General features: G+C 40.0%; 32 protein-coding genes. 27 read left to right on the plus strand and 5 right to left on the minus strand.

What is annotated here, in order from left to right:
• Window positions 1–8: 8 nt before the first annotated feature.
• Window positions 9–167 (plus strand): hypothetical protein, encoded by a 159-nt coding sequence (locus ACSHXM_RS08500; protein WP_435688357.1) that lies wholly within the window; start codon window positions 9–11, stop codon window positions 165–167.
• Between the two features lie 57 nt (window positions 168–224).
• Here the strand turns inward: ACSHXM_RS08500 and hslU are convergent, their stop codons facing one another.
• The 4 genes from hslU to priA form a co-directional block, all read right to left on the minus strand.
• Entirely contained in the window at window positions 225–1,556 is a 1,332-nt protein-coding gene (gene hslU, locus ACSHXM_RS08505) for an HslU--HslV peptidase ATPase subunit (protein WP_435688326.1), read from the minus strand.
• A 78-nt stretch (window positions 1,557–1,634) separates the two neighbouring features.
• Window positions 1,635–2,159 (minus strand): ATP-dependent protease subunit HslV, encoded by a 525-nt coding sequence (gene hslV / locus ACSHXM_RS08510; protein ID WP_435688327.1) that lies wholly within the window; start codon window positions 2,157–2,159, stop codon window positions 1,635–1,637.
• 174 nt (window positions 2,160–2,333) lie between these two features.
• A complete protein-coding gene (locus ACSHXM_RS08515) occupies window positions 2,334–2,858 on the minus strand; it encodes an SPOR domain-containing protein (protein WP_435688328.1) in 525 nt (174 codons plus the stop codon).
• Window positions 2,859–2,973: 115 nt separating this feature from the next.
• Window positions 2,974–5,154 carry a primosomal protein N' gene (gene priA, locus ACSHXM_RS08520; RefSeq protein WP_435688329.1) on the minus strand — a complete coding sequence of 727 codons (2,181 nt, stop codon included), beginning with the start codon at window positions 5,152–5,154 and terminating at the stop codon, window positions 2,974–2,976.
• 197 nt (window positions 5,155–5,351) lie between these two features.
• Between priA and rpmE the strand changes: the two genes are divergently transcribed.
• From rpmE to ACSHXM_RS08640, 24 genes are all read left to right on the plus strand, one after another.
• On the plus strand, window positions 5,352–5,564 hold the full coding sequence (gene rpmE / locus ACSHXM_RS08525; RefSeq protein ID WP_435688330.1) for a 50S ribosomal protein L31: 213 nt from the start codon (window positions 5,352–5,354) through the stop codon (window positions 5,562–5,564).
• A gap of 688 nt (window positions 5,565–6,252) precedes the next feature.
• A complete protein-coding gene (tagH, locus tag ACSHXM_RS08530; RefSeq protein ID WP_435688331.1) occupies window positions 6,253–7,602 on the plus strand; it encodes a type VI secretion system-associated FHA domain protein TagH in 1,350 nt (449 codons plus the stop codon).
• A 105-nt stretch (window positions 7,603–7,707) separates the two neighbouring features.
• Window positions 7,708–8,211 carry a type VI secretion system lipoprotein TssJ gene (tssJ, locus tag ACSHXM_RS08535; protein ID WP_435688332.1) on the plus strand — a complete coding sequence of 168 codons (504 nt, stop codon included), beginning with the start codon at window positions 7,708–7,710 and terminating at the stop codon, window positions 8,209–8,211.
• Window positions 8,212–8,253: 42 nt separating this feature from the next.
• The gene (gene tssK, locus ACSHXM_RS08540; protein WP_435688333.1) at window positions 8,254–9,576 is read left to right on the plus strand and encodes a type VI secretion system baseplate subunit TssK; all 1,323 of its coding nucleotides are present in this window, start codon (window positions 8,254–8,256) and stop codon (window positions 9,574–9,576) included.
• Window positions 9,577–9,578: 2 nt separating this feature from the next.
• Window positions 9,579–10,952, plus strand: coding sequence for a type IVB secretion system protein IcmH/DotU (gene icmH / locus ACSHXM_RS08545; RefSeq protein WP_435688334.1), 1,374 nt, complete (start codon window positions 9,579–9,581; stop codon window positions 10,950–10,952).
• Window positions 10,953–10,980: 28 nt separating this feature from the next.
• Window positions 10,981–14,565: a type VI secretion system membrane subunit TssM gene (gene tssM, locus ACSHXM_RS08550; protein ID WP_435688335.1), complete on the plus strand. Its 3,585-nt coding sequence runs from the start codon at window positions 10,981–10,983 to the stop codon at window positions 14,563–14,565.
• A 17-nt stretch (window positions 14,566–14,582) separates the two neighbouring features.
• Window positions 14,583–15,254 carry a type VI secretion system-associated protein TagF gene (gene tagF / locus ACSHXM_RS08555; RefSeq protein ID WP_435688336.1) on the plus strand — a complete coding sequence of 224 codons (672 nt, stop codon included), beginning with the start codon at window positions 14,583–14,585 and terminating at the stop codon, window positions 15,252–15,254.
• Entirely contained in the window at window positions 15,247–16,863 is a 1,617-nt protein-coding gene (tssA, locus tag ACSHXM_RS08560; RefSeq protein WP_435688337.1) for a type VI secretion system protein TssA, read from the plus strand. The genes tagF and tssA overlap by 8 nt, the downstream gene beginning before the upstream one ends.
• A gap of 48 nt (window positions 16,864–16,911) precedes the next feature.
• The gene (gene tssB / locus ACSHXM_RS08565) at window positions 16,912–17,412 is read left to right on the plus strand and encodes a type VI secretion system contractile sheath small subunit (RefSeq protein ID WP_435688338.1); all 501 of its coding nucleotides are present in this window, start codon (window positions 16,912–16,914) and stop codon (window positions 17,410–17,412) included.
• Between the two features lie 50 nt (window positions 17,413–17,462).
• Window positions 17,463–18,944, plus strand: a complete 1,482-nt coding sequence (gene tssC, locus ACSHXM_RS08570; RefSeq protein ID WP_435688339.1) for a type VI secretion system contractile sheath large subunit — start codon at window positions 17,463–17,465, stop codon at window positions 18,942–18,944.
• Between the two features lie 42 nt (window positions 18,945–18,986).
• Window positions 18,987–19,403: a type VI secretion system baseplate subunit TssE gene (gene tssE, locus ACSHXM_RS08575; protein WP_435688340.1), complete on the plus strand. Its 417-nt coding sequence runs from the start codon at window positions 18,987–18,989 to the stop codon at window positions 19,401–19,403.
• Window positions 19,404–19,405: 2 nt separating this feature from the next.
• Window positions 19,406–21,145: a type VI secretion system baseplate subunit TssF gene (gene tssF, locus ACSHXM_RS08580; protein WP_435688341.1), complete on the plus strand. Its 1,740-nt coding sequence runs from the start codon at window positions 19,406–19,408 to the stop codon at window positions 21,143–21,145.
• Window positions 21,109–22,146, plus strand: coding sequence for a type VI secretion system baseplate subunit TssG (gene tssG / locus ACSHXM_RS08585; protein ID WP_435688342.1), 1,038 nt, complete (start codon window positions 21,109–21,111; stop codon window positions 22,144–22,146). Before tssF ends, tssG begins: the two co-directional genes overlap by 37 nt.
• A gap of 43 nt (window positions 22,147–22,189) precedes the next feature.
• Complete coding sequence (gene tssH, locus ACSHXM_RS08590) at window positions 22,190–24,820, plus strand: type VI secretion system ATPase TssH (protein WP_435688343.1); 2,631 nt, start codon at window positions 22,190–22,192, stop codon at window positions 24,818–24,820.
• Window positions 24,821–24,896: 76 nt separating this feature from the next.
• Window positions 24,897–26,600: a sigma-54-dependent Fis family transcriptional regulator gene (locus ACSHXM_RS08595; protein ID WP_435688344.1), complete on the plus strand. Its 1,704-nt coding sequence runs from the start codon at window positions 24,897–24,899 to the stop codon at window positions 26,598–26,600.
• Between the two features lie 200 nt (window positions 26,601–26,800).
• Window positions 26,801–27,307: an Hcp family type VI secretion system effector gene (locus tag ACSHXM_RS08600; protein ID WP_435688345.1), complete on the plus strand. Its 507-nt coding sequence runs from the start codon at window positions 26,801–26,803 to the stop codon at window positions 27,305–27,307.
• A gap of 81 nt (window positions 27,308–27,388) precedes the next feature.
• Entirely contained in the window at window positions 27,389–30,565 is a 3,177-nt protein-coding gene (locus ACSHXM_RS08605; RefSeq protein WP_435688346.1) for a type VI secretion system Vgr family protein, read from the plus strand.
• 75 nt (window positions 30,566–30,640) lie between these two features.
• Entirely contained in the window at window positions 30,641–33,160 is a 2,520-nt protein-coding gene (locus ACSHXM_RS08610; RefSeq protein WP_435688347.1) for a DUF2169 domain-containing protein, read from the plus strand.
• A 1-nt stretch (window position 33,161) separates the two neighbouring features.
• A complete protein-coding gene (locus ACSHXM_RS08615) occupies window positions 33,162–35,333 on the plus strand; it encodes a pentapeptide repeat-containing protein (RefSeq protein ID WP_435688348.1) in 2,172 nt (723 codons plus the stop codon).
• A 25-nt stretch (window positions 35,334–35,358) separates the two neighbouring features.
• Window positions 35,359–36,048, plus strand: a complete 690-nt coding sequence (locus ACSHXM_RS08620) for a DUF3540 domain-containing protein (RefSeq protein ID WP_435688349.1) — start codon at window positions 35,359–35,361, stop codon at window positions 36,046–36,048.
• A gap of 8 nt (window positions 36,049–36,056) precedes the next feature.
• Window positions 36,057–36,470, plus strand: a complete 414-nt coding sequence (locus ACSHXM_RS08625) for a PAAR-like domain-containing protein (RefSeq protein WP_435688350.1) — start codon at window positions 36,057–36,059, stop codon at window positions 36,468–36,470.
• 69 nt (window positions 36,471–36,539) lie between these two features.
• On the plus strand, window positions 36,540–38,246 hold the full coding sequence (locus tag ACSHXM_RS08630) for a leucine-rich repeat domain-containing protein (RefSeq protein WP_435688351.1): 1,707 nt from the start codon (window positions 36,540–36,542) through the stop codon (window positions 38,244–38,246).
• 106 nt (window positions 38,247–38,352) lie between these two features.
• The gene (locus tag ACSHXM_RS08635; RefSeq protein ID WP_435688352.1) at window positions 38,353–39,177 is read left to right on the plus strand and encodes a transglutaminase family protein; all 825 of its coding nucleotides are present in this window, start codon (window positions 38,353–38,355) and stop codon (window positions 39,175–39,177) included.
• A 149-nt stretch (window positions 39,178–39,326) separates the two neighbouring features.
• Window positions 39,327–40,121: a hypothetical protein gene (locus ACSHXM_RS08640; RefSeq protein ID WP_435688353.1), complete on the plus strand. Its 795-nt coding sequence runs from the start codon at window positions 39,327–39,329 to the stop codon at window positions 40,119–40,121.
• Window positions 40,122–40,133: 12 nt separating this feature from the next.
• On the opposite strand, the gene ACSHXM_RS08645 is transcribed toward ACSHXM_RS08640, so the two are convergent.
• Window positions 40,134–40,925: a PP2C family protein-serine/threonine phosphatase gene (locus tag ACSHXM_RS08645; protein WP_435688354.1), complete on the minus strand. Its 792-nt coding sequence runs from the start codon at window positions 40,923–40,925 to the stop codon at window positions 40,134–40,136.
• A 218-nt stretch (window positions 40,926–41,143) separates the two neighbouring features.
• Between ACSHXM_RS08645 and ACSHXM_RS08650 the strand changes: the two genes are divergently transcribed.
• Together ACSHXM_RS08650 and ACSHXM_RS08655 are read left to right on the plus strand one after the other, a co-directional pair.
• Window positions 41,144–43,333, plus strand: a complete 2,190-nt coding sequence (locus ACSHXM_RS08650) for a protein kinase domain-containing protein (protein ID WP_435688355.1) — start codon at window positions 41,144–41,146, stop codon at window positions 43,331–43,333.
• 11 nt (window positions 43,334–43,344) lie between these two features.
• A partial coding sequence (locus tag ACSHXM_RS08655; RefSeq protein ID WP_435688356.1) for a hypothetical protein occupies window positions 43,345–43,574 on the plus strand: 230 nt, incomplete at its 3' end.

Below are 43,574 nucleotides of genomic sequence, written 5' to 3' on the forward strand. Positions count from 1 at the left end.
AAGCAATACTGCCTAATTCAAAATTGGCTGCTGTGTTGCAAATTCCTGATAACCAAGCATGTATTAAAGTCTCAAGAAAAATTAGTTCTAATAAAGGGATCGTGAGTTACGCTAGGCTATACCATGCTGGAAATAGATTTCAATTCGGAGATTTAATCGAGGGTTAATATTTGAAACAGCCGCTTATTTTTATTCTAAATAAGCGGCGTATGTTGAGGACTTTATTATAAAATAAAGCGACTCAAATCTTCATCTTCTACAAGCATGTCTAGATGGGAATTAACATACTCGGCGTTCACTTCTAACGTTTCTCCTGCCTTTTCAGAAGCGTCATATGAAATTTCTTCCATTAACTTTTCCATCACAGTGTGTAAACGTCTAGCGCCAATATTTTCTGTGCGTTCATTGACTTGCCAAGCAGCGTTTGCAATACGCTCAATACCATCTTGCGTAAAGCTCACTGACACCCCTTCGGTTTTGAGTAGCGCAACGTATTGTTCAGTTAAAGATGCATTTGGCTCAGTTAATATTCTGACAAAATCATGAGCGGTTAATGCTTCAAGTTCCACACGAATAGGTAAACGACCTTGTAATTCTGGGATCAAGTCAGAAGGTTTACTCATCTGGAAGGCGCCTGAAGCGACAAACAAAATATGATCAGTTTTTACCATGCCGTGTTTGGTTGATACTGTTGAACCCTCAACTAGTGGTAATAAGTCTCTTTGAACGCCTTCTCGAGAAACATCGCCACCACTTGTGTTGCCTTCGCGCTTACAGATTTTGTCGATTTCATCAATGAAGACAATGCCATTTTGTTCTAATGATTCTATAGCTGTGGCCTTTAAATCTTCTTGATTGACAAGTTTTGCTGCTTCTTCATCAACCAACAATTTAACAGCATCTTTTACTTTTAGCTTTTTCTTCTTCTTTTCTTTACCTGATAAGTTTTGAAACATACCTTGTAGCTGATTTGTCATTTCTTCCATACCAGGAGGAGCCATGATTTCCACACCTACTTGAGGTGCAGCTACATCTAATTCAATTTCTTTATCGTCTAGTTTACCTTCTCGTAATTTCTTACGAAAAATTTGTCTAGTCCCGCTGTCTTGAGCTTCTTCTTTCTCTCCAAAAGCGTTTTCTGGTGGAGGTAATAAAGCATCCAATATTCTTTCTTCTGCCGCTTCTTCCGCTCTAAATTTAACCTTGCTTGTGGCTTGTTCTTTAGTCATCTTTACGGCAATGTCGGCTAAGTCGCGAATAATCGTTTCGACTTCTTTTCCCACATAACCTACCTCAGTAAATTTAGTGGCTTCGACTTTGATGAAAGGTGCGTTGGCAAGCTTAGCTAAGCGGCGAGCGATTTCGGTTTTACCTACGCCTGTTGGACCTATCATCAATATATTTTTAGGTGTTACTTCTTGACGCAATTCAGGTTCCAGTTGCATTCTACGCCAGCGATTTCTAAGTGCTATAGAGACAGCTCTTTTGGCATCTTGTTGACCAATGATATGGCTATCTAATTCGTGGACGATTTCTCTGGGGGTCATTTCTGACATATTTAAACCTTTTGTTTGGATTGCCAACTTTCGTAAATGCATAGTTGAGTTGGCTTAATAATTTTTTGTAAACGAATGTTAGTAATCAATTGTCTCGATAGTTTGACTGTGATTAGTAAATACACAAATATCACCAGCAATTGTCAGACTTTTTTCGGCAATTTCTTGAGCGGTTAACTCAGTATTATCTAATAAAGCCATAGCGGCAGATTGAGCAAAGTTACCACCAGAACCAATGGCAATTAAATCGTTTTCTGGCTGAACAACGTCACCGTTTCCAGTGATGATAAAAGACGCGGTTTCATCTGCAACGGCTAATAATGCTTCTAACTTCCTTAACATGCGGTCAGTACGCCAGTCTTTGGCCATTTCTACCGCAGCTCGGGTGAGGTTACCTTGATGAATTTCTAATTTTGATTCAAACCGTTCGAAAAGAGTAAATGCATCTGCTGTGCCACCGGCAAATCCAGCCAATACCTTGTTATTGTATAATCGGCGAACTTTCTTGGCGTTACCTTTCATTACGGTATTGCCTAACGAAACTTGTCCGTCTCCGGCGATTACAACTTGATTATTACGACGTACAGATACGATAGTAGTCACTAAAATTCCTTAAATTAAGACTGGGCAGCTTAGCTGCCAACTAGAGCGCAATTAGTTGTAAAAAACAAAGCGAAGTGCGCGTTATGACCTAGATCTGGGGAGCAAAGTGCCGTTTTCAAGGTGTAGCCTAATTTCATCGAAAATTTAGTGAGGAGCTCTGTTCGCTCCTCCGTATTACAAATTCCAGTTCCAAATTTTACAGCCGTTAATTTTAGCTCTTTGTAAGGTATGGCGATCTTTTTCAGCTAAACGTTTGTTCTGGTATGGGCCCAAAATCACTCGGTACCAGCGGCCACTTTTGGTTCTTACCTGCGCTTCTAAACCTTGAAATGCTATTCGAGCTTTTAGCTCTTGAGCTTGTGATTCTTTTCTAAACGAGCCACATTGCATTAATCTTAAGATGACGGGTTGATCTTGCTGCTTGCTTTCAATTTCGACGGTGAACTCAGGCAAACTTTTGATAAACTCCCATTCCTCTTCAGGAATATCTGGTAATTCATCTGCGGCTTTTGCAGAGGTTTGTGTTTGCGCAATAATCGCCTGTTCTGGAGCATTTTCTTTAAGGCTCCATAGAAAATAGCTAAATCCAGCGACTAAACCGCAAGTAATGATTAAGCGTATCCATGGGATCGAACGACTAGGCGGGGGAGGCGCCTGTTTTTTACTTCGCCCTCGGGCTACATAATCTTTTTGGGCCATTGTAAAAAGACTTCCAGTTACTACAAAATTTTAAGACGACAATCTTACCTTGGCTAAGTCTCGAGTAAATAACTATTTGTATGGTTTTGAGTTGTCTTTACAAAAATTACCGAAATTAAGAAAAATCTTGAGGATCGATATCAAGAGACCAACGTACTTTATTGGCTAAAAACAAAGTTTCTATCTTGTTTACTTCTTGGCCAAGGGCATATTGCAATGCACTGCGTTGATTGGCTTGTAGTAATAATTGCATTCGATATTGGCCCTGACGTTTTTCCATTAATGCTGGAATAGGGCCCAAGCACCAAACGTCTTGGTATTGGCTGAACAAATCAGCGATGTTTTGTAAAAATGCATGTGCATCTTTGGCATAGAGTGCTTGAGCCTTAAACAAGGCTTGAAAGGTGTAAGGTGGCAACTGCGCAGTTTTGCGCTCTAATAGTGCGTATTTAGCAAAGTGAGCGTAGCCATTGTTGATTAGATCTTGTAACAAAGGGTGACCAGGATCATGTGTTTGTAACCACATTTCACCGGGCTTTTCGGCTCTCCCCGCTCTTCCTGAGAGTTGAGTAATGAGTTGTGCCAGGTTTTCAGCAGCGCGAAAATCGGCACTAAACAAGGCTCCGTCTATATCTAAAATCAGCACTAATGTGACATTAGGGAAATGATGGCCTTTAGATAATATTTGGGTACCAATTAATATTTGATGTTCATTATTATTGATACTGTTAAGCATCTTATCTAACTTACTTTTGCCTCTGGCACTATCACTATCAATTCGAATATTGCTGTAATTAGGAAAATATTTGGTTAAACCAAGTTCTAGTTGCTCAGTTCCCACACCCATGGCATTTAATTCATTTGAATGGCACTGGTTGCATTGCTGTGGAATAGATCTAGCGCAACCGCAATGATGGCATTGCAACTTATTTAATTGGCTGTGTAAGGTAAAAGGTTTATTACAACGTGTACATTGTTCTACATAGCCACATTGGTGGCACATTAGTGCTGGAGCATAACCCCGCCTGTTGATAAACAACATGACTTGGCTGCCTTGTTCTAAATGTTGTTGAATGCGATCTAACATGCCTTGAGCAATGCCAAACTGTAAAGGTTGTTGGCGGATATCAAAAACTTGTTGGCTTGCTACAGAGGCATTACCAGCGCGTTGTTGAAGTATCAAATGATGATATTTGCCCGATACTGCATTGTTTAGGGTTTCTAGTGCGGGTGTAGCAGTTCCCAGCACGAGAGGAATGTTTTCAGCATGAGCTCGTACAACGGCTAAATCTCTTGCATGGTATCTCAATCCATCTTGTTGTTTATAGGATGCATCATGCTCTTCATCTACAATCAATAAACCGGGATTTTTCATTGGGGTAAATATGGCCGAACGAGTTCCTATGATTATTCCTAGTTCCCCATTTTTACTTTTTTGCCAAACTTGTAACCTTTCATTATTGGTTAACCCAGAGTGCAAAATACCCACATCAATCCCAAACCTATATTTAAACCTGTGAACAGTTTGTGGGGTGAGGCCAATTTCAGGTACTAAAATTAGAACCTGTTTACCTTGTTTTAAAACGGGCTCAATGGCTTGTAAATACACCTCAGTTTTACCACTGCCGGTTATGCCATCCAATAAAAAACAAGCGTATTGTGCTTGTTTAGCTTCAATACTACTAATTGCTATTGCTTGTTCCACATTGGCTACGGGTTTGTCTTGTAAAACAATATTGTCCAGCCAACTGGTGTCATGAGCACTTACCACAGATACCTCTGTAATGTACTCTTTTTGGGATAACGCTTTAATTGCTGAGGCGCTAAAGTCACTTATTACCTTAGACTTAGTTAACTTTGTTTTACGTAAGTTTTCTAATATGACTTGTTGCTTAGGCGCGCGGGATAGGGTGCCCAAATCCAGCGATTCTCCCGAGTCAGTTAAAGTAAAGTAAACAGTTGGTTTGGCTTCGCTTGATTCGCCTTTTCTAAGAGCTACTGGCATAGCACTTTGAACAACGTCACCAATTGGGTGTTTATAATACTGTGCTAACCAGGTACAAAGTTTATGTTGTATGGCGTCAAATATTGGTTCATCGTCAATAATGTCTTGGATTTTTTTTAACTTGTTTTCATCCCAATCAGAGGTTTGATTGATTTCCCATACCACCCCAATCAGTTTACGAGGACCAAATGAAACGCTCACCCTAGCACCAATTTTAGGGATTTTATCATCCGCCAAATAATCGAATAGCCGGCGTTTAGGGATGGGAAGAGCAACACTAATTATTGACATCGGGTGAGGAAAAACCTGTTTATTAAGCTGAAATTGGAGTAAATGGCGATAAAAACAACAAAACTCTTGATCGCCCAAGCACCATACATTAATATGCGCGCCACTTTGCGGCAAGCCACAAAGCTTTTTAATTTAATTTTCGTATGGTGTTCAACTTCGGGTTGAATAGCGATGCGGCCTGACGAATAAGGTAACCCATGAAACAAGATATCCATCCTGATTATCAAGAAATGTCTGCAAGCTGTTCTTGCGGAAATGTAATCAAAGTACGTTCTACTTTGAAAAAAGACATCAACTTAGACGTATGTTCTTCTTGCCACCCTTTCTATACTGGTAAGCAACGTAACGTTGACACTGGTGGTCGTGTTGATAAATTTAACAAACGTTTTGCTGGTCTTTCTAAGAAGTAATTCGATTTGTAGTCTGAAAAGACATCAAAAAGGCGCTAATTCAGCGCCTTTTTTTGTGGGAAAAAATAACCTGGCCAAAGTTTGATTTATTGGTTTCATTATCAGTACTCGTCACGGCAAACTTGTATCTATAGTTTCATTTACTTGTTTTCCACTCAACGCTTTATCAATAAAAAAATATATAAGGCGAGATCAATCAAAGCTTGATGTTGGTTATTGAAAGGTATTTGTGAATACTCGCTTTAAATAGTGCGGTGTTGAATAATTTAAGAACAGAAAACGATATAGCCCAGTTATCGAAGTACTGACACTATCTAAAATAACCTTGAAAAATGAGGTGAAATGGAAAGTTTGTGTTACAAACCTTATTTGTGTTGGTTCTTTTATGCCTTAGGAAAATCTTTACAATTACTATAAAAATCGGGTATTTAACTTGTAATGTAAGTACGATTATATATGCTAACAATCATTGTTGAAATGCGATTATGAAAACCCTGCTGCCATTGATTAATCATTCTATATATGATGCAAACCGCATTTGATATTTTTAATTTCTGGAGAGACGAATAGTCTTCTTTAATGAAATAATGGGTTGTAAAACTGGGGCATAATTCTTTTCTTATTTTATCAGCTGGTATTTTTAATTGTCAGTTGATGTCTAATGTTTTAAATAGAATGGACAGTATTTGTGTTAACTCTGCAGATTAAAAGTTATCAAAAGGATGATAGCCATCAACCAGTAACTAAAATGTTAGATACTGGAAAACTCTCTATTGGTCGTGATCCTTCAAATGATTGGAGTTTGTCTGATCCTGACCGTATCTTGTCAAAAATGCATTGTATGTTTGAAGCTCAAGGAAGCAGTTACGTGCTGACAGATAGCAGCACTAATGGTGTTTTTGTCAATGCTTCTACTCAAGCTTTAGGTCGGGGTAACACTGTTGTTATTCAAAATGGTGATAGTATTCGATTTGGTGATTATGAAGTTGCTGTGGTAGTTGAAAATAATATTCAAGAGCAGGCGCCAATCCAAACCCCGATTCCAGAAATGGTAGCACCAGATGTTCCCCCTCCACCGCCTCCTATTTCTGTTGAGCCTGACAGTAGTGATTGGAAATCAATGCTTGAACCTAGCGCGCCGCCGGCCGCTATACCAGAGCCGCAAATAAATGAGCAAGCCGTGGATGTACCAGATTTTGCTCAATCTCACTATGATGCACCATCTGTCGGATTTAGCATTCCTGATGATTGGGGGAGTGATGATGTTAGTGATCCAATACCAGTACAAAATGAAGGCGTAACACCACAACAGGCTCAAGAGCCATTGGTGCCCGATATGATTGCACCAACACCAACACCAACACCAACACCAACACCAACACCGTCACCAGAATATCGAGCTGATCCACCACCAGTCGCTAACCCTTATCCACAGCAAGCTAGTTCAAGTAGTACTAATTTAATGCAGGCTTTCCTTAATGGGGCTGGTCTTGATCCTCAACTACAATTGTCGGTTGATGAAGAACAATTGATGACTGAACTCGGTGGTTTGTTTAAAAATATAACCTCAGGGTTAATTGGTGTATTGGCCGCTCGAGGTGATATTAAAAGTGAGTTTCGATTGGCTCAAACCATGATCAGACCTACTGAAAATAACCCACTAAAATTCTCGTTAAATGTAGAAGAAGCCATGTTGGCTCTTATTAATAAGCGAGGTCATGGCTATATGACTGCGGAAGCCGCATTTGGTGAAGCGTTTGATGATATTAGAGCACATCAGGTTGCTGTACTTAGCGGTATGCAAAGTGCGTTAAAAGGCATCTTACAGCGTTTCGATCCTAGCCAAATAGATCATGCGGGCAAACAAGCGGGTGGCATGAAAAAAATCCTTGGTGGACAAAAAAGTAAGTTTTGGGATGAGTTTGTTGTTTTGTATAACAATATTCAGTCTGAGGCAGAAGAAGATTTTCAGAGTCTATTTGGTAGAGAGTTTGCTAAAGCTTACGACCAACAAATCCAAAAACAAAAAGATAATTAGTAGAACAAGCATACACAGTGTTTAAAAGAGGCTATAACTAGCAAGTATTATAAAAAGCAGGCTGAAAGGCCTTTAATGAATTCGTTATTATAGGGTAATTAAAGAATGCATTTATTAACACAAAAAATATCCAAGTATTGGAAGTCGTTTAGCTTAGGTTTCTTTGCCATTTTGTTAGTGAGTTGCGGAGCAACAACTAGTGCGGTAAAAGACGTATTTACTGTTATAACCAATGCAGAATTTTCTGTGATAACTTCAGATAACGTTAACCCCGATTTGAACGGCCGACCTTCTCCAATCTTATTCAGAGTCTACGAATTAAAATCTAATTCGGCGTTTGTTAATGCTGACTTTTTTGCTTTGTACGATACAGGGGCTGGTGAATTGGCTGCTGATTATGTATCTCACAAGGATTGGTTATTACAACCAGGCGAAACCTTAAAGACTGATAATCAATTGTCTGAGCAAACTCGTTATCTGGGAGTTATGGCTGCTTACCGAGATATTAATAATTCGGTTTGGCGACGTGTTATTGAAATCACACCTGATGAAGATCTTAAGCTGAATATCACGTTAAGTAACAATGAATTGAAAATAACGACTAAGTAAAGTCTTGTTTGACCCCCCAATTGACAACCATGAGATTGCGTAATGGCGAGTAATGATAGAGTAGTTTGGAGCGAAGGAATGTTTCTTCGTCCACAACATTTTCAACAACAAGACCGTTTTTTTAATAGTCGGATTAATACTTCAAGCCAAGGCTTGCAAAGTTACCGTTGGGGATTTAGTAAACTTGAGATAGACCAAGATCTGCTTAAGGTTGGGAAGTTAGCCTTACGTAAATGTCAGGGAATATTACCTGATGGTTTAGCCTTTAACATTGAAGATAAAGACCTCATTTTGGATTTGCCAGAGGGTACAAGAGAGCAATTTTTATATCTTTGTTTGCCTGTGTCTAAGTCTAGTACTTGCGAGTTTAGTGAATCTGAAGAAGACCAGCATGTAAGATATAGAGTGTCGAGTTCAAATGTAAAAGACAACACGGACCAAGCTGGGGAGCTTGCGCAGTTGCAAATTGGTACTGCACGTTTTGTTCTCATGTTAGAAAATGAAGAATTGGATGCATATCAATCTTTAGCTGTTGCTAGAATCGTAGAGGTAGGAGCAGACCGCAACGTTTTGGTTGATCAGGATTTTATTCCTCCTTCTCTTGCTTGTAACGAACAACCACTCTTAAGAGGTATGTTAGTTGAAGTTGAAGGCATGTTGCATCAACGTGCGCAAAGCTTAGCTGGAAATGTTTCGGGAACCGGGAGAAGTAGTACTGAGATATCTGCATTTTTGTTATTGCAGGCCATTAATAGAATTGAGCCCCTAATCCATCATTTAGTCAGCTTACCAGACTTACATCCAGAAGTGCTTTACCAACATTTCATTCAAATCGCCGGTGAACTCTCTACATTTACAAGCAAAGAAAGACGCCCTCCAATATTTTCAGAATACAAACAAGATGCTTTGAAAGAAACATTTGCACCAGTGATCCATGCATTACGTTCTGCAATGAGCACAGTGTTAGAGCAAGCGGCAACACAAATCGACTTATCTTCTCCGAATCAATATGGTATTCGTACCGCTATGATTGGCAACAAAGAAATGCTTAAGAAAGCTATGTTTGTTCTTGCCGTTCGGTCTGATATGCCTGATGAAACGTTGCGCTCTAGTTTACCTGGCCATTTAAAAGTGGGCGCCGTCGAAAAAATTGCGCAATTAATTAATAAAGCTTTACCAGGAGTGGGTGTTAATGCCCTACCTGCCGCTCCAAGACAAATACCATTCCATGCAGATACCACTTATTTTCAATTTGATGTCAGCAGTGCTGCTTGGCAAGATATTTTGGCAACCGGCAATCTAGCGATGCATATCGCAGGGCAATACCCAGGACTTGATATGACCTTTTGGGCTGTGAGGCAATAACCATGAGTAATGATGATTTAGATAGAACGGTAATTATGCCCTCACCGGGCAGACGTCGAGATAAAGACGCAGGAGCAGCTAATCCAACTCCTGCTCCAATGAGTGCACCTCCTGTATACGCTCCTCAGTCAGCACCTAAACCGACAGAAAGTGAAGAGCTTTCTTTAAAAATGGTGGGTAGTTCTGGGCAAAATCATCTTATTAATTCAGCGGCAATGATTTTTTCACTCGCAAGACAATTACGGAATACCGCGCAACATAGTGATATTGATGGTTTGTTGGGTCATGTAACCGGGTTAATGAAACACTATGAAAAAAATTGCATAAACCAAGGTGTAGCGCCAGATGTAGCCTATGAGTCACGTTATATTTTATGTGCTTTTATCGATGAAATGGTACTTAATACACCTTGGGGACATGGCAGTGTCTGGAGTTTGCGGAGTTTGCTGAGTGCATTACATAATGATACTTCAGGGGGCGAAAAATTTTTCCAAATGTTGGCTCAAAAATCTGATTTTTCTTCGCAAAATTTGGACATGTTAGAGCTAATGCACATCTGTTTATGTTTAGGGTTCCAAGGTAAGTTTGCTGTTCAAGATAATGGAAGGGCTGCACTAGAAAAAATTACTCACGGACTGTATCGAACTATTCGTGAAATAAAACCAGAACCCGAGCCAGAACTATCGTTGCATTGGCAGGGCGTCTCTGATGGTCGCCCCGCAGTTGCTAAATTAATTCCATGGTGGGTAGTTGGTGCCGTGTTAAGTGGAATTTTGGTATTAAGTTACATGGGCTTTTTCTTCAGTTTAAATGACCAATCAGATAACGCATTTACTGAAATAGGCAAGTTAGGTAGAGAAGTGCCTCAAATGGTTAAATCTAGGCAGGATAAACCATTTAAACCTTTAGTCGATCCGGCCGTTTCGAGTGTCGATATTCCACAACTTAGTCGTAAGTTGAGTGACTTTTTAAGTGAGGAAATTTCTCGAAATAAAATTACTGTCGAGCCGCAAGATTTTGGTGTGAAAATTGTTATTCATAATAAAGGATTGTTTGGTTCGGGTAGCGCAACTGTTTCGTCGTCACATGTTGATATGTTGCGAAAATTAGCAAACGTGCTTTTAGGTTTACCGGGACCTTTTATCGTTTCTGGCCATTCGGACAGCCAGAAAATCAGAACGTTGCGTTTTCCTTCTAATTGGCATTTGTCAGATGAGAGAGCAAAAGCCATCGTGAAAGTATTAATCAATGCTGGTATGGATAAAGACAAATTGGTCGCACAAGGAAAGGCTGACTCTAATCCAGTAGCCTCTAATGAAACTGCCGAGGGCAGAGAAAAAAATCGACGTATCGAGTTATACGTCAAGTCTTACTAATTTAGCTGTTACGGGAACATAAAAAAACATGGCAATTTTGAAAAAAATATTTGGTTTTTTTACCAATCGCTGGTTTTTGTCAGTTTTGGGTATCGTCTGTTTGTGCCTGTTTATTTGGTACATAGGGCAGTTATTATCTTTTGGCAGCTGGATGCCATTAGGCGACCCTACGGTACGTATTATTTTTATTATTTTGGTTATTTTAACCTGGGCCGGAATCAATATTTATAAAGTCGTAAAACAGAAACGAACGAACCAAAATATCATCGATAACCTGACAGGAACGTCACCCAAAACTGACTATGCTCAATCTGCTTCTGAAGAAGAAGTTTCAGTACTACAAGACCGTTTTCAGCAAGCCTTACAGACCCTCAAAAAATTAAAGTTAGGCGGTAAAGGCAATCGTAAATACCTTTATCAACTGCCTTGGTATGTGATTATTGGACCACCTGGTGCAGGAAAAACCACTGCTTTACAAAACTCTGGATTAAATTTTCCATTACAAGAAGGGTTTGGCTCAGAACCAGTGAAAGGAGTGGGCGGCACACGTAACTGTGATTGGTGGTTTACCAATGAGGCGGTTATGTTAGATACCGCTGGCCGTTATACCACGCAAGACAGTGATGAACTGGTTGATCGCGAAGCGTGGACTGGATTTTTATCTTTATTAAAAAACTACCGAGGTCGTAGGCCTCTAGATGGTGTGATAGTAGCGTTTAGTATCACAGATTTAATTGGTCAAAGTGCAGAAACCAGAAAGTTACACGCATTAGCAGTACGCAAACGCTTAGGCGAGTTAAGTGAATCCCTCAAGGTTCAGGTTCCCGTTTATGTGGTATTTACTAAGATGGATCTATTGGAAGGGTTTAGCGCATTTTTTGACGACTTAGGTAAGAAAGAACGTGAACAGATTTGGGGAACAACCTTTTCTCTGGAAGTGTCAGATAAGGCAGACAAACTAGTAGAGACATTTGATGCCGAGTTTGACGCCTTAATTTCCCGCTTAGATGCAAAATTATTAGGACGTATTCAATCAGAACATGATGTCAATAGACGCGCGCTCTTACAAGGCTTCCCAGAACAAATTGCTTCCCTTAAAGGTGCTATGCACGATTTTGTAGGTGAAATATTTGCGCCTACACTTTATGAAGAAAAAAGTTTATTAAGAGGAGTGTATTTCTCTAGTGGTACCCAAGAAGGTACGCCAATTGATAGGCTAATAGGTACCGTCTCGCGTGCCTTTGGATTGAGCCAGCAAGCCATGCCTTCTTATAGCGGACCTGGACGTAGTTACTTTCTAACCAACTTATTGAAACATGTCATATTTAAAGAAGCAGGACTGGTTACGGAAACAGGGTTCTTTGCTAAACATCGCCCGGTAATTGAGCGTTTTGGTTATGCCGGTGCTGCGATAGTTACTGTGCTAATCATTCTGGGCTGGGTAACAAGTTATAATCGCAATCAAACGTACATTGCCGACGTTGAACAAAATATTTCCACTTATGAAAATGTCTCGCAAAACCTAGTTGATAGTGGCGGTGAAATCACTGAAATTTTACCTTACTTAAATATGCTCAGAAACATTCCTGGTGGTTACGTAGATCTTGAAAACAGTCCTCCATTATTAACTAGTTTAGGCCTTTATCAAGGTGACAAAATTGGTCCTGTGGCGATAGACGCCTATAAGCGGGCTCTGAATAATGTGTTGCTACCAAGAGTCATAAAAAGACTCGAAAAACAACTGGCTGATAATAACAGAAGTAATCGAGGTGAGTTTTTATATGCAGCACTAAAAGTTTACCTAATGGTAGGTCATCCAGGTCGATATGACCCTGAAGAAGTGTCTATATGGGTGACAACCGATTGGGCAAACCAATTACCAGGTACAGCGAATGATAAAGTGCGTAAAGAAGTTGTGGGTCATCTCCAAGCATTATTAGCTGACGAGATCCAACCTGTGCCACTTCAAGCCAATTTAGTAGAAAAAGTGCGTTTTACTTTGGCTAAACAAAGTTTAGCTCAACGAGTATACGGTGAAATAAAGAGAAGCGATTTAGCCCGCGGAATCAATGAGTGGCGTTTAGTTGATAAAATTGGTGTAGATGCGGCTCGATACTTCCGCTTTAAAAGTGGCGCACAGATAAGCAAAGGGGTATCTGGTTTATTTACCTTGGCAGGTTATAAAGATGTGTTCTTAGAACAAGGACCTGATTTAGCGAAAGAAGCTGCGAAAGAAACTTGGGTACTTAGAGAGTCGAATAGAGAGGATTTGTCTGAAGAGCAAACTGAAGCACTATTTAATGATGTCGCTAAATTGTACTTCGCAGAATATATTCGAGTTTGGAATGCCTATTTGAAAGACGTTGATATTGAAAAGTTTACTTCTTTTGCTGATGGCGCTCAAAAAGTTAAAGATTTATCTGCTGATATGTCACCCATTAGAAGTTTGCTTGTGCATGTTGGAAAGGAAACGTTACTGGCTTCCTCTTCAGCAGACTTAATTGGAGCCACAGACGAAACGAGTCGGGTTAGCGACATAAAAAGCAAAGTCTCAGCACTTTTAGATACGGCTTCAGACGTAGCCATCATCAGCGATAGTGAAGATCCCTCAGCTGTAGTTGACAGAAATTTTGCTCGCTTGCATGAAATTCTCAGAGAGCGTGATGAGGTCGCCGCGCCTATTAAAGCAACGCTTTCCAATTTAAATGAATTATTTATCGCACTGAGTACAGTGGAAGCAACTATAAATGCTGGTACGTTAGGGATGAATACCGCGGATGCTAATTCGTCAATGCAAGGTGTTATCAGGCGTATTCAGTTAGAAGCGAATAGGCAGCCAGAACCACTCAGGCAGTGGCTATATAGCTTAGTGCGTGAAAGTAATATGGTTTATGTTCGTGATTCTCGCATGCGCTTTAATCAAGTCTGGCAATCTTCAGTTGCTAGCTTTTGCAGGCAGGCTATCGACAGTCGTTACCCTATATCTCCAAATAGCCCAGACGACATCAGTTTAAGTGACTTTAGCCGCTACTTTGGGCCTAACGGTTTATTAGATGAGTTTTTCAAAAATTATCTAGTTGGATTTGTAGATACAACAGTTAAACCATGGAAATTGGTGAATAACGCAGGCGCTAGGTTAGAAATTCCAGCTGAAATCGTTGCTTATTTTGAAAGAGCTAGTGATATCCGTCGAACGTTCTTTAGCAGTGGTTCGGGACAACCTCTATTTACATTCCGAATTACACCAAGAGAATTGGACCGTGGAGCCAAACAAAGTTTAATTGAATTGGGTGACCAACGTTTGGTTTATCGTCATGGACCTACTCCTAATGTACAAATGGTATGGCCTCCCAACGGTGGTTTAGCCAGAGCTAGATTTTCAATTCAAGTCTTAAATTCTGACAATACTGGAAGCTTTAGTACTGACGGACCTTGGGCTTGGTTTAGGCTGATAGATAAAGGTGTTATTAACCGTAATTCTACACGTGATAGTTTTACAGTGACGTACAAAGAGAAAGGTTTAGTCGCCTCATACGATCTTCATGCAGGAAGTGTAATTAACCCATTTATGGATGACGAAATTCGTATGATGAGTTGCCCAGAATCCTTATAAAAATAGGAAATAACTAAATGGCAGTTGGCTTTTATGGAAAAGTTCCTACTAAAGGGGATTTTGTCCAAAGACATCTAGACAGGAAATTCACTCAACATTGGGATAGTTGGTTACAAGCGTGTATGGAAAATAGTAAAGCTAAGCTTGGTGATAGATGGTTGCAAACCTATTTGGTTAGCCCAATTTGGCGCTTTGCATTCACTAAAGGCATTTTTTCAGAAAACAACATTGTAGGTGTCGTTATTCCAAGTGTAGATAGCGTTGGGAGACATTTCCCGTTTACATTAGCCGCTGAAGTCCCAGAGCAGATTAATTTGTACCAATTTGCGATTGAACAAGATAAGTGGTTCGAAAAGCTTGAGGATTTAGCATTATCGGGCTTAGAACAAGATTTTAATCTAGATGTGTTTGAATCAGAATTAGCTGCTAATCCAGCCCCGGTCATTATAACTCCAAATAAAAATATGCCGGCGACGGAAAGGCGAATCGGTTGGCAACATGGTGGCATAAATACTTACGATTTAGTTATTTCTGGTTTGTCGACAATGACCAAGGATAAGATGAATGATGATTGTATTTGGTGGACAGCTGGTTCAGATAATATCGAACCGACCTTTTTAAATTATGCGGGATTACCTCCTCAAGATGATTTTTGCAATTTCTTAAGTGGAGAATGGCAACATGGATGATGAACTGATGTTAAACCTTGGCGTCACTCCTATTAGTGAAGATGCGCCAACGGGTATCAACGCAAAATATGAAGCCGAGTACGAACAGTTAGTGGCTGAGTTAGGCAAGGCTGAGGCTCTTTCCGGAGATACCGTAGTTGACTGGAGTGTTGTAAGCGATTTATCCACTACTATTTTACAGCATAAATCTAAAGATATAGCGGTGGCTTGTTATTTGGCTCATGGTTTGTACAAAAGCCATAGTCTAGAAGGTTTAGGTACGGGTCTTAATATTATTAAAACCATGTTAGAGACCCACTTTGACAACTTATTTCCGCCAGTCAAACGTGCTAAAGCACGTTCAAACGCAATGTCTTGGCTAGCTGACAAAACAGAGCCTTTGGTTACCGCTTTAGAGCCAACGGTTAAGGACTTAGATTCTTTTGAAAATTGTCTTTCGCACTTGTTAGATATTCAGCAGGTGTGTGATGAGAAAATGGCCGGCAACGAGCCGGCTATTGGCACCCTTGTTAGAGCAATACGAGAATGGCGTAATCGATTAAAAGCCGAAGTTGAACAGCAGGCTAAAAAACAAGAAAAAGCCGCAGCTCCAGCCCCTGAAGTTAAAAAACCAGAAGCTAAGGCAGCTGCTCCATCAAGCCCTAAGGCCGCAGCTATTCCTATCGCTCCAGCAGCACCCGTAGGAGAGTTAGGGAGTGAGCAAGATGTTAAAGCGGCAATTAAATCGGTACAAGATGTTGGACGACAAGTTGCTCATTATAAAAGACGCAAAAATATTGGCGATCCAGGTGCATATAGTCTGCTGAGGTCAGTTATTTGGATGCAAGTTGAACGATTGCCTCCACACGAAAATGGCCAAACACCCTTGCCAGAAATGGATCCTGATAGACAAAAAATGATTCAAACTTTGTTGGACAATAAGTCATATAGCGAAGTGTTAGAGCATATAGAATTGGCGTTTTGTGATATGTTATTTTGGCTTAAGGGGCATTACCTAGCAGCTCAAGCTTTGCAGGGCCTAGGGCATACCGATGCGCAAAAAGCAGTGCAACAATCATTGGCTGCATTTTTGCAAAGGATGCCGGGTATTCTAGAGCTTAAATTTAGTTCAGGTAGTTTGTTTGCAGATGAAATGACGCGTATCTGGATTGACGAAGAAGTGCTTGGTAGTGCTGGTGGAGGCGGTGGTGCTGGTGGTTCTGAGCAAAGTCCTTGGACTGCAGGCCTACAAGAAGCTTTATCACTTGCAGGCAAAGGCAACTTTAAGCAAGGTTTAGATATTTTGCAGCAAGGCAAGGCTGGGACAGTTGATCAACGCTCAGCTTTTATGTGGCAAATAGCCAATGCACAGTACTTTGAAAAAACTGGTTATGTTAAGTTAGCTGTTCCATTATTAGAATATCTTTGGAAGCAGTTATTTAGCATCAAGCTAACAGATTGGGAAAACTCACCAATGTTGCAGATTGCCAAAAGTTTATCTGCTTGTTATAGCAATATAGATTTTGTAAAAGAAATGACCGAAGAGCGTGTTGCACGCGCTGCGGAATGTAAATCCACAATATATCGACTTGATGTTGATAGTGCGTTGTTATTGGAAGCTCAGCAGTGAGCTATAGCTGAGAATTAATATTAATAATTAAAGTAGAAGGGAAATACCATGGCTAAAGAAGGTTCAGTTGCCCCTAAAGAAAGGGTAAATATTAAGTACTCACCTGCAACAGGTGATGCACAAGAGGAAGTCGAACTTCCACTTAAAATGTTAATGATGGGGGATTACACTATGCGTAATGATGATACCCCTATTGAAGAGCGAGCGCCTATCAATGTTGATAAAGATAATTTCAACAAAGTAATGGAAGGTCAAAAGTTGTCACTAGATGTATTAGTTGATAACAAGTTAACTGAAGAAGAAGGCGCTGAATTAGCGTTGAATTTGAAGTTCGATACTTTGAAAGATTTCGAACCAGAAAATGTAGTTAAACAAGTGCCTGAGCTTAATCAGATGTTAGAACTCCGTGAAGCGTTAACCGCACTTAAGGGTCCTCTTGGTAATGTACCTGCATTTCGTAAGAAGTTACAAGAAGCTCTCACAGACGACGAAGCACGAGAGAAATTGTTGGCTGAACTTAACCTAAATGCTGGGGGGGAAGATAGTTAATACATTGTTTTTTAATGTTGTAGTTAACTATTTTAATCGGGAGAAATATTATGTCTGATACTAAAGAAAGTGCAAAACAAGCAGAAGCGGTCGAACTTGAAGGTGATTTGTTAAGTCAAATTATGACTGAAACGCGGATTAAACCTTCAGATGAAGGTTATTCAGTTGCTAAAAAGGGTGTAGAAGCACTCATAGCTGAAATGCTTGCACCTAATAATCAAGGTGAAAAAGTAAATAAAGCTATCGTTGACCAAATGATATCGTCATTAGACGAAAAGTTAAGCGTACAAGTGGATGAAATCTTACACCATAAAGATGTTCAGAAACTGGAATCTGCATGGCGCGGATTAAAGTATGTAGTAGATAAAACCAATTTCCGTGAAAACATTAAATTGGAACTACTCAGCGTAAGTAAAGATGAGTTACTAGAAGATTTTGAAGACAGCCCTGAGGTTGTTAAATCTGGACTGTATCAACATTGTTATATCTCTGAATATGGTCAATTTGGTGGTAACCCAATTGGCGCTATGATCGCAAATTATGATTTTGGTCCAGGACCGCAAGATATCCAATTGCTTCAGTACACTGCAAGTGTTGCTGCTATGTCTCATGCTCCTTTCATTGCGGCTGCAGGCTCTCAATTCTTTGGTATTGATGATTACCAAGAACTACCTGGTCTTAAAGATTTAGACAGTCTTTTCGAAGGTCCACAGTATACTAAGTGGAAAGGTTTCAGAGAAAGTGAAGATGCGCGATATGTTGGTCTAACAGCTCCTCGTTTCTTATTACGTTTACCTTATGGTGAAGAGAGTAATCCAGTTAAAGCGTTTAATTATGAAGAGAATGTTAGAGATAAACATGATGCTTATCTTTGGGGGAATGCTTCATTTGCCTTTGCTACACGTTTAGCGGATAGTTTTGCCAAATATCGCTGGTGTCCAAATATTATCGGTCCACAAAGTGGCGGTGCAGTAGAAGACTTACCTTTGCATACATATGATTCAATGGGTGACATCGAAACTAAAATTCCAACGGAAGTATTAGTTTCAGATCGCCGTGAATATGAGATGTCTGAACAAGGCTTTATCTCATTAACTATGCGTAAAGGTTCTGACCAAGCAGCATTCTTTGCCGCAAACTCATGTCAAAAACCTAAGTTCTTTGGTAACAGCGAAGAAGGTAAAGCTGCTGAAACCAACTACAAACTTGGCGCGCAACTACCTTATTTGTTTGTAACCTGTCGTTTGGCTCATTACATCAAAGTGCTTCAACGTGAACAAATTGGTAGTTGGAAAGAGAAAAGCGATCTTAACCGAGAGCTAAATACTTGGATTAAGCAGTTTGTATCTGATCAAGATAATCCATCTGCTGAAGTACGTGGTCGTCGACCTTTACGTGCTGCAAGTATTGAGGTTAATGATGTAGATGGCGATCCAGGTTGGTACAAAGTATCAATGTCAGTACGTCCTCACTTCAAGTATATGGGCGCAAGTTTCGACCTTTCTTTGGTTGGTAAGCTTGATAAGTCTTAAGGGATTAAATCATGACGGGTAAGACTCTTTGTCAGGTATCTTATGATAAATGAAAAGAGCTTACTCGAAAGGATTGACGATCCAGATTTTGCTAATAACCGTTCCTTAGAAGTTGATGTTGGCAAGGCGTCCGAGTCAATCATTGTGCATTTACGCAATATGTTCAATGTTCGACAAGGAAGTGTCATGACACTCGATGACTATGGTATGCCGGATTTTAATGACTTGGTTGCTGAGTTTCCTAATGCAATCAAAGTTATTCGGTCGGTTATTAGGGATATCATTCGCAAATATGAACCTAGATTGAAAGAGGTATCCGTGCAGCACGTTGCTGACTCAGACCATCCTCTTGAATTGTATTTCCAGATTAAAGCTAAAATACAATCAGATGACCAAGATATCGCGTTAACTTTTGAAACTATTGTTGGTGATAGTGGCAAAGTTCGGATAAGGAATTAGCCTTGAGCTTTAACAAATATTTTCAGGACGAATTGACCTACTTACGTGAATTAGGTAAAGAATTCAGTGAGGCAAATCCGCAGTTAGCGCCATTTTTAAGTGAACGTGGCAGTGATCCTGATGTAGAGAGATTGCTCGAAGGGTTTGCATTTTTATCAGGTCGTCTAACTCAGCGTTTAAATGATCAAGTACCAGAACTTACACATGGCATGATCGAGATGATGTGGCCGCATTATCTGCGCCCTATGCCCAGTATGTCGCTAATTGAATTTAAACCTTTACCTAATGTTTTAGACGGTATCCGCACAATTAAACGAGGTGTGGAGTTAGATAGTAAACCCGTGGAAGGCACACCTTGTCGATTTAGAACTTGCTACGATGTTGATATGATGCCGATGACTGTGGGCAAAGTGCAGCTGAAGCAAGACCTAAAAAGTTCGAAGTTGGCTCTGACCTTTAATTTACAACAAGGCACAAGTTTATCTCAGTTAAAACCCGAGAAAATAAGGTTATTTATTAATGCAGATCCTGTCATATCACAGACTTTGTACTTGTGGATGCAGCGCTATTTAAGTAAAACCACTATTTCTACAACCGGTGATAATGTCCAGTTACCGCCTAATTCGATAAAACCGGTAGGATTTGGGAGTGACGAATCTCTATTTGATTATTCTGACAATGTGTTTGAAGGTTATCGATTACTTCAAGATTATTTTGTATTACCAGAAAAATTCCTATTTATTGATATCGCCAATATTAAAGATGTGAATAATGTAGGCAGCGAATTCACTGTTGAACTAACGTTTGAACGAGCAATGGACGAACATATTCGGGTTAACCCCAATATGTTTAAGTTACATGTCACACCCGCTACTAATTTGTTTGACCGTGATGCCGATCCTATCCGTATTGATCACCAAAGTATGGAATATCGTATTCGACCGTCGGGCCGTAATTCCAGCCATTTCGATATATTTTCTATTGATAAAGTTGAAAGTCGTTCTCAAGGCATGACAAATAATCGTATTTATAGTCCTGCAGCATCATTTGAACATGTCGATAATAACAAAAACATCATAGGCCACTATCAAAAGCGCCTTAAGTCGTCGACAGTTAATCGTGGATTTGAAACCTACATCGCATTTGGTGGGCAAAAACACGTGTCTCAAAAGCTATCTAAAGAAACGGTTTCTTTAGAATTAACCTGTACTAACCGCCAACTGCCAGAAAAATTAAAAGCCGGTGATATCTGTGTGCCTACGGCAACTTCTCCTGAATTTGTGACCTTTACAAATATTACTTCGCCAACTGCACCTGTTTATCCAGTGCTAGGTGAAGGTTTGCAATGGCAGTTAATTTCAAACATGTCATTGAGTTATAGCACGTTAACAAATCCAGATATGTTACGAAAAGTAATCGCAGCATATGATTTTAAAGCATTGACGGACAGAACCGCAGAAAGGCAGCTCAATTTAAAATTAGAGGGTATAAAGGATATCAAGGTAGAGAGTGGGGACAGGTTAATTAAAGGCCACCCAATTCGAGGATTGAATATTCAAATGCTTCTAAAAGAAAGTAACTTTACATCCGAGGGTGATATGTACTTGTTTGCCAGTGTAATAAACGAATTTTTTAGTTTATACGCCAGCATCAATTCTTATCATCAATTAACAGTTATAGGCGAAGAACGTGGAGAACACTATCAATGGCCGCTCAAAATGAGCCTGCAGCCTATCCTGTAATAGAGGATCTGCAGAAATACCCTCAGCGATTTAGTTTTTACCAAGCAATACGCTTAATGGAAGTTTATGTCCATGGCGAGCGCGTGGCTGAGGATAAAATTGGCATTGGTTTTAACGGACCTATTAATTTAGAAGCCGTGCGTGTTAGACCTCATGCAAGCCTTGGTTTTTCCGCGGCGGACATTAAAAAAATTACAATGCTCGAGTCTGAAGACAGTATTAAGTTTCAGATGGAAGTTACTTTTATGGGGCTGTATGGCACGGTTTCACCCCTGCCAGCTTTCTATACTGAAGACATTATCATGGATTCAGATGGCGAAAGTAATCGCAGAGATTTCCTTGATCTATTTCATCATAGAGCTATCTCACTGCACTATAGAACACTCGATAAATATCAACTCTTTAATCACCTAAAGCCAGAGTTAGATGACCATGTTTCCAATTGGTTATTCTCATTAATGGGATTGCGTGGTGTGATGAGTTTGGACCAGTTACCCCTTAAACGTCCGCACCGATTGTTAGCTAACCTAGGTTTGTTAACTATGCGCAGTCGTTCTGGTGCCATGATGAGCCACATGATTTCACATTATTTTGGTCAGATACCTGTGCGTGTTGAGGAGTTTATTGAGCGACAAGTCAATATTACTGAAGAACAGCATGTTTTTTTAGGAAAACAGCAATCTACTCTCGGTATGGATATGACGATAGGCAGCAAATTAAATGAACGGGCTGGAAAGTTTAGAGTGTGGCTTGGTCCACTTTCTTTTGAGCGGTTTAATGCATTTTTGCCCACAGAAGACGACTTTGAAGAACTTGTTACACTCATTAAGTTTTTACTACAGGACCCTCTGTCTTTCGACATAGGGTTGATATTACAAGAACAAGATATCCACCTTTTAGGACTAAAAAAAGCATCTACGAACAAACTGGGTTGGTCGAGTTGGCTTGGCAGACCGCCAGCAGGAAACAAGCACATTATTATCGGTAGGAATATTACCTAAGCAGTTACCGACATTCTCAAACACTTAAAATAAGAGACACGTTATGTTGAATATAGATTTGAAACCGTTAATCACAAAATTGAATGGATACACAAAAAGGTCATTGGAAGCCGCTGCAGGAATTTGTGTTTCTAGGGGGCATTATGAAGTTTCAATAGAGCATGTCTTGTTGGCCTTGGTCGAAGATGCCAGTAAAGATTTCCAAGCTATTTTATATCACTACGATATTAACATTTCCCGCATGCAAAAAGCATTGCAACAATCTGTAGATGACCTAAAAGGTGGAAATCCTGGTAAACCGGTATTTTCTTCATTGCTAATTGAATGGATACAAGAATCGTGGGTGTTGGCCTCATTAGAATTTGGACACGGTAATATCCGTTCGGGCACACTCATATCAGTATTATTAGCCAATAAACGTCGTTATGGATTTGGCGATTATATGGATGTGTTAGATGGGATATCGGCTGACGACTTACGTAATCAGTTTAGTGAAATCGTGGAAAGTTCAACTGAAACTTCTGCGGCTTCAGTCGGCGCTTCTACCGGAGATGCGACAGCAGAGTCTGCTGTTGATAGCGAAGATTCGGCGCTCGCTAAATTTGCGCATAATTTTACAGCTGCAGCGCGTAACGGAGAAATTGATCCTGTATTTTGTCGTGACAACGAAATTCGTCAAATGGTGGATATTCTTGGTCGTAGACGTAAAAACAATCCAATTGTTGTTGGTGAAGCTGGTGTGGGTAAAAGTGCAGTTGTCGAAGGTTTGGCGTTAAAAATTGCCGATGGTGATGTACCAGACTTCCTTAAAGAAGTTGAACTTGTCGCTCTAGATTTACAATTACTTCAAGCAGGTGCAAGTGTTAAAGGTGAATTTGAGAATCGCTTAAAACAAGTGATGGAAGAAGTGAAATCATCACCTAAACCAATCATATTGTTTATTGACGAAGTGCATACCTTAATCGGTGCTGGTGGAGCAGCTGGTACAGGAGATGCGGCTAATATTCTTAAACCAGCATTGGCGCGCGGAGAAATGCGCACCATTGCAGCAACCACCTATTCTGAGTACAAAAAATATATTGATAAAGATCCTGCCCTTGCTCGTCGTTTTCAAATGGTTAAACTCGACGAACCGTCAGCAGACCAAGCCATCACCATTCTTAGAGGCCTGAAAGGCATTTACGAAAAAGCCCATGATGTATATGTACGTGATGATGCTGTGGAAGCAGCGGCTCATATGTCGGCTCGTTATATTTCAGGACGCCAACTGCCAGACAAAGCCGTAGATGTTCTAGATACCGCTAGTGCCAGAGTTAAGTTGAGCTTATCTTCTAAACCAGCAGCAATCGAAGATATGGAACAGCGAATTGCCTTGCTTGAACGACAGCGTGATGCAGTGAATCGTGATGTGCAAAGTGGTGTGATTGAAGACTCAGGTGTCATCGCTGAACTTGATGCAGAAGTGGCTGAAATTAAGACTAATCTCGAAGCCACCACCACTAAATGGTTAGAAGAACAAAAGCTTGCTCTTGAAGTATTAACCTTGCGTACATCGCTAAAAGAAGCCAAAGAAGAAGAGGCTGATACAAGTTCAATTCTTAAAGAGATGGAAGAAAAAGTAGCTGAATTAGAAACACTGCAGCAAGACAAAAAGTTAGTTCACTACGAAACGAGTCCAGAAACCGTTGCGCAGGTTATCTCTGATTGGACAGGTGTGCCTTTAGGCAGCATGGTGAAAAATGAGTCGAAAAGTATTTTGGAATTTGCCGGTAAAATGATGAACCGAGTTAAAGGACAAGATCACGCCATTAATTCTCTAGATGAAGGAGTGCGCTCAGCTAAAGCGGGTATGCAAAACCCTGAAGCGCCACTAGGAGTCTTTCTGTTTGTCGGACCAAGTGGTGTAGGTAAAACTGAAATGGCACTTGCTATAGCCGACCAATTATTTGGTGGTGAACGTTTCATGACAACCATTAATATGTCTGAGTTTCAGGAGAAACATAGTGTGTCTCGTTTAATCGGTTCGCCTCCTGGTTATGTTGGTTTTGGTGAAGGGGGAATGTTAACCGAAGCCGTTAGACAAAGACCATACTCAGTGGTGTTGTTAGATGAAGTGGAAAAAGCTGATTTAGAAGTAATGAATTTGTTTTATCAAGTATTTGATAAAGGTGTACTGTCAGACAGTGAAGGGCGTGTGGTTGATTTCCGTAATACCATAGTCATCTTAACCAGTAACTTAGCCACTGACGTGATTACTCAAATGGGAGCTGGGGCTGAAAGACCGCCAGTTGACGTTTTATCGAACGCTATTCGACCTATATTAAGTAATCATTTTAAACCTGCACTATTGGCTAGAATGCAAGTGGTGCCATTCTTCCCATTGGTGGGTGATGTGCTAAAAGACATCGTTGAACTTAAACTAAACAAAGTAGTGAAACGTTTACGTAGTAGTCAAGACATGGAATTGACATACCATGCCGACGTTATTACGCAAATAGCAGATCGTTGCAAAGAAGTAGAAACAGGTGCTAGGAATATCGACCACATTGTAAATCGAACGCTTTTACCTCAAATTTCAACGCAAATTCTTGAAAGAATGAATGACGAAGTGCAACCTACAAAACTTGAAATTGGTATTAGTAAGGAAGGTGAGTTTACTTATATTTTTTCGTAAGTATAAGTAGTCACCCTTGACGTTACCCGCGGTGAGTCAATATAAAACTGTGATAAGGAATCCAAGTTGAGTACTCATGTTATCAGATCATAAAAACCCAGTGGCAATGGTGGAAGACCTATTAAGGGTCACCACCATGCTTGCTACTGAGCATGATACCAATCGATTATTTTCGTTGATTGTTGAGTCCGCGTGTAAGTTGACGGGGGCACAGGTAGGTCGCATTTTCATTTTGGATAAAACCAAGCGTTACTTGTATCAATCTGTAAGCCAAAATTCAGCTTTAGAACAAGAGTACCAAAGTTTAAAACCCGTAGAATTGTTTAGCCATAGGCGACGTAACATCGAAGATGTAATTGCTTATTGTGCCTTCAGCGGTAACATTGTGAATATTGATGATGCCTACCAATATAGCGGCTTCGAATTGGCTGGCTATTATGATTACGACAAAGCCAATAGTTTTCGCACTTGCTCTATGATGACAGTGCCATTTCGAAATCACCTAGATGAAACCATCGGGGTGCTACAGTTAACCAATCGGCAAGACGATAAAGGTAAATTAAAACCTTTTCCACAGGCGATGGAGAGTATTGTCGCTGCATTTGCCTCACAAGCCGCGGTGACACTCAATACCTTACAGTTGATTGAACGTAACGAACAGCTTATTCAATTGATGGATGAAACGAACCGAGAACTAGTCCAAGAGAATCAGCAGTTACGCCAAAGTATGGAAACTCACCCATTTAGTGACATTATTGGTGACTCCAAATCAATGAAGCTGGTGTTCGATTTGATGGCAAAAGTAATCAACTCTAGCGCAACCGTTTTAGTGACAGGTGAAACCGGCACAGGTAAAGAGTTAGTTGCCAAATCGATTCATTTTAACGGTGTCAGAAAAACTCAGCAATTTGTCGCGCAAAATTGTGCAACCCTGCCAGAAAATTTACTAGAAGGTGAATTATTTGGTTATAAAAAGGGGGCCTTTAGCGGGGCGATGAGCGACAAAAAAGGCCTGATTGAACATGCAAATGGCGGGACATTATTTCTTGACGAAATAGGGGACATGCCCATTGGTTTGCAAGCCAAGTTATTACGGGTACTCCAAGAACGAGAAGTGCGTCCACTAGGCGCATTAAACGCTATTAAAGTCGATATTCGTATTATTGCTGCGACACATCATGATTTGCCAGAGAAAATAAAACGTAACGAATTTCGTGAAGATTTATATTACCGCTTAAACGTATTTCCAATCGAGTTGCCGCCACTACGTGACCGAAAGGAGGATGTGCCAGCATTGATTGCGTACATGCTCGAACAATTTGCTAAGCAATATAATAAAGACGTGTCTTTGTTTTCCCCCGCTTCGATGGATAAAATCATGTGTTATGACTTTCCTGGCAATATTCGAGAAATGCGAAACGTCATCGAAAGAGCCGTTTTATTGTGTGAAGATCACAGTGCAATACTTCCAGAACACTTACCAATGGAAATACAGCAATCGAGTGAAAAAATTGAAAATAGTGCATTGGCACTTGGTGAAGCAGGATGCTTAAAGCTAGTGACTGGGCGTTACGAAGCCATGATCATTTCACGGCGTCTAAATGAGTTTGCTGGCAATCAAACCAAAACAGCAGAAAGTTTAGGTATATCTCGTAGGGCATTACTCAATAAATTAGACCGATATGACATTCGAAGTACAGCCCAAAGTTTGTCTACTAAAAATGCACGTATCGAAGACTCAAATTCAATACAAAAACGTAGTTACTCCACAGGTAATTAATTGCACACCTTGTTAATAAGTGCGCACTTTCCTGCGCACTTATTTGGGTAAAAATACACTCCGAAATAACGTGAAATAAATTTCTCCATATAATTCAATGGTTTGGTTTTTTTCTGAATGTTGGCACCGAACTTGATATACCTAGCGTGGAAGTACCTAAACCAAGTACCTAACTTTTTTAATTTTAACGGAGAATAATTATGCCAGTTCCAGCTTATATGACGATTGAAGGAAGCACCCAAGGAGATATTTCAGGTGGTGCATGCTCTCCCGATAGCATCGGTTCAATGTCAAAAGGATCACACGAAGACGAAATTTTAGTGCAATCGTTTGTTGGCGATATCATGGTGCCAAAAGATCCGCAAAGTGGACAACCTTCTGGTCAACGTGTACACGAAGGTTTCACTATTACTAAAATATTCGATAAAAGTTCACCTTTGATGTATCAAGCCTTGTCTACTGGTGAGCAATTAACATCGGTTGTGTTGAAATTCTTCCGTACCGCGCCTACCGGTGAGCAAGAGCACTATTTCACGATTGAAGCCAAAGAAGCGACAATCACCTCTATTAAAACGCACATGCCAAATTGTTTAGAGCCAGCAAATAGCTGTTTCACTCACATGGAAGATGTGTCATTTTCTTATAAAGAAATCACATGGACACATGAAGTGGCAGGTACGTCTGGCACAGATAGCTGGAATGTCTAAATTCAGCTGTAATATCGGGCATATATAACATTTGTTATATTGCCCTTTTTTTTGGTTTTAGCATAGAAAAGGAAGGCCGACATGTCCCTAAAGCAACGAGTAGAAGTAACATTTACCTCTGATGAGTTTAAAGCTCACTATAAGTCAGATTTGTTTGATGTTACTGGCTTTGAGGGTGTAGAAGCGATATCTGAACCTTTTCGATTTGACCTTGATTTGATTTCAGATGAATCTGAAATAGATCTCACTTTATTAGTAGGTAAAACCGCGACGCTGAAGTTTGGTCGTGATGAAAATGTCCGCCAAATCCATGGCGTGATCCTCAGCATGGAGCAAGGCGAAGAAGTACAATTTAACCACTACAGTTATCAGGCCGTATTGGTGCCTCGTCTACACCTTTTATCCTTATCTAGACAAAACCAAATTTATCAGGAAATGCCCGTTCCAGAAATCGTCACTCATGAAATTAATGAGAGTGAGTTTTCAGGAGGCATTGCCTCAGACGACATCGATTTACGTTTAACAGCTACGTATCCCATTCGTGAGTATGTCGTACAGTACAAAGAATCAGATTTAAACTTCATTTCTCGTTTAATGGAGCATGAAGGTATTTATTATTATTTTGATCACGATGGTGAGCGCGACAAGCTGGTCTTGTGTGATAACAAAAGTAACCTAGATACTGTGCTTGAAGAAAACACCGTGCCTTACGTGCCAGCATCAGGCTTGGCGGCCTTTGAAGATGAAGCCATTCATCGTTTTCGTCTCAAACAAAAACAAATTACTAGTCAGATTATTCTCAAAGATTTTAACTACCGACAACCCCATATACCACTACAAGGTGACGCTGAAACCAGTGACTTGGGATATGGTCGAGTATGTGATTACGGTGATCATTTTAAAGACCCAATGGAAGGCGATAAGCTGGCCAACATTCGTGCTCAAGTTGAATTGTGTCAATTAAAAACCTGTACAGGAACATCCGATGCCATCCTTTTTCAAGCGGGTAAGTTATTTGAGATGCAAGATCACTTTCGAGAGGATCTGAATGGAGAGTATTTAATTACTCGCATCCACCATCAAGGAGGGCAAGCGATACCAGGTATGTCTGGTGAAACTAATTCAAGTGAAGCGATAGCTTATCAAAACAATTTTGAAGTGCTCCCGTCGGATGTGGAATACCGCCCCGCGCTTAAAACGCCCAAACCTAAACTGTATGGCATATTAAATGGCACGATTGATGGTGCGTTAGACACTGATAGAGCGCAAATAGATGACCAAGGACGATATAAGCTGATTATGCCATTTGACTTAAGTGGCACGGCAGAAGGTAAAGCCAGTCGTTGGGTGCGTAAAGCAGAGAGTTACGGTGGCCAAGGCACTGGTATGCACTTTCCTTTATTAAAAGGTGCAGAAGTGATTTGGACTTGTATCGACGGTGACCCAGATAGGCCTATCATTACCGGTGTTGTCCCGAACCCATTGAATAAAAGTGTAGTGACATCTGAAAATAGCACCATAAATAAAATTAAAACCCCCGGTAATATCGTTATAGAAATGCAGGATGGTCAAGGTAGTGGCTCTGAAGATAGTGGTAGTACCGAGCAGCAGCACACACGTTATATGGTGGCAAGTGAAAATAGTGAGCTCATTACTCAACAACAACATGGCCCTAGGAATGGCAAAGATGGCGCAGATGGCGCAGATGGCGCAGATGGCGCAGATGGCGCAGATGGCGCAGATGGCGCAGATGGCGCAGATGGTGTCGATGGCGCAGATGGCGCAGATGGCGCAGATGGCGCAGATGGCGCAGATGGCGCAGATGGTGTCGATGGCGCAGATGGCGCAGATGGCGCAGATGGCGCAGATGGCGCAGATGGCGCAGATGGTGCTACTGGTGCTACTGGTGCTACTGGTGCAGCTGGCTTAGATGGTTCGAATGAATTATCCGAAGGTGATTCCATTATTTCCGAGAGTGAAAGTAGCAGTGACAAATGGATGAAAATAGCCGTCAACGACTATGAAACAGGTAAAGACAGTTATATGAGATTTGGTGCGTCACCAGCCAGTCCTAATGCAGATTTTTCCGAAAAATCAGGCATGGTAATGTGGACTGATGGTGATTATGTACAAAAAACTGATAAAAATAATTTCTCCATAACCGATGGAGAATCGTTCAAATATCGTTTTGGTATGAGTTATACGGCTGAATTGGGGTTTAAAGCCTCTGCCAATGTAACCGGCGTGAGTAAAGCTACTTTAGGATTTGATTTCGGTTTTTTTGCAGGATTTAAAACTTCATATACAGTCGCCGGCACGGTTAGCATTACACGTGGTTATGAATTTAGTGTTAACAAAGCTGAAAAATATTCAGGCGTGCAAGGGGCTTTCACTCAACAAGCTGAAAGCATATTGCTTAGAGCTAGTAAGTGGAATGATGCCACTGATAAATCGGCTACTAGGGCAGGTTGGGTTGGCATGGTGGCTGGCACTGCCGCTGTAGCTGCAAATGTGGGAACTATCCCCGTCAATCTTGCTTTAGATACAGATGGTCAAACGACTGCTGGTAAAGTTGCATTATATACATCTTTAGGGACTTCAGTTGCCGCAATGGCTGCCACGCACACCTATGCGCTTTTAAAAATGAAACATGAAAAAGCCGAGCTGGCTAAAAATATCGGCACAGAAGGGTTTATTGCCATTGGTGATGATGGTCTGGTACTTGGATGTGACGGTAGTTCAATCGTAATAAATGCTGAAGGGGTATTTATCAATGGTAAAACTTTTGGTGTTGGGCAATTACCACAAGGTAAAGACACTTATAAGCCCCCTAAAAATCCAAGAGACGCTACAGATCCTCTTGAAAATATTGAAGTAGGTAGAGTTTTTCCTAAATACATAAACCTTAATGCAACTGACAGAGTGGATGTACGCAGTGGAAAAGATGTTTTTGTCACAGCGAGTAAAGCTTATGGAACAGATATGGAAGATAAGTGGATTGGAGGCGCGGTTGATGATTCAAAAACTAAAGACCTTGGTGCTCCACTCGAACAACCTGATAAAGGTGGGGCAATGCTTATGTCTGCGGCAGAAGGTGGCTTGGCAACTTTCGCTTCTGATGTCATAACCCATCAGTCACCAAAGGATATCAGTTTAATGGCGGCGGGAGAGTTTGAAGTTGCTGCGAAAGAGGCAAAATTTGATGGGAAAATTACTGCGAAGGGAGTTGTTAAAGGGCCAAACGTTACTAATGGCTAAAAACGTTATTATTAAAAAATTCAGTGTTTTTGGCGCTGAGCTGACATTAAGGCAAATAAGTAAAAGGGCATTATTTTGCAACAGGTAAACAACACTCAATTTAAACTGGCCTGGATGCCTGGCATGTTGCAATCGCCCCAGCACAGTTTGACATTAATTGTGAAAGGCTGTTTTGATTTGGTCGCCAATGAAAAGTCGGTTTTTACTGAGGACCCAGATGCAAGTGCTGTTATGGGAGATTTGTACGTAGGAGATGATCCTGCTGCTAGTTTAAGTTATGCCAATGATCTAATTATATATAAACCTAAAGCTGATTTAACTCTGAGTGGTTTAGCTTACCCTCAACTTGGACAGGCTGGTTGTACGGTCACATTTGGTGTTGGTGAGTGGTCTAAGTCGTTGGCAACGTTTAACGACCGATTCTGGAGATGGGGCAGCGCGACAGCACCTGAACCTTTTGGTGCTGAAAAAAACGCCATCCCATTGATTTATGAAAATGCATTTGGTGGTAGCCAGTTTAGTGGTAACCCTGTTGGTAAAGGTATAAATAAAGTTACGACCAAACAAGGGGAGGAATTACAACCCTTACCCAATGTAGAACATGTGAATAGTTTTGTGTCATCTCCTTCGCAAAAATCTACCCCAGCAGGATTTGGCCCTTTAAAAGATAATTGGGCAGACAAAACACCCGTAAAAGGTACCTATGATGACAAATGGTTGAAACAACATTTTCCATATTTTCCCAAAGATTTTGACTGGGGGTATTTTAATACTGCGCCTCAAGATCAACAGGTCGCCTATTTATCCGGAGATGAAACTCTCTATTTCGCAAATTTGCGCCCTGAACTGCCGCAATTTAGCAGCCAGTTACCTGAGTTACGCCCAAGGTTATTTTTACATGGTGAATTAGATGGAAATGCTTTTTTTCAGGAAGTCACATTGCGCATTGATACACTGCATGTTGATATGGAGAAGCAACAGGTTAATTTAGTATGGCGCGGTGTAGTGGGTGTGCAAAGTGATGAGTTTGAAGAAATAAACCATGCTTGTTTGTATGTTGAAAATATGGACGCGCCTCAACAACCTCAGTCTTACTATTTTGATACTTTCCAAGCTGATATCGCCGCTCCCGACGAAGAACATAAATTGGAGAAGTTTGAAGATAAAGACGGCGTAGATTTACCTATTGAACAACCAGAAGTAGAGCTAACAGCGACAGCAGAAGATAACATAGCTGTAGACGATTCTGATTCAGATCTCGATAAACTATTTGAGGAACAATTTGCAGCGATTAAAAAGCAAATGCAAAAAGCAGGAATGCCTACCGAGTTAGTTGACAATGTGGGAGTGGGTATGGACCCAATGGCATTTTTAAATAAATTAACGACTACGTATAACTTAGATGCATCCCAAGGTGAAGCTGTCATTGCCAAAAGTCACCAAGACTTTAAAGAGTTATTAACGGCTCATGGGCATGACCCGGATGCGCTCAATTTTCCTAACGTATTCGGTGCAGAAAGCGCAGCCACTGAATCCAAACCAAATGAACCAGAATTGATTGAAATACCATCACCAGAGGTCACCGAGGAAGACCTTGAAAAGGGTGACCTGAGCGGCTCTAATTTATCTCATCGAGATTTGTCTAACCGAGATTTTAAAGAAGCTGATTTAGCGGGGGCAGATTTGACTGGCGCCAATATCAGTGGCAGTAACTTTACTTCAGCCGATCTTAGTAAAGCTAATTTAACTGGAGCCAATGCGCAAGGCGCAATTTTTGATCATGCGATTTTAACCAGTGTTTCAGGAAATAAAGCGAATTTCACTGAGATTTCTGCGATAGAGGCGTTATTTCAGAAAGTAAAGTTAGTCAAAGCGAATTTTACTCTTGCCAACCTTACGGGGGCTGACTTTAGTCAGAGTGTATTGGCTGGTAGCTTGTTCAATGAAACATTATTAGAAAACAGTTTATTTGAAAAAGCCGACTTATCGCACTGTCGGTATGAGGCTGTGACGGCCGTAGGTGCTAGTTTTATTCAAAGTAACTTAAGAGAAAGTTTCTTCAGTAATAGTAACTTAAGCCAAACTAATTATGGGCTAGCTAGGTTAAGTTTGGCTAGCTTTGAAAACTCTGATTTGACCGATTCAGTATTAGAGTCAGTTGACGCACACGGTATACATTTCGAGGAATGTATTCTGCATAATGTACGAGCAGGCGAGCAAAGTGATTTCACGGGTGCAAAGTTGAGTGGTGGCAATGCAAACAACGGCATGTTTTCTGACAGTATTTTAGCTAATTCGATATTTTTAAACGTTGAATTACACAGTGCTGATTTTAGTCAGACTGATCTTACTATGGCTAGATTTGAGCACTGTAATTTAAAGATGGCTGAGTTTGCTAAAGCAAATTTAAGTGATAGTAAATTATCTGGGGTGAATTTATTTCAGGCGAGTTTTGCAAAAACTAAACTTTCTCGAGCCGATTTAAGTATGTCTAACTTGTACGGGGCTGAGTTTCATCAGGCTAATCTACAAGACACCAATCTAAAGGGTGCTAATATTAAACAAACTAAGATTGAATTAGGCATGGTGAGATAAAATGGATGATATAGCCAAGCATTTTCTTCGATTATTGCAAAATGGTGTTCAGCCTGAAAACAATATTGTATTTAGTGTTAGCCTTTCTGGGGCCGACTTATCTGGACTGGACTTATCTGGCATCATGTTTGTCGATGTTGATCTAAGTTTTGCCAATTTCAGTAAGGCAAACCTTCAAGGTTGTAGTTTGTTTAATTGCATATTGGATAATACGGATTTTAGCCAAGCAAATTTATCCCAAGTCATCTTGAATAACCAAAAGCTGTTAGAAAATAAAGAGAAAACAGAAGCTTTAATAAAAAATGATGAAGCAGAACATGAGCACACGCTCGTTTGTGCAATTGGAGCCAATTTTAGCCAGTCGAAACTAGAAGATTGCATTATAGCGAGTCTAGACTTAACTAATGCAAATTTTAATAATGTTGAATTATTGTCTACAAATATTGAAAAATGTAGCCTAAAAGGCGCAAACTTTAAAGACGCTGATATTGTAGAAAGTAACTTGAGTCATTGCATATTTGATGACGTAAATTTCAACGATTGTGTCGTCACAAACACTAAATTAAATAATAGTAGTGTGCACGATTCTACTTTTAAAAACGCAAAATTAGTTGAGGTGTCGTTGGTTGCGATTCAACCATTAGCTCCGGATTTTACCGGTGCAGAATTGTCTAATGTGAAGGCAAGTAATCTAGATTTACGCAGTGCTGGCAACCTACAAGGAAATTATAGTGGTCAATCTTTGGCCGGTCTCAATTTAGCGGGAATGGATCTAAAAGCATGTCGTTTAGAGCGCTGTGATTTAAGTCATGCAGACCTTCGAGGAGCAGACTTGGCTGGTGTTGATTTAAGTCATGCTAATTTCTATCAAGCACAAATGGATGGCGTTAATTTAAGTAGAGCCTGTTTGTATGGGGCTAAGTTAGATGCGGCTTTGCTGACTTCAATTACATTGCTCGATACCAATTTTGAAATGGCTGATTTTTCTAATGCGGATTTACAGCAAGCTGATTTATCTGGCGCAAATCTATCGCACGTAAATTTTTCTGGTAGAGATTTATCTTCTACTCGATTAGTTGGTGCGAATCTAAGTCATGCTGATATGTCTGATACTTCATTAGTAGGTGTAGACTTAAGTGATTGTAATTGTAAAGGTACCGATTTTTCGAACAGCGACCTCAGTGATGCTTTGTTAGTAAGAGCTGATTGCACCGATGCTGATTTTAGTGAGTGCCAATTTATCAGGGTCAAGGTTACGAGCAGTAAGTTTTCTGAGGCGAGTATGATTGATATACAAGCTAAAGACGTTAATTTTTCCAATTTGAATTTACAAAAATTGGACGCAACGGCAGGTAAGTTTGATTATTGTACGTTTAATAATGCAGACCTTACAGATGCCAGCTTTCAGTCTAGTGAAATTCATAACTCCGATTTTCATGAGTCTCTGCTTGTTACCGCAGATTTTTCTAAAAGTAACTTAGTCCGACTAAGCTTTCAAAACGCTGTGATAGAACGAACATCTTTTGATGAAGCAAAGTCAGAACAAACAGATTTTAATCAGGTTCGTTGTCAAAGTGTTTCGTTTGCCAGTACATCTTTTAAAAGTTGTCGTTTGTCTGGTGGCACCTACATTAGGTGTGATTTTTCTAATCTCGACTTAACAGAGTATGATTTACACTCCAGTGAATTTAGCGACAGTAATTTTTCTAAATGTAAGCTCGATCAGGCTAGACTAGATGGTTCTAGGCTAGATCGCTGTGATTTTGGTGGCGCAAGTTTGAAGTCGGCTGCGTTAAGAAATGTTGAGGCTGTAGCAGTGAATTTTATGCAAGCAAATCTAACCGGGGCGGTATTGAATAACGGTAACTTCACTACGGCCTGTTTTATTGAATCTTGTTTGGCCTTAGCTGACTTTAGTGAGGCGTGTATCACTGAAGGCATGTTTACCGATGCAGAATGTGCGGGTAGCAAGTTTTGTAACGCGACTGGCCAATATGCTGACTTTTCTGGTAGCCGTTTGATTAATGCTGATTTTTCTGGTGCCGATATGACAGGTATGAACCAGCACTGTATTGATGACAGTGGCGCCAATTGGCGTGGTACAAACTTAAAGAACGTGCGAAAAACCAACAAGGATTTGGCTGAGGCACAACGCTGGGAAATGCCAGCATGATAAAAACTTTGGAAGGAAGGTTACTATGATTAGTGCTATTTCACCGCAGGCCTTGCAAGGTCTTGATAACTATATTCGAGTTGCAGAAGTCGAACAGGTTGTTGATTCGAATCAAATATTGGTCAAGTTGTCGCAAGACAAGCGCGTGTTCGAACTATGGGTATGTTTTGCCATGGGGAACATGCCATTACCGCAAGTTGGTGATAGGGTATTGGTAGCGGGTGAGAATGTAGACGGTGGCTACATTATTGGTCATTTTCCGGCGCAAGCTGTGCCGCATCAACGCTTTAGTATTGAGCAGGATGAAGCCAGTGGTAAAACAATACTGAGCGTACCAGAAGGTGATTTAGACTTACGTAGTGAGCAAGGTAGTATTTGTTTACAGGCAGCGAAGAATATTGAGTTAAACAGTCCACAGTTTGCACTAGAAACAGCCAAAGGAGAGTTTAATATTGTTGACGCTTCTTATCAGGGATTACGATTGGGTGCGAGTATTGCGCAAACTAAATTGTTTTTGGGCAAATTGAATACTACTGTTGGGCGCTTGATTGAAAAAGCGAAAAACGTGTATCGACAAGTAGATAATTTAAATCAGTTGAAAGCCGGCCGTATGCGGACTTTGGTAAAAGGTTCTTATCATCTTAAAAGCGAAAGTATTAATCAAAAGGCTGACAAAGATGTGCGTATCGATGGCGACAAGATTAATTTAGGGTAGGAACAGTTATGTTTGGTATTAGTACAAAAGGTGGCGGAATGAGCAACGCGATGCCAGACGTGTGTAAAACACCTGCACCACCCGCGCCACCAATCCCTATTCCTTATCCCAATATAGCTTCATTTACCCAAGCTAACCCCGGTACCTGCAGTAAAAAAGTGAAAGTTTTGAACCAGGCTGTTGTTTCTAAAGACACCATAATTACTATGACATCGGGTGATGAAGCTGGATCGATTGGTGGAGTTGTCTCAGGTATGATAAAAGGGCCAGCTAAGGCCAAAACATTTAGCCAAAAGGTTAAAATAGAAGGTAAAAATGTTGTATATCAAACCTGTACTATTGGTCAAAACGGCTCTAATCCAAATGCTCCTGCCGGTATTCATTCAGTACCGTCCCAAACAACTGTTTTAGTCAGCGGTTAACTAGGTTAAGGATTTTGGGTTTGTAATGAAATCCAAAGTATTAATAAATTAATTTTTAGGGACATAGCCTTGTCTGCAAATGATAAAACAACAATTCAAATGGTTGATCTAAATAACCGGGGTGCTTTTGGTTGTATTCTTAAAAGTATTTATTCTGATGACGATGGACTAGTAGAAAAGACCAAGTTGGAATGGAAGACCCATCTAAAAGTAGATTTTTCTCGTTTTACTTCTGACGATCCAAAAAACTTAGGCCTAACTCTTAAAGAGCTCGATCATAATTCTTTTAAAAATTTCGGTCATTTAACTAAGTTGACCATTAGGGCTACAAAACTAAAAAACATTAACGTAGATGCTTTCAAACATCTAAGTAACTTGCAAGAACTCACTATAAGTGGGTGTGATTTGGATTGTTTAGAGCCTAACGTTTTTAATGGATTAAGTTCGCTTAAAAGCCTGACTCTTACATATACAAATATTACTAATTTGACAGCTGAGCATTTTTCTAGCTTGACTAAGTTAGAAACGTTGAATTTACAACACAATCAGCTATCAATATTAAATGAAAATATATTTTCTAAATTAGAGTCGTTAACAGTATTGCGATTGTCCCACAATCCGATTAACAACAGTTTGCCTGATAGGGTTTTTGTTAACCAAAGAGATTTGCGTGAGCTGGAATTAAACAATACGTATTTGAGCTCTTTTAAACCGGATACTTTTTCATCTTTATCTGGGTTAGTGTCACTCAATTTAAGTTATTGTAAATTGAGTATGGTTTTAGAAAGTAATCATTTTGATGGGCTTTCGGGATTGAAGATACTAAACATGAAGGCTAATCGGTTAGAAAAATTGAATGCCAACTGTTTTCAAAAATTAGCTCAATTGAACACTTTGAACTTGTCACAAAATTGTATTCATCATATTGGCGCTAATGATTTTTCTCATTTACAGGCGTTAATAGAGCTGGACCTTAGCGATAATCAAATTAATAACGTGGTGTCTATTTCTAAGGCCGCTTTTAAGGATTGCCAAACGCTACAAAAATTAGACATTTCTGGAAATAAAGCCAAAAAATTTGATAGGGATTTTTTAGCGTTAAACGACAGCGTTGAAGTTAGCTGGGAAGAAAGCTCAGGTGCTCAATCTTTTTACGAAGCTCAAATCGATAGGGCGATGCAGGAACAGAATGTATTCACACCTTGGAGTAATACAGCGCCTTTGCATAATTTGTTTAAATTAATAGGTTTCAATAAAGTTTATTTGATAGGGTATTTAAAAGTGCTGCCCATTTTATTGTTTTTGGCTGTTTTTGCATCGATTGGGTCGTCTTCAAAGGATATTTTTAATTTTGTGCTCTTCCCATTTTATTATAGCTTGGGGAGTGTTTTATTATTTTTGGTTAGTTATCGTTATCGTCTTTTTCATCTTTATAAACTTCGCCGATTATCTGAATGTGACTTATTAAAAAAACAATTCTTAGTAGAGTGTGTTGAGTTGGCGTGCAAACAGTTTGGCTTAACAAAAATTCCGGAAATCGCTATTGTTACTGATACGAAAGACTCGAAACCTATTTGCGATGTGGTTGGTATGCACAAAAATAAATTTATTTTGTATTTAAATGACGCATTATTTACCGATCTAAATCGGTGTGAAATAAATGAAATTATTAATAAAAAAGTGCAAGAGGCTTGTTCCTATACAATGCCACTTAATACTATTTTCAGAGCTGCGAAATTTCCGGTGCCATTTTTATTTGAGTTCCGCTTAAAGTAGTTTAAACAAATTACGGTATTTGATAATGCAGATTGCTGTTAAATAATGCTCTAGTAATCATAAATTAAGATTTATAAAGCGCTATTTACAGAGACAAATTTTAACTATGCCGAAATATCAAATAGTCCACAATACCCAATACCGTTTTGATGAACCCGCACTCGGCTTAACTTTATTAACCTGCCTAAAACCTATACAGAATATTAATCAAACACTTGGCTTTCACAAAATAACCTGTGTGCCTAGCGCTAGAGTCCGTTTAGAAAAAGTAGATATTTTTGGTAATGTTCAACAACAATTACAATTTCATCGTGCTTTGCAAAAAGTGGAAGTGAGTGCGATGAGTGAAGTGACTATTAATGGTTTACAGCAGCCAATTAAATCTGCACCTCATGAACCTTCATGGAATGAGTTATTTGATATCGCTGAGTTAAACAATATTCTAGTTGAATCATGTAAATTTGCGGGTGATATTTTTGCTCTAAAGAAACGTTTGCCAGAAAAAATTGAAATGTTAATGTCGCGTGTTTTTAAGGGGTTCGTATATGACGTATCCGCAACAAAGATCGATACGTCTTTGCTTGAGTTATACAAATTACGCCGCGGTGTGTGCCAGGATTTCACTAGATTATGTATTGCGGTGTTGCAGGCTCACAATATTGCGGCTCGTTATGTCAGTGGATATTTGTATTGTAATCCCTGTGAAGAGAACCTTGTTAGGCAAAGTGCCTCACATGCTTGGGTCTCTGTGTTTATACCGAATGAGGGCTGGCGTGATTTTGATCCAACGAATAATCAGTGGGCAGACGAAAACTATATTTCTGTCGGTTGGGGTAGAGATTATGTAGATGTTATCCCACTCAAAGGAATTTTAGATGAAGCTAATAGGCAACGAATTAACGTATCTGTGACAATAGAAAAGAAAGTCTAATATCATAAAAACCTAACTTTATTTGTATGAGTTTATTGGTTTTGAAGATAAAGTTCGACACAGATACCGATTGTAAGTAAAGATAGGCATATTCCCTTGTATATAAATGCAAGGATGACAGAGTTAACAACCAACAGGGAGCGCCCTCGATGGCAGGTAAAAAAATATGGGTAACATGGTTACCTGATAAAGAAAACGAAGCAGAGTTACAGCAAACTATTAAAGATTTGCAAATGGTTGGGTTGGAAGTATCAGGTGCCCCTTGGATTGATGATTTAGAAAAGTGTGCGTGGACAGAGCTAACTGAGATGTTATCTGGAGAAGGTTGCCCAGATTTGTGGTTAGTGTGTGGTCGCTCTGAAGATTTTACTAATGCCCGTTTAACCTATGGATTATCGGTTAGTTGCTCTTTCTTGGATTTCCATAACCCAGCTTTAAAAATGTTTGTTCAGAATATTGAAGGTACCGAGCTGCCTCAGTTGCCTACGCTTTTGCAAGGTGGCGAAGTGTTAAATAATGCAGCAGGTTGGGCTGCTAAAGTTGTAGCGGCTGCTTATGGTGCTCCACAAGCCACTGCAAAGACCGATATTCATTCGACTATTATTGCGCATTCAGCGATTGGCCAATGGTTTGAAGTCGGGCCTGCAGTAGGTGAAGCTGAATGGGTGGGGGCTATGTTTGGTATTACGGGTGAAGATTGTGAAATTACCTTTCAAGCCGTGGGAGACAGAGGGCAGTTACCAGAAAAAGCCGTCAACGAATATCCTTCGTCAGGTATAAAAGCAGAGATAGGTGATGATGAATTCACTGCTTGTGCATTACAAAATAAGATTTCATCAGAGCAATCTTATTACGTCAAAGTGAAGGGGTTTCCGCAGAAAATTATGTTTGGCGGCCATCCAGGGACCGACCAAGCAGACGTTACCATTATTACACTAAGTTAGGTGGGTCTAATCTTAATTTAACGGCAAGGTATCATCTAAAGGCAAAGTACTATCCAAGTAATTTGTGGTGACATTAGATGAACTACCTTGTTGATCTTCTACTACTATGACTGTCACATTATCTCTGGCCATCCTTTCAAGAGATCGGTCTATCATGACTTGAGTAATAGAGTGTAAAGGGATGTTGTTTAACGACTCTTCTATTTCATTGTCTTCCATGACTTTATTTAAACCATCGCTACATAAAAAATATTTATCGCCAGCTTGTAACGTATCACTTACCACATCCAAATTGAGTATCTCACTGGCGCCCACTGCACGAGTAATAACATTGGCTTTAGGGTGATTTTCAGCTTCTTCTGGCGATAAAAGGCCAGCTTGAACCATTTCTTCTACTTGACTGTGATCCGTGGTGACTCGTGTAAGCTGATTATGCCTTAAGCGATATATACGACTGTCGCCAGCCCAGATGCAATGTGCCTGATTGTCATCAAAAATGAGCACAACCACTGTGCTGCCAATCACTGCGTTTTGTTCGATTGCCATATCAACTAATCTGTCGTTCACAGCACACAGGCGCTCTTTGATTTGTGCTGCATTTAGAGGGTAGTGATCGGGTGTTGCCAGGCACTCTAAATAATCAACAATCATTTTACTTGCCACGTCACCTTTTGCGTGGCCACCCATGCCATCAGCAACACACCACATTTTGACTTGTGGTGCATCCAAGAAATTGTCTTCATTTACTTTGCGAACAGTACCAACATCAGTTTTTCCAATTGATTTCCATGTGAAATTTTGCATCTTTATGTGTTCCATTCGAGTCTAAAGGCGGCTGAATTACCACTTAAATCTTTGTTCAGGACTAGCCTGTTCAGATACATAATCCAATCCAGTCCTGCCACAAATGTTTTTTGCTTGCTGGTATTATTGTATGTAAACTGATGTTCAAATATTGCATTAATTCTTGACCTAATTGAAGACTTTCTTGCAGGTTAATCAAAATAAAGTAAGGAAAGTTGATGGCTGATAATATGCTTGATAAAACCATCGGTCGGTATGAAATCAAGGAAATGATAGGTGAAGGTGCGATGGCTAAGGTCTATCGAGCATATGATCCTGAAATCAATCGTTCTGTCGCCTTCAAAATTCTTAAAGAAGATCATTGTGTTGATGATGAATATTTATCCCGTTTTTTGCGAGAAGCAAAAGCTGCAGGAGCTCTATCTCACTCAAGCATAGTGACAGTTTACGATGTAGGTAAACTCGAAAAATCCCCTTATATCATGATGGAACTATTAGATGGTTGTGATTTGGGTGAGGTTCTTCAAAAAAAGAAAATTTTATCTTTAAAACAAACGCTCGTAATTGGATTGCAGCTTGCTAAAGCTCTCGATTATGCACACAAGTCGGGTATTGTTCATCGTGATGTAAAACCGGATAACATAATTGTTCTACCTGATGGTGAATCCATTAAAGTCGCCGACTTTGGTATCGCCCGCATGAACGAGAATGAAGAAGCACAAAAAACCCAAGTAGGTTCAGTGTTAGGCACACCTCGTTATATGTCGCCAGAGCAGGCTTTAGGTGATTCGGTGGATGGGCGCTCTGATTTGTTTTCTGTTGGCGTAATCCTATATGAAATGCTCAGCGGCATGAAAGCCTTTGATGCAAGTAATATGGGCACACTTATGATTCAAATTGCTCAAAAACAACCAGAGCCGCTTAAAAAATTGCGTCCTGAATTACCTGCTGGTGTGCGCCAAATTATCCAAAAGTTGTTACAAAAATCGCCTGACAAAAGGTTTCAAACTGGCGCTGACTTAGCTGCTGCTTTAGGTAAAGAATTAAATACCTTACGTGACGAACAAGACGAGCAGAAAAAACAAAAATATTTGCCTTTAAAAATTCGTTGGACTTTGTCTGTGGGCGCTATCGTTGCCTTAGTGTCATTTATTAGCATAAATGTTGTGTTTAATATGCAATCTTCTGCAATGACTAAACAGGCCGTAGATTCAGGTGCTTCCTTTGCCAAGTTTATTTCGACTGAAACAGCCATTCCACTTTTGAGTGAAGACTGGATAACACTAGAAACATTTATTAACGATGCGGCTAGCCGAGACACGTTTTCATACTTAATCGTGACAGATAGAGTGGGGATCATCCGTGGAGCAAGTGACACAAGTCTTGTTGGTCAAAAGTATGCTCCAGATGAAAGTGCTGAGTTAATCAGTGAAACTGAAGATGTGCATACCACCAGTTCTGAAACTGAAGACGGGCACAAAGTGTTTAATATCAATACCCCTATTCTTTTTCAAAGCACAGAAGTAGGTGAAATAGTATTAGGCTTATCACAAGACAGCTTAGATGAAGTGAAAAGTATTACTGGTTGGTTAATGTTTATATTGGCATTAATCACTACTTCATCTGTGGCAGTTGTAATGTTTATATTTGGTGGATTAATTGCTCGTCCGTTTAAAGTCCTTAATCAATCATTAAAAAGCTTTGCGTCGGGTAATCTAGATACTCGAATTTCATTAACCCGAAATGATGAGATTGGCGAAGTATTCGATTGTTTTAATAACATGGCCACCTCGGTTCAAGAGCGTTATACATCAGTTGCAGATGAGTTGGAACAAACTGGCGTTAAAGTAGCAAAGCTTGAACAATCACAGATTAATGGACCTGAAGTTGAATCTGAAAAGCCGACTACACCTGAAGCTGAAGCCACGCCAGAAGATCTCTCAGCACTTGAGAATACCGATGCGACTATTATAGCCAGTAGTTTAATTAACATTAAAAAAACTAAACTGAAGAAAGAATCTGATTCAAATTTGGAGAATCAATCTGAAGATCAGACTATTATTTCTAGCAGTTTGATCACAGAGCCTAAAGCTGAGCTTGAAGAAGACGTCAATTCAGAATCGTCTAACGAATCACCAGAAAATAAAGAAAAAGAAGCTAATCCTGTTGTTAAAAAAGCGCCACGTAAACCTAGAGCAAGAAAGGTCAAGGCCAAAGCAAAGGATGGTAGTGCAGAAAACAGTGAGCTTTCTGAAAAAGATAACACATCAGAAGCTTCAGAAGTAAAAGCTGGTAAACCTGAAACATCTACAAAACAACAAGCTCTAGAAGAAATTACAAACACAGTAGAAAGTGACGCAGATGATTTGGATGCTGACAGAACAATAATTAAACCTGAATCAAAATAGGATCAACTAATTTGAATAATTCAATTTTAAGCTCAGCATTAGTTTGTGTGTTATTGCTGGTGGGATGTGCCACTACTAAATCTTCAATCGTAGCGGAAAATGAAGATTTTATTGTGTTAAAAGTTGATGAATCCGATAGTTATGTCTCACTTGCAGAAAAATATTTAGGAGACACTCGGTACGCTAATGTTATTCAGCGTTATAACCCAGATGTCGCTGCAAAAACAGGTAACCATATTGC

The organism is Paraglaciecola sp., assembly GCF_051252315.1.
GTDB lineage: Bacteria > Pseudomonadota > Gammaproteobacteria > Enterobacterales > Alteromonadaceae > Paraglaciecola.

What these genes read in the sequence shown, in the direction of transcription:
- hslU (WP_435688326.1), bottom strand. Translation starts at nt 1,556, where the DNA reads ATGTCAGAAATGACCCCCAGAGAAATCGTCCACGAATTAGATAGCCAT.
- ACSHXM_RS08515 (WP_435688328.1), bottom strand. Translation starts at nt 2,858, where the DNA reads ATGGCCCAAAAAGATTATGTAGCCCGAGGGCGAAGTAAAAAACAGGCG.
- priA (WP_435688329.1), bottom strand. Translation starts at nt 5,154, where the DNA reads ATGTCAATAATTAGTGTTGCTCTTCCCATCCCTAAACGCCGGCTATTC.
- rpmE (WP_435688330.1), top strand. Translation starts at nt 5,352, where the DNA reads ATGAAACAAGATATCCATCCTGATTATCAAGAAATGTCTGCAAGCTGT.
- tssJ (WP_435688332.1), top strand. Translation starts at nt 7,708, where the DNA reads ATGCATTTATTAACACAAAAAATATCCAAGTATTGGAAGTCGTTTAGC.
- tssK (WP_435688333.1), top strand. Translation starts at nt 8,254, where the DNA reads ATGGCGAGTAATGATAGAGTAGTTTGGAGCGAAGGAATGTTTCTTCGT.
- icmH (WP_435688334.1), top strand. Translation starts at nt 9,579, where the DNA reads ATGAGTAATGATGATTTAGATAGAACGGTAATTATGCCCTCACCGGGC.
- tssM (WP_435688335.1), top strand. Translation starts at nt 10,981, where the DNA reads ATGGCAATTTTGAAAAAAATATTTGGTTTTTTTACCAATCGCTGGTTT.
- tagF (WP_435688336.1), top strand. Translation starts at nt 14,583, where the DNA reads ATGGCAGTTGGCTTTTATGGAAAAGTTCCTACTAAAGGGGATTTTGTC.
- tssA (WP_435688337.1), top strand. Translation starts at nt 15,247, where the DNA reads ATGGATGATGAACTGATGTTAAACCTTGGCGTCACTCCTATTAGTGAA.
- tssB (WP_435688338.1), top strand. Translation starts at nt 16,912, where the DNA reads ATGGCTAAAGAAGGTTCAGTTGCCCCTAAAGAAAGGGTAAATATTAAG.
- tssC (WP_435688339.1), top strand. Translation starts at nt 17,463, where the DNA reads ATGTCTGATACTAAAGAAAGTGCAAAACAAGCAGAAGCGGTCGAACTT.
- tssE (WP_435688340.1), top strand. Translation starts at nt 18,987, where the DNA reads ATGATAAATGAAAAGAGCTTACTCGAAAGGATTGACGATCCAGATTTT.
- tssG (WP_435688342.1), top strand. Translation starts at nt 21,109, where the DNA reads ATGGCCGCTCAAAATGAGCCTGCAGCCTATCCTGTAATAGAGGATCTG.
- tssH (WP_435688343.1), top strand. Translation starts at nt 22,190, where the DNA reads ATGTTGAATATAGATTTGAAACCGTTAATCACAAAATTGAATGGATAC.
- ACSHXM_RS08595 (WP_435688344.1), top strand. Translation starts at nt 24,897, where the DNA reads ATGTTATCAGATCATAAAAACCCAGTGGCAATGGTGGAAGACCTATTA.
- ACSHXM_RS08600 (WP_435688345.1), top strand. Translation starts at nt 26,801, where the DNA reads ATGCCAGTTCCAGCTTATATGACGATTGAAGGAAGCACCCAAGGAGAT.
- ACSHXM_RS08605 (WP_435688346.1), top strand. Translation starts at nt 27,389, where the DNA reads ATGTCCCTAAAGCAACGAGTAGAAGTAACATTTACCTCTGATGAGTTT.
- ACSHXM_RS08615 (WP_435688348.1), top strand. Translation starts at nt 33,162, where the DNA reads ATGGATGATATAGCCAAGCATTTTCTTCGATTATTGCAAAATGGTGTT.
- ACSHXM_RS08620 (WP_435688349.1), top strand. Translation starts at nt 35,359, where the DNA reads ATGATTAGTGCTATTTCACCGCAGGCCTTGCAAGGTCTTGATAACTAT.
- ACSHXM_RS08625 (WP_435688350.1), top strand. Translation starts at nt 36,057, where the DNA reads ATGTTTGGTATTAGTACAAAAGGTGGCGGAATGAGCAACGCGATGCCA.
- ACSHXM_RS08635 (WP_435688352.1), top strand. Translation starts at nt 38,353, where the DNA reads ATGCCGAAATATCAAATAGTCCACAATACCCAATACCGTTTTGATGAA.
- ACSHXM_RS08640 (WP_435688353.1), top strand. Translation starts at nt 39,327, where the DNA reads ATGGCAGGTAAAAAAATATGGGTAACATGGTTACCTGATAAAGAAAAC.
- ACSHXM_RS08645 (WP_435688354.1), bottom strand. Translation starts at nt 40,925, where the DNA reads ATGCAAAATTTCACATGGAAATCAATTGGAAAAACTGATGTTGGTACT.
- ACSHXM_RS08650 (WP_435688355.1), top strand. Translation starts at nt 41,144, where the DNA reads ATGGCTGATAATATGCTTGATAAAACCATCGGTCGGTATGAAATCAAG.